Below are 55,623 nucleotides of genomic sequence, written 5' to 3'. Positions count from 1 at the left end.
GCACAAGAGAGCGCGCGCTTCGAATCGCAGGGGCAGGCTTCACATCCAAAGAATACCAGAGCATCAGGAAATTTCGGGCCAGGACGGGTATCCGGCCGTCGCTCGTCGGCCCCACCCGCCGAGGAAGATTGGATAAAATCATCCCCCCATGCCCGCCCTCCCGACCCTCCAGCTCGATCCGGATCTGGCCCGCTTCGTCACGGGGGGCGTCTCCATCAACGCGGGCTCGGCGAGCGCTGCGGGCGTCCCCAGCCTCTGCCGCGCCTTCGGCTGCCGCGTGGAGCCAGGCACGGACCGCATCACCCTCTTTTTCTCCCCGCCCCAGGCCGCGGATCTGATCCGGGATGCCACGGCCAGCGGGGCCCTGGCGGTGGTCTTCAGCGAGCCCCCCACCCACCGGACGGTCCAGATCAAGGGCCAGAACGCCCGGCTCATCCCTCTGGCCGAGGGTGACCTGGCCTGCGTCACGGCCTACCGCACGGCCTTTGCGCAGTCTCTGGTCTTTCTCGGCTTCACGGAAGCCATGGTCAGGACCCTGCTCGATTGTCCCGACGAAGCGCTGGTGGCGCTGACCTTCACACCCTCGGCCTTCTTCAACTCGACGCCGGGGGCCCAGGCCGGAACGGCGCTGATCCCGGCCCTGGCTCCACCCCTGGCGCCGGGGGCCCCATGATCCCCATCCGCGCCCTCCGCGACTGCCTGGATGGCGTCATTCCGGGGGTGGTCTCCACCTGCGCCCCGGACGGCACGCCCAACGTGGCCTACATGTCCCAGGGGCAGTACCTCGACGATCGGCACCTGGCCCTCTCCTACCAGTTCTTCAACCGCACCCATCAGAACCTGCTCGCAAATCCGCGGGTCACCCTGGGCCTCATCCACCCCCAGACCGCCCAGCAGTACCGGGTCCACCTGACCTACCAGCGCACGGAAACCGAGGGGCCGATCTTCGAATCCATGAAGGCCAAGCTGGCGGGCATCGCCTCCCACACGGGCATGACTGGCGTGTTCCGCCTGCTGGGCTCCGACATCTACCGCCTCGAGCGGGCGGAAGTGGTGCCAGGCAGCACGCTGCCCGCCCCGCCTCCGGCGGTGGACCCCCTCCTGGCCCTGCGCACCTGCATGGAGCGGCTGCCCACCAGCCCCGATGCCGAATCCCTCCTGGATGCGCTGCTGGACGGTCTGCAAACCCACTTTGCCATCGAGCACGCCCTGGTGATGATGCTGGATCCCCGCCGGGACCGGCTCTACACCGTGGCCAGCCGGGGCTATGCGACCTCGGGCGTGGGCTCGGAGATCCCGGTGGGCGATGGCGTCATCGGCGTGGCGGCCCGGGAGCGGGTACCCATCCGCATCTCGCACGTCACCTCCGAGTACGCCTACGGCCTCGCCATGCGCGAGGGGGCCGAGCGGCAGGGCATGGGCGACCGGCTGGAGACGGAGATCCCCTTCCCGGGCCTGGCCTCGCCCGGCAGCCAGCTGGCCGTGCCCATCCCAGGGGCCCGCGAGCCCCTGGGTGTGCTCTTCGTGGAGAGCCCCACGGAGATGCGCTTCACCCACGCGGACGAGGATGCACTGGTGGCGCTGGCCACCCAGGTGGGGGGCCTCTTCCGCCTCTTCCTGGCGGAGCTGGAGCTGGGCGACGAGGCTCAGTCCGGGATCCCCCGCGAACCCCCGCCCGCCGGCCCCCCCCTGCGGGTGCGGCACTATGCCGCCAACGACAGTGTGTTCCTGGGGGATGACTACCTCATCAAGGGCGTGGCGGGGAACATCCTCTGGACGCTCCTGCAGGATCACCAGACTCTGGGGCGCACCCAGTTCAGCAACCGGGAGCTGCGCGCCGATCCCCGGGTGCGCCTGCCGGACCAGAGCGACAACCTGGAGGCCCGCCTCGTCCTGCTCCATCGCCGCCTGGCAGAGCGACAGGCCTGCGTGCAGCTGGAGAAGACAGGGCGGGGACGCTTCCGGCTGTTGGTGGGCCGGCCCCTGAGCCTGGAGGACATGGATGCCGGCGTGTGATCCACTTCGCACATGCCTTTTCTTAAAACCTTCTTAAAGGCTTGCTAATTCTTTCTTAAGGGTGGAAAAAACAAATAAACCATCGCTTGGGAGTGCGATAAACACCTCATCGGGATTCGACCCGACCCCTTCCCTGATGAGGTGATTCATGACGCTGCTTCGCGCCCTCCCCTGCGCCCTCCTGGGCTTTGCCTTGGCCCAGTCCGCCACCCCCGCCCAGACGAAGCTCATCCAGCGTGGGGCCTACTACGTGCAGGTGGCCGGCTGCCACGACTGCCACACCCCGCTGAAGATGGGTCCGAAGGGCCCCGAGCCGGATATGAGCCGCATGCTGTCGGGCCATCCCGAGGGCCTGAAGATGCCCCCGGCCCCGAAGCTGACCGAGGCCCCCTGGGGCTGGGTCGGCTCCCTGACCATGACGGCCTTCTCGGGCCCCTGGGGTGTCAGCTACGCCGCCAACCTCACGCCTGACAAGGAGACCGGGCTGGGCGCCTGGACCGAGGCCCAGTTCCTCCAGATGGTGCGCAGCGCCCGTCATCTGGGCCAGGGCCGCGCCATCCTGCCCCCCATGCCCATCCAGAACCTCCAGGCCGCCACCGAGGCCGACCTGAAGGCGGTCTTCGCCTACCTGCACTCGATCCCGGCCGTGAAGAACAAGGTGCCTGCGCCCATCGCGCCCGCCCCCACGCCCATCCCCATGCACTGAGCCGGACCCCGCCATGCGCACCCTCCTCTTGGCCCTCCTGGTCCTCGGCGCATGGCCGGGGGCTGCGAAGGCTCCCGCCCCGCCCCGCCTGCTCTCCCAGACCGGCCTCTACGCCGCTTCGGGCGTGGTGGCAGCCCGGAACCTGGCCTACGCGCCCCAGTACCCGCTGTGGACCGACGGCGCCGCCAAGGCCCGGTGGATCCACCTGCCGGCGGCCATCGACGGCCGCGACGAGGCGGGCTGGGTGTTCCCCGTGGGCACCAAGGCCTGGAAGGAGTTCGCCTTCGGGGGCCGCAAGGTGGAGACGCGCCTGCTCTGGAAGACTGGGCCCGGGACCTGGGTCTTCGCCAGCTACGCCTGGAACGAGGCCCAGACCGACGCCATTCTCGTGCCCGAGGGCGGGCTGCCAGATGCCGCCGAGGTCGCCCCGGGTCTCCGGCACGGCATCCCCTCGCGGACGGACTGCCGGGACTGCCACGGCCAGGAGCAGGTGGAGATCCTCGGCTTCACGGCCCTCCAGCTCTCCCCGGACCGCGATCCCGGCGCCCTCCACGGCGAGCCCCTCCGGCCCGGCATGGTCACCCTGAAGGAGCTGGTGGCCCAACGCCTCCTGCGGGGCACCCGGGCGGACCTCCTCACGCGGCCGCCCCGCATCGAGGGCGATCCCGCCACCCGCACGGCCCTGGGCTACCTCCAGGCCAACTGCGCCACCTGCCACCGGGCGGACCGGCCCATCCCCGGCCTGGGCCTGGACCTGCGCCCCGCCCACGCCCTCCGCACGGCCCTGGCGCCCGGCGGCTTCCCGGTGCCCGGCCAGCTGGACAGCCGCATCCTCAGCCCCGGGCACCCGGAGCGAAGCGCCCTGCTGCACCGCATGGGCAGCCGGGATCCCATCGCCCAGATGCCCCCCCTGGGCACCGTGCGCGTGGACCAGGCCGCCGTGGACCATGTCCGTCGCTGGATCGCCGACCTGCCCGCCCTACCGTCCCACTGACGTCCATCTCCCCGACCACCCTTCCCATCCCCCGATCCCGGAGGTCCGCATGAGCCTGTCCACCCCCCAACCCGGTTCCACCCGCCTGGAGCTGCTCGCGGCCATGCTGCGCATCCGGGCCTACGAAGAGAAGATCGTGGCCTTCCACGCCGCGGGTCCCTTCCCCAATGTCTGCACCTCCGTGGGACAGGAGGCCGCCGCCGTGGGCGTGGTCTCCGCCCTGCGCGCCGAGGACCAGATCCTCACCAACCACCGCAGCGCCGGCCACCTGCTGGCCCGCGGCGCCGATCCCGGTCGCATGCTGGCCGAGGTCATGGGCCGCAGCACGGGCTACTGCCGGGGCCGCAGCGGCACCCTCCACATCTCCGTGAAGGAGCTGGGCGTGGTGCTCACCTCCACCATCGTGGGCGGCGAGCTGTCCCTGGCCCCGGGCGTGGCCCTGTCCCGCGCCATGCTGGGCGGCGAGGGCATCGTCGTCTGCTTCTTCGGCGACGGCGCTGCCTGCGAAGGCATCTTCCACGAGTCCCTGAACCTGGCCTCGGTCTGGAACCTGCCTGTCCTCTACGTCTGCGAGAACAACCAGTGGCAGGCCTTCGTCCACCGGAAGGAGACCATGGTGGGCGATCACGTCGCCCCCTGGGCTGCGCCCTACGGCATCGACAGCCTCACCGTGGATGGCAACGACGTGGAGTCCGTGCGCAAGGCCGCCCTGCACGCCGCAGCCCAGGTGCGCGAGACCCGCCGACCCTTCCTGCTGGAGGCGTGGACCTACCGCCAGCGCGGCCACATGGAACCCCACGACCAGTCCTACGTGGACCCCGCCGAGATCGAGGCCTGGATGGCCAAGGACCCCATCAGCCGCCTGGAGGCCCGCCTCCTGGCCGAGGGCGAGTGCACGACCGCCGATCTGGAAGCCCTCCATGCCGAGGCCCGCCGCGCCATCGACGAGGCCGCCGAGTTCGCCTCCACCTCCCCCTATCCCGACCTTTCCGACCTCGCCACCGGCGTCTACGCCTGAGGAGCCGACATGACCCAGATGACCTTCCATGACGCCGTCGACCAGGCCCTCCACGAGGAGATGGCCCGTGATTCCCGCGTGCTGATGTTCGGCGAGGGCACCGCCACCAAGCGCAAGGGCCTGCTCAAGGCCTTCGGCCCCCAGCGCGTGCGCAACACGCCCCTGGCCGAGGGCATCATCGCCGGCACCGCCGCCGGGGCCGCCGCCACGGGCCTGCGCCCGGTGGTGGACCTGCTCTTCGCGCCCTTCCTCTGCTTCGCCATGGACGAGCTGGTGAACAGCGCGGGCAAGCTGCGCTACATGTCCGGCGGCCAGTTCTCGTTCCCCATGGTCGCGCTGGCCATGACCGGCGGCGGCTGGAGCGTGGGCGCCCAGCACAACCACAACCTGGAGGCCTGGTTTGTCCACGCCCCGGGCCTCAAGGTGGTGATGCCCGCCACGCCCGCGGACGCCAAGGGCCTCATGAAGGCGGCCATCCGCGACGAGAACCCCGTCCTCTTCTTCGTGGACATCGGTCTGGCCTTCGCGCCCGGCGAGGTGCCGGAGGGCGAGGCGCTGATCCCGCTGGGCCAGGCCGCCGTCCGTCGCGAAGGCACCGACCTCACCCTCATCTCCTACGCCAAGACCGTGCACACCTGCCTGGCCGCTGCCGAGGCCCTGGCGGCCGAGGGCGTGTCGACCGAGGTGGTGGACCTGCGCACCCTGAAGCCCCTGGACGAGGCCACCATCCTCGCCTCCGTCCGCAAGACCGGGCGCGCCGTCGTCGTCCACGAGGCCAGCCGCTTGTGCGGCGTGGGGGCCGAAGTGGCCGCCCTGATCTCCGAGCAAGCCTTCGACGCCCTGCGGGCCCCCATCATCCGCCTGACGGGTCCCGACGCGCCGGCCCCTGCCAGCTACCCCCTGGAGCAGGCCTTCGCCCCCCAGGCCGACGCCATCGTCGCGGCCGCGCAACAGCTCGTGGCACGGACCCTGGAGGCGGCGCCGATCTGGTGAGCGGCTACAGCTTGAGGACAGCCACCCTCGGATCACCCTGGGCATCCCCGACGAACCGGATGGTGGAATAGCGCCGATTCCGTTCCACCAGGGCCCGGACCAGTCCGGCCTGCCCGAGACCGAACTCGAACAGGAGGTGGCCCTCCTGGTTCAGGAAAGCCGGTGCCTCCTGCAAGAGCCGCGTGAGGATCGTGATCCCGTACGGGCCTCCGTCGAAGGCCGCCCTTGGTTCATGCTGAAGCAGGCCGGCCAGGGACGCCTCCAGCACGTGGGAGGGAATGTAGGGCGGGTTCATCACCACCAGGTCCATGGTGCCTTCGAGCCCTTCGCCCGAGAGCGACACGAAGAGGTCCCCCTGGGCGACCACAACCCGATCTTCCAGGCGCAGGCGGGCCACATTCGCCCGCGTCAGGAGGACGCAGGCGTCCGAGGTGTCCGAGGCCCAAACCCTCACGGAAGGCACTCCCAGCGCCGCGGTGCAGGCCAGGTTCCCCGATCCGCAGCCCATGTCGATCATCCGCAGCTCGCGCTCCGGTTCCTCGTGCGACCGGGCGCGGAGGAGGGCCAGGACCTCCCGTCCCAGGATCTCCGTCTCCTCCCGGGGAACCAGGACGCCCTTCCCAACCAGCAGATCGACCCCCAGGAAGCAGTGATGGCCAGCCGCAAGCAGGGCAGCGGGACCCTGGTCCTCCACGGGGTTCGCGGGGGTCACGAACCTGGCACTTCCACCTGCCTTGTCGTTTTCCATCGGTGGCCCTCCCTGGCCGTACTGGCTGGCTCCTGCGCGTCCAGATCCCGGGGGCTTCAGCCTCCGGTCAGGCTGGACTGGTCTCCCCGCCCCTCGATGACATCCACGATGCGCCGCCCCAGGAGCGGCGCCACCTTCCCGGCGAAGGCCAGGGAGGGATGGGCATTGGTGGGTCCATGGGCATGGGCCGGCTTCAGGAACAGGCCCCCCTCCGTCTCCAGCTCGCGGAAATCCCACACGAAGATGTTGTCACCCTGCTCGTCCCAGGTCTCCTTCACCCAGGTGGCGAACTGCCGGGCCCGCTCCGCCTCCTCGGGGGTGGTGGAGGCTTCCGTCAGCGCCGCGCCGGTCCACACGATGAAGGTGGTGCGGGGGAACTGGTGCAGGCGAGTCTTGAGGGCCTCGTACTGCAGGTGGTAATTGGCGAGGGTCTGCTTCGGGGAGGCCACGCCGGGGGCACCGTCCTCAGGCAGGACCCGGCTGACGGGGAAGCAATGCTTGAAGACGATGACGTCATGCGACGCGGTGAGGTCATCCAGGTTGGGCTCCTGCCCGTCCCTCTCTCCCCCGGTGTGGGCCACCCACAGGTTCCAGTAGTCGTAGGGGTAGTTGTTCCAGGGATAGCGGTCGCGGACCACTCGCCGGAACAGCCGGGTGGGGAGGAGCCGGTCCAGCCAGGCATGCCCGCCATTGGCCATCGGATACGCCATCTCCGCGATGGTGTAGCGGGTGCCGTGCTCCGCGTTCCAGGCGCAGAAGAACTGCGGCAGACCGGCCTTCCAGATGGCCCGACCGGTGCTGTGGTGGAGGAAGAGGATCCTTGAAGCAGCCTCATGCGGCACGGCGCGCTCCTTGGGTGTTGCGGCCCCGGGGGTCTCTGCTCCCGGAGAACAGGTCAGGAAGAGGGCCGCCGCCGCAGGGAGGAAACGCCTCCCTGTCCACGCCGGGGCGCGCTCCGGGAGCGGAGCGGACAGCGCTGTCATGGTGGGCCTTTCAAGGCGGCGAGACCGGAATCAGCGGTGGCGAAGATCGGAGCCCCGAGGGAGGCCATGTCCAGGGGCGGCGTCCGCAGGTACTCCGTGGACCGCTGCTTCTGCGCGAAGTCGTCGAAGGCGCGCCGGACCTGGTCCGGCTCCATGCCAAGGGCCGCGGCAGTCTCCGCCACGGACACGCCCTGCTCCTGGGCGAACCAGAGCAGGTCCAGGATCTCGAAGGGGAGGCGGAAGAAGAACTCCTCCTGGGTCGTGGGCGCGCTGTACGTATCAGAGGTGGGCGGGCGCTTCTGGATGACCTCGGGGACGCCCAGGTGCCGGGCCAACTGGTACACCTGCGTCTTGTAGAGATGGACGATGGGCATCAGGTCCGCGCCACCGTCCCCGTACTTCACGAAGAAGCCCTGGTCGTGCTCGTTCTTGTTGGGCGTCCCCACCACCGCGTAGTTCAGCCGCTCGGCGTGGTAGTAGAGCATGGCGGCGCGCGTGCGCTGCTTGAAGTTGGACGCGGCCACGATCTGGGCTAGGTCGGCCGGGCGCAGGCGCGCGCGCTTCTCCTCGCCCGCGGGGGTGATGATCGCCAGGGAGAAGACGTTCAGCGTGCCCTGATCCAGAAGCCTCGGAGGCAGGACGATCTTCGCCTTGTACCCGGCACGGGCATCGTACTCGGGGAACACCCGCGCGATGGCCTCGTCCCGACGCTGGTAGCAGGCACAGCCATCCAGGGCCGGCGTGATGACCTCCAGCAGCGGCGTCACCCCGTAATGAGCCACCAACATCCGGGCCAGGTCCTCCGAGGCCGGATCCGAATCCTTCTCGGGCAGCAGCAGGGGCACCACCCGCTCGGCGCCGAAGGCCCGCACACAGAGGGCCAGGCAGACGGACGAATCGATGCCGCCACTGATGCCGAGCACCGCGCCCATGCGGTGGAGCTGGTGCATGCCCTCCCGCAGCCACGCGACGATCCGGTCGGCCTCGGCCGCGGCGTCGATGTCCAGGATGTGTCGGTGCATGGTCACGGGGTTCCTCAAGGGCAGACGCCCTGGCTGGTCACGACCTTCACATCGTCGGCCGAGTCCAGGGGCGGGGCGGGGGTGAATCCGGACAGGAATTGCCAGTCCACGAGCTGGGTGGAGAGGATGCCGGCCAGGGCCATGTCGTCGGTCTCGCCCAGATCATGGCCCTCCCGGGCCTTGGCCACCAGCCGCGCCACGGTCGCGGGATCGAAGTACCCTGACTCGCGCAGCGCCCTCGGCGAGAGCGCCTCCTCCAGGTACTCCGGCGGCGTGTCGTTGAAGAAGGCACGGGCGATCGGGGCCCGGTACGGCTGCTTGGGGCGCTCGGTGATCTCCTCGGGCAGCCATGCCCGGCTGACTTCCTTCAGCAGGTACTTCTCGGTCAGGCCATGGAGCTTCAGCCCGGGCGGAAGCTGGGCGCAGAACTCGACCACGCGGGGATCCAGGAAGGGGAACCGGCCTTCCACCGAGTGGCCCATGGCCGGCCGGTCGCCCTGGGACGACAGCAGGTACTGGGAGAGGAAGATCGAGATCTCCAGATACTGGGCCTGGTGGAGGGGATCCCAGCGCTCGAAGCCGGCGGGGCGGGACGGCTTGAGGTGGGCGTCGGGACCCGCTTCCCGGAGGCGCGCCTTCAGGTCGTCGCTGAAGAACCGCTTGGCCCGCCGCGTGGTGCGCCAGCGCGGGTCGTGGGAATAGGTGGGTGAGGCCGTGTCCTCCAGGCCGACGCCGAAGAAGGCGGCCACGTACGGCGAACCCGTCTGGGCCAGGCCCGAGATCCAGGGGTAGATCTGCCCGAACAGCGCCGGGCGCAGGCGGGAATCCGGATGGGCCGCCCAGAACCGGCGAATCTTGGCCTCCTTGAAGAGGTCGTAGCCCGCCAGGCATTCGTCGGCGCCTTCGCCGGTGAGGACCACCTTGAAGCCCTTCTCCCGCACCAGGCCCGAGAGGATGAACATGGGTGCCGGGGACGTCCGCAGGATGGGCACCTCCGTGTGCCAGACCACGTCGGGGAAGACGCGCCCGATGTCGGCGTGGGTGGCGTGGACCACGTGGTGCCGAGTGCTGAGGTACCGGGCCATCTGGTCCTGGAAGGGGCTCTCGTCGAAGCCGGCCTCCGAGAAGGAGATCGAGAACGTCTCCAGCGGGCTCGCGGTGTGGTAGCGGACGATGGCCGCGAGGGTGGAGGAATCGAGGCCGCCACTCAGGTAGGCCCCCACCGGCACGTCCGCCCGGAGGCGGAGGCGGGTGGCGTCGACGAGCAGATCCCGCAGGTCCTCCGTCCAGGCCTGGAGGCTGCGCCGAGGCTCCGCCCCCGCCTCCGGGAAGGCCAGACGCCAGTAGGGCTCCAGCTCGAGGCGGCTATCCTGGAGCCTCAGGACATGGCCGGGCGGAACCTCCACGATCCCCCGGAAGAAGGTGCGGGGCGACAGGGGGCTCCAGAAGGTGAAGATCTGGTCCAGGGCCAGGGGATCCGCTTCCGCCTGCACCCCGGGACAGGCCAGCAGGGCCTTGATCTCCGATCCGAACACCAGGCGGTCGCCTGCCACCGTGTAGAAGAGGGGACGGACGCCCAGGCGGTCCCGGGCCAGGAGCAGCGCACGGTTCCGGGCGTCCCAGATGGCCAGGGCGAACTGGCCGTTGAACCGCGCCAGGCAATCCACGCCGTACTCCTCGTAGGCGTGGAGGACGGTCTCGGTGTCGCAGGCGGTGGTGAACCGGTGCCCACGCCGTTCCAGCTCCCACCTCAGCTCGGGGTGGTTGTAGACCTCTCCGTTGAAAACGATCCAGAGGCTGCCGTCCTCGTTGGAGATGGGCTGCTGACCCGTGGCGAGGTCGAGGATGCTGAGCCGGGCGCTGCCCAGGGCCGCGTGGTCGTCCGCGTAGATCCCGAACTGGTCCGGGCCGCGGTGGCGGATCATGGCCAGCATGCGGCGAAGGGTCGCCTCGGCGGGCGGGAGGATCCCGCGAAGCCCGCAGATGCCCGCGATCCCGCACATCGCCCCTCCTACCGAAGCCCCAGCCGGCTGATCTTCCCGGAGGAGGTCATGGGCAGCTCGGTCCTGAACTCCACGTACTTCGGGACCATGAAATCCTCCAGGTGGGCGCGGCAGTGGGCGATCACCTGGGCCTCCGTCAGCGGGGCCCCATGGACCGCGACAAACGCCTTCACGACCTCGCCCGCGGTGGGGTCCGGCACGCCCACCACCACGGCCGTGACACCAGGCAGCATGTGGAGGACGTTCTCCACCTCCTTGGGCGCGACCTTCTCGCCCCGACTCTTGATGATGTCGTCCATGCGGCTGACGAAGGTGAAGTAGCCCTCCTCGTCCTGCCGGAACAGGTCTCCGGAATAGCACAGCCGCTCGCCGGGGATGGGCCCGGGGCGGAAGCGGCGGGCCGTGGCCTCCGGCGCCTCCCAGTAGCCGCGCATCACGTGCCGTCCCCGCACCACCAGTTCTCCGGTTTCGCCCGGACCCAGGCGCCGCCCCGCCTCATCCTCCAGCCAGGCCTCGGTGCCGGGGATGGGGATGCCCACGGAACCGGGCCGCCGGGCCAGCTGATCTGGAGGCAGGTAGAGGGCGCGCTTGGTCTCGGTCAGGCCGTACATGGAATAGATCACCACACCGGGGAAGGCTGCCTGCAGCTCGAGGATCCGGCTGGGGGGCAGGGCGGCGGCCGTGTTGGTGAGGTAGCGGAGGCTGGACAGGTCGTAGGCCCGCAGATCGTTCTGGAGCAGCAGGGCGAAGCTGGTCGGGACCCCGGGGAGCCCCGTGGCGCGCTCCGCCTGGATCTGCTGGAGGATGACGGCGGGGTACAGGAAGGACCGCTCGAGCACCAGGGTCCCGCCCATCTTGAAGGCCATGAGGAGCTGGTACAGGCCGTAGTCGAAGGAGAGGGGCAGGGCGCTGAGGAGGATGTCGTCCGGCCGATTCTCGAGGTAGGTCATGATGGCGGTGCTGGCGAAGTCCACGTTGCTGTGATCGCACATCACCCCCTTCGGCTCGCCTGTGCTGCCCGAGGTGTAGACCAGGCACGCCAGGTCCAGGTCGATGGCGTGACCTGCTGGCGCCTGCGCGGACGCCTCCGCCAGAAGGGTCTCGAAGCGCCGCCGGCCGGAATCCCCTGGCTCCTCCGCCGCGCCGCACAAGATCTCCAGCACAAGGGAAGGCACCGTCTCCCCGAGGGCGTCCGACCCGGGCCTGCGACCTTGCCTGAAGAGGGCCCGGGCCCGGCAATCGTTCAGGATGTAGGCCAACTTTTCCGCCTTGACCGAAGGGTTCAGGATCACGAACACGGCACCCGCCTTCAGCGTCGCGAAGATCCCGACCACGGCCTCCACGCTGTTGGGCAGGTGGAGGACCACCCGGTCGCCGCGGCGGACGCCGCCCTGGATCAGGGCGTTGGCGAGGCGGTTCGACATTGCGTCCAGCTCCGCGTAGGTCAGGCGCCGCCCGTCGCAGACGAGGGCCACCTTCTCCGGGAACCGGGCGGCCGACCCGGTGAGGAAGTCCTGGACGAGCACTCGGGCCCTCCTCAGACACGCGCCTCCAGCTTGCTGGTGATGTAGGCGCTCAGCTGGCTCACAGAATCGAAATTGCTGGGCAGGAGCTCGTCGTCGGCCACGCTGATGCCGTACTGCTTCTCCACGTAGGTCACCAGTTCCATGACTCCCAGGGAATCGATGATGCCCTCCTGCAGAAAGGAGGCCGCGTCCCCGTAAAGGAAGCCCTCGTCGCTGAAGAGGAAGTTCCTGGAGATGAACTCGCGGAGATCGGGGGTGATGGAAGCCAGGTCCGCGATCATGGTCGGAGTCCTCCTCCACCCAGAGCCATTAATGACATACAGGTGCCATAAATTGCTGGCGTGGATGTCATCAAACTATATGCTTGTTTCGTCGGCCTTCAATGGGTTCGAATATTGAAAAAGCGTCTTCGACGCCGAGTGCACGCGTGAATATGCCATATCTTCGTTCCGCCGGACTCTGAGGGTCCCATGTTCCTCTTCGATGCGTTGATGAAGGTCTACGTGCGGCTCCGCCTCCGGTGGCTCCGGCAGGCTGGGCTCGCCCTCCCGGCCGACTGCAAGCTGGGGGGGATCCCGGATTTCGGGTCGGAACCGTATCTCGTCCACATCGGGCGCCACGTGGCCATGGGATCCGGGGTGTCCTTCATCACCCACGACGGCGGCACCCATGTCTTCCGCCACCTCGATCGCTATCGGAAGGTGATCAAGTACGGCCACATCACCATCCACGACAACTGCGTCATCGGCCAGCGGGCCATCATCCTCCCGGGCGTGTCCATCGGGCCCAACTCCGTGGTGGCCGCCGGGTCCGTGGTATCACGGAGCATCCCCCCGGACGTCCTGGCCGCCGGGAATCCCGCCCGGCCCGTCATGTCCATCCACCAGTACGCCGAGTGGTGCCTGGCCGCCACTCCCGACTACGACGTGGAGGAGTATCACCGGGACAAGCGGGCCTTCCTGCTGAAGTGCGCCCTGCGGGGCGCACCTCCGGACACCATGGCCGCAGCGCAGGCGCCCCCCGGGGAGGCCGACCGCCCCTGAAGGGTTGCTGCAGGTGTCCCGCCTTTGGCTGATCTCCGTCCTTCGCGCCGACTCATCAGAGCGGGATTCGAACTGCGTCTGGCTTCGCCAGCCGCCGGTCTTGCTCCGGCGCCCTTCCGAGATGCCTTCACCATCAGGGCTTTCTGGCCGTTCTCCGTACTTCGCGTCGACCCATCAGAGCGGGATTCGAACTGCGTCTGGCTATGCCAGCCGCCGGTCTTGCTCCGGCGCCACATCTAGTGGCGCCTCCACAAGCCCACTCGAGAGTTCGAATCTCTCCGGGTCTTTTCCGACCAAGAAATAGGGGGCCATTCGGCCCCCTATTTCTTGGTCGGAGCGGAGAGATTCGAACTCTCGACCCCCTGCTCCCAAAGCAGGTGCGCTACCAGGCTGCGCCACGCTCCGATGGAACCAGTCTAGCGTTACTTGCCGCCGATGGCGACGCTGCGGAGGTTGAGGCCGGCGCGCTGGAGGTCGAAGATCCGGGAGGCGAGGCCCACCATGAGCTGGACCTCCATATCCTCGCGGCCGCGCTTGGTGGCGCCGGCGGGGGGAATGGCGATGAGCTCGTTGGCGGTGCGGGTCTTGGACCAGGCCAGATCCATGGCGAAGGAGATCTTCTTCTCCTGGCTGGTCAGTTCGCCGGCCACGTGCGACATGAGGCCGTCGCCGCCATAGCCGAGGCGAAGCCAGCCGGGACCCTCGAAGCCGCGGCTGCTGTTGGAGACGTTGACGGCCTGGAGCTTGTTGCCGGCCGCGTAGGTGAAGTCCATGCGGGTCTGGACGCCCTGCTCGTCATTGCGGAAATCCAGGCGCTGCGGCATCTGCGTGGCCTTGTCCACGGTGATCTCCAGGCGGCCCCGCTTCCAGAAGCCGAGGCTCTGGGCCATGCTCTGTTCCCGTCGCTTGGCGTCCCAGGGCTTGGTGGGGGCGTTGAAGACGAGGCGCTGGAGGGTCCGGCCGCCCGCGGTCTCCTCGCCTGCCAGGCTGGCGTGGAAGGTAGGAGCATCGATGTAGACGGCCTTGATGTCGTTCAGGGTCTGGCGGAACCAGGCCATGTAGGTCCGGGGTGCGTCGGAGGGGGGCAGGTCCACGCGGGTGGTGTAGGCGTTCTGTTCCTTGCTGTAGAGGAAGCCACGGGTGCCACGGCGGGTGTACAGCAGGGTGCCGAAGTCCCCGGCCAGATCCGTGCGGAAGTCGCCGTTGGCGAAGTAGGTGCCCTTGAGGCGCAGGTTGGCCTGGCCGCCCTGGCTGTTGCCCTTCACCTGGCCCTGGCTGAGGCTGTCCACCTTCTGGTTCACGGCGGCGCCACTGAGGGCCACGCCGAGGGTGCCCTGCATCTCCACCGAGGTGATGCCCTGGTAGGGCTGGCCGAACCAGCCGGCGTCCACGGCATCCAGCACCTGGAGGAAGGCCCTGCGGGCAGCTTCGGACGTGGGCTCGGCCTTCGGGGCAGTCTTCGGGGTGGTCTTCGCCGCCGCGGCCTTGGCACTGGCAGGTCCCTGAGCAGGCAGCAGGGAGGCGGTGAGCAACAAGGGCAGCATGGCGAAACGCATCAGATCTCCTGACTCATGAACGGGAATGCCGTGGAGCGGGCTTGGGTTCCGGCCGTTCCTTGGCGAAGCAGGACCGGCAGAGGGCCTTGGCCGGATCATCGGGCAGGAAGGGCAGGTATTCCTGGGCCCCGCAGGTCATGCAGGTAATGTGGGTAAGGACGCGGGCGGCGTCCTTGCCTCCCTTCCGCTTGTAGGTAAAAGAGCGGCGGTAGCAATCGGGGCAGAGGTAGAACTTCTGGCCGGTTTCGACCTTGAAGTGCAGACCGCACTCGGCGCAGATCTTCTCCCGGGGGGCCTTGGGGTCCGGGGGGACCACGGGGGCCCGCTTGGTGAGGCGAACAGGCACCTGGCCCGCCGCCTTGACGGGGCCAGCCTCCGGCGTGGCCTCCCCGGAGGCGGGGTCATGGGAGGGTTTCAGCCCTTTTATCATCGTTGATGGTCCTACTCGGCCAGGGCCGGAAGGTTCAGGGTACCGCAACCCGACCCCGCCGGCGAGCTTCGGTCCTGGAAGCCCAGGGGCCCCCACTCTGGCATTCTGGGCCCATGTCCTCCTCCGCCGATCTCCTGGAGCCCCTGCGTCGCGGTGAACCCCGGGCCCTGGGCCGGGCCATCTCCTGGATGGAAAATGGCCACCCCGCGGCCCGGGAACTGATGGCCCAGCTCTGGCCCCACCTGGGCCGGGCATCGGTGATCGGCATCACAGGCCCGCCGGGGGCCGGCAAGAGCACCCTCACGGACCAGCTGGCCCGAACCCTGCGGGCCGAAGGCCGGAAAGTGGGCATCCTCGCCGTGGATCCCACCTCGCCCTTCAGCGGCGGCGCCATTCTTGGCGACCGCATCCGCATGCAGCGCATCGCCGCGGATCCGGGCATCTTCATCCGCAGCATGGCCACCCGCGGGGCCCTGGGCGGGCTGGCGCGCGCCACCCAGGACGCCATCGACCTGCTGGATGCCGCGGGCTTCGACACCGTGATCGTCGAGACCGTGGGCGTGGGGCAGGACGAGGTCGACGTGGTGAGCTGCGTCCAGACCTGCTGCGTGGTGCTGGTGCCGGGCATGGGCGACGAGATCCAGGCCATCAAGGCCGGGATCATGGAAGTCGCGGATCTCTTCGTGATCAACAAGGCCGATCGCGACGGCGCCGATCAGGTGGAGCAGGAGCTGACAGCCATGAAGTCCATGGCGGCCACGCGGCCCTGGGATCCGCCTGTGCTCCGCACCGTGGCCCAGCGAGGCGAAGGCGTGGGCGAACTGCTGGCCCAGGTGCGCGAGCACGGCGCCTGGCTCCGGGCCCACGGTGGCCTGGCGCGGAAAGCCCGGGAGCGGGCGCGGCTGCGCTTTGAATCCCTGCTGGCCGAGGCCGCCCTGCGCCGGGCCCAGGCCCAGGCCGGGCCGGAGCGGATGGAGGCGGCCATCCAGGCCATCGCCGACCGCCGCCTGGATCCCTACACGGCCGTGGCCGCCATCCTGGGCGAGAACTGAATTTCAGGCCTGGGCGATGATGCCGTAGAGATCCGGCCGGCGGTCGCGGAAGAAGCCGAAGGAGGCCCGGTTGCGGCGGATCTCATCGAGATCCAGATCCGCCGTGATGAGGCCGGCGTCCGTGCGACCCAGTTCTGCCACCTTGTCGCCGCGATGGTTCGCAATGAAGGAGTGGCCGTAGAAGGTCTGGTCGCCTTCCAGGCCGATGCGGTTGGCGGCCACCACGGGCACCACGTTGGACACCGCGTGGCCGATCATGGCCCGCTGCCACAGATCCTTGGTGTCCAGCTCGGGGTTCTCGGGTTCGGTGCCGATGGCGGTGGGATAGAGCAGGATCTCCGCGCCCAGCAGCATCATGGCGCGGGCGCACTCCGGGTACCACTGGTCCCAGCAGATGCCCACGCCCAGCTTCCCGAAGCGGGTCGGCCACACCTTGAAGCCGGTGTTGCCGGGCCGGAAGTAGAACTTCTCCTCGTAGCCCGGGCCATCGGGGATGTGGCTCTTGCGGTAGATGCCGAGCAGGGCGCCATCGGCGTCCACCATGGCCAGGCTGTTGTAGAAGGCGTGGCCGTCCCGTTCGAAGAAGGAGACGGGGATCACCACGCCCAGTTCCTTCGCCAGGGCCTGGAACCTGGCGAGGGTGGGATGGCCCGCGACGGGCTTCGCCCAGTCGAAGAAGGCGTCCTTCTCCTCGCGGCAGAAGTAGAGGCCCTCGAACAACTCCGAAGGCAGGATGATCTGGGCGCCCGTGGCCGCCGCCTCGCGGACAAGGCCCTCCACCTGGGCAACATTCCGCTCGAGGCTGTCCGTGAAGGCGCACTGGAGGGCGGCGACGCGGACGGTGTTCGCCGGCTGGCTCCTGGATTCGCTCATGGTACCTCCGGCTGCTGCTGGGTGATGCAGTGGAAGGCGCCGCCTCCGCTGAGGATGGCGCGGGCGGAGCGGCCCACGACGCGATGATTCGGGAAGAGCGACGCCAGGGCGGCCACGGCCTCATCATCGTACGCCGTGCCATAGGTGGGCACCACCACGCTGCGGTTGCCGATGTAGAAGTTCACGAAGCTGGCGGGCATGAACTCGCCTTCCTCGTCCCGCACCACGCCTGGCGAGGGGATGCGCACCACCCGGAGCTTCCGACCCTTCGCGTCGGTGAAGCCTGCCAGATCCGCGGCCAGGCGATCCAGGGTGGCGGCGTTGGGATCGCCCGGCTCCCGGGCCTCCATGCACACCACCACGCCCGGCGCCACGAAGCGGGCCAGGGTGTCGATGTGGCCGTCCGTGTGGTCGTTCAGCAGGCCCTCGTCCAGCCACAGCACCTTCTCCGCTCCAAGGCCGTCGGCCAGAGCCGCCTCGATCTCCGCCTGGTCCAGGCCGGGATTGCGGTTGGGGTTCAGCAGGCACTGGCGGGTGGTGAGCACTGTGCCTTCGCCGTCCACCTCCACGGAGCCCCCCTCGAGGATCCAGGCGTGATCGCGCCGGGAACATCCGCTCAAGGCCGCCACGCGACCCGCCACCCGGTCGTCCTCGGGCAGCAGGTACTTCCGGCCCCAGCCGTTGAACCCGAAGCACGCGGCCTGAAGCGAGCCTGCCCCATCCTTCACGAAGATGGGCGCGGTATCCCGCAGCCAGATGTCTCCCACCGGCACGCGGTGGAAGCGGACCTGGCCGAGTGCTGGTGCCAGGGCGGCGCTCGCTTCGGCTTCGGCCGCGGCATCCTGCACCAGGATGTCCAGGGCCTCGCCGCCGGCCTCGGTGAGGGCGAGGCAGAGGGCCGTCCATTCCGCCCGGGCCGGGGCGAGGTTCTCCTGCCAGAGGTGGCCATGGCTGGGCCAGGCCAGCCAGCAGGCGCTGTGGCGATCCCACTCGGCGGGTTGTCGGTAGGTCGGCTGAAACATGGCGTGGAACCCCTGGAAACGGCGCGGCTCCGGGTGGGAGCACCCTCCAGTTCAGCAAAAGGGTCTTCTCCCGTCGAGGTTTATTGCTCACCCGGGGGCCTTATTGATGCAACGACAGGAATCCCCCAGAAGGGGCTTATGCCGCTTACCATGATGCATCCTCCCGGAGCCTCCATGTTCCTGATCCGCGCCCTGCGTGCCGCGCTCGTCCCGGTCCTCCTTCTTGGCGCCGCGATCGCCCCGGCCCAGACCCTGGTGACCGGCTCCGCCGCCGTGCGGGAGCAGTACGCCAAGCGTGAGGTCCAGATTCCCATGCGGGACGGGGTGAAGCTCTTCACGGCCATCTACACCCCGAGAGACTCCAGCCGCACCTATCCCTTCCTCCTCCAGCGCACGCCCTACAGCGTGTACCCCTACGGCGCCGACGCCTATCCGGAGCACCTGGGCCCCTCGGCCCCCTTCCAGAAGGAGGGCTTCATCTTCGTCTACCAGGACGTGCGGGGCCGGATGATGTCCGAAGGCGAGTTCGTGAACATGCGGCCCCAGCGCGCCGCCAGCGGCGCCCCCGTGGACGAGAGCACCGACACCTACGACACCCTGGACTGGTTGCTGAAGCACGTGGAGGGCCATAACGGGAGGGCCGGCCAGTGGGGCATCAGCTACCCCGCCTTCTATACCGCCGTGGGCATGCTGTCGGGCCATCCGGCCCTCAAGGCCGTTTCGCCCCAGGCCCCTATCGTGGATTGGTTCGCGGGCGATGATTTCCACCGCAACGGCGCGCTCTGGCTGCCTCACGCCTTCAACTTCATGGTGAACTTCGGCAAGCCCCGGCCCAAGCCCACCTCGGACTGGGGCAAGCCCTTCCGTCGCAACACCTCGGATGGGTACGAGTGGTTCCTGCGTCTGGGGTCCACGGGTGCCACCCGGCAGTACACGCCAGACGTCGCCTTCTGGAACGAGATGCTGGACCACCCGGACTACGACGCCTTCTGGCAAGCCCGCAACCTGCGGCCCCAGATCAAGGATGTGAAGCCCGCCGTGCTCACCGTGGGCGGCTGGTTCGACGCGGAGAACCTCTTCGGCGCCCTCCAGGTGTTCAAGACCCTCGCCCGCCAAAGCCCCGCCACGGACAGCCACCTGGTCATGGGCCCCTGGTCCCATGGCGGCTGGGAGCGCACTCAGGGCAACCACCTCGGCTCCGTGCAGTTCGGCGCCGACACCTCCACCTGGTTCCAATCCGAGGTGCTCTTCCCCTTCTTCCTGCACCACCTGAAGGACGCGAAGAATCCCGCCCTGCCCAAGGCCACCGTCTTCGAGACCGGCGCCAACCGCTGGCACCAGCTGGATACCTGGCCACCAAAGGCCACCACGCCGGCCCGGGTCTACTTCCAGCCCGGAGGCCGCCTTGCCTTCACGCCTCCGCCCGCCGATGGCGGCGCCGATGCCTTCATCTCGGACCCGGCCAAACCCGTGCCCTTCATCGAACAGATCGCCATCGGCATGCCCAAGGACTACATGACCGCGGACCAGCGCTTCGCCGGCCGCCGCCCGGATGTGCTGGTGTTCCAGACGGAGCCCCTGGCCGCGGACCTGACCTTCGCGGGCCCCCTGCGACCCGAGCTCTTCGTGGCCACCACGGGTACCGATGCCGACTGGGTGGTGAAGCTCATCGATGTCTATCCGGATGACTTCCACAATCCCGATTTCCAGGAGGGCGGGGCCTCCCCCTGGGACCGCACACCCAATCCCATGGGCGGGTATCAGCAGCTGGTGCGCGGCGAAGTCATGCGCGGCAAGTTCCGCGACAGCCTCGCCACGCCCGCGCCCTTCGTCCCCAGCCAGCCCACCCGCGTGGCCTGGTCCATGAACGACATCTTCCACACGTTCAAGAAGGGTCACCGGATCATGGTGCAGATCCAGAGCACCTGGTTCCCCCTCATGGACCGCAATCCCCAGGTGTTCATGAACATCAACGAAGCGAAACCAGGGGACTACAAGAAGGCCACCCACACCGTCTTCCACGACGCCGCGCGGCCCAGTGGGGTGTCGGTGGGACTGCTGGATTCGGCGGGGCCCGCAAGGCGGTAGGAGGATCAGGCGGGAGGCCCAACCTTGACGGGAGTCGGGTTGACGCCTGGCGAAGAACCAGTGACACTCGATCGCAGTTTCCCGATTTATGCATCATCTTTGGAACGACCGAGGTCCGGAGCCCCTTTTCCGATCAAGCCCATGCTCCTTGGCTTCACGCTTCACGTTGGGAGGGATCCATGTCCCGTTTCTTCCTCAGCCTGGTTTCCCTGGTGGTTCTCCAAACGTCGGGATGGGCCCAGACGCCCGTGAGCCCACAGAGCCCTCCGGCGGCGGCGGACCCCTATGAACTGATCCCAGTGGCCGACGACCAGACGGTCATCGAAGCCAAAAGCCTGATCCTGCAGGCGGGCGTGCTTGGCACGGCTCAATCCCAGGCCCAGCCTGGGCAGCGTCCCCTGGGTCCGGGATCCAGCATGGCCGACCTGGCCACCGACATGCCCAATGCCTTCCGCTGCTACGGATTCGTCCTGGGGGTCGGGGAGAAGCTGCGCCTGCGGCTCCAGGGGCAAACGGAAGGCCGCATCTTCATGAAGTTTCTGCCCAAGCGACCGGCGGATGCCATGGCTTCCCAGGTACGGCGGGCGAACCTGATGCCAGCCCCCTCGCGCGCCTCCAGGATCGAGATCACCAACATTATGGACAAACCCTACCAGGTCGCCCTGATGCTGTATGGCCAGGCCAACTACCCGTACACCCTGGTGATCGAGCGAACCAAGAAAAAGTGAGGATCGGCCCCGGTCTGGCGTCGTTGAGGGCCAGGTCAGAACCGAACCATTGAATGACCTCGGGAGCGGCACCCGGGGCGGAATTCCCGGGCTTCAGCCCTTCCACCCCTCCAGCACCCGGAACCGGCTGCCCATCATGTCCGGCAGGGTGAGCTGGAGGAGGTTCTCGGTGCGCTTCATCCGCTCAGGAGTGGGCAGGGTCATCCACATCGGGGCCCACTGCTCCAGGGGGGCGTGGGTGCGGATCCACTTGCTCAGCTCCATGTGGGAGAGGTCCGCCAGGCCTTCGCCTTCGAGCAGCGTGGCCAGTCGCGTAAAGTCGACATCCGCTGTCAAATCAGCTTCGCCCAGGTCCTCGTGCCAGTTGCCATCCACGCTGTGGGCCTTGAAGCGGCGCAGGTCCGCCCCCTTCGCCAGCAGCCGATCCGCGGATTCACCGTAATCCACCGCCAGGAAGAGGCCCACCTGCAGGGGCGCTGCGAGTTCGTGGACGAGACTGGGCAGGCCTTCGCACCAGATGCTGCCATCGCGAGGCTCGAGGCCATCGGTCTTGGCGGCGAACCAGGCTCCGGCCTTGCCGGGATCCGCCGCCTGCCACTGGGGGCCCGTGGCCGTCAGCACCTCGCGCAGCCAGCGCTCGCCATCCCAGCGCCAAGGTTGGGCCGGCAGGGCGTCGAAGAGTTCGTTGCTGAACACGCATCCGGTGAACGGCTCCAAGAGGTCTGACTCGGCGACAAATCGCGCGCGATTTGTCGTTAGAAAAGGAGCTAGAGCCGCTTCCGCGGCTCTTCTGGCGGCGGGGTTGTCGTCGCGGTGGAGGTAGAGGAGGGCTTCGGCGAAAGGGCCGGTCACGGCGTTCAACACGTCGCGGCCCAGCCAGCCACGACCGGCGCCGGGCTCCAGGGCCGTGAATGTCGCCGGCCGGCCCAGGCGCTCCCAGGCCGCCTCCAGGCGCAGGGCGATGGTCTGGCCCAGCAGCGGCCCCAGATCCAGGGCCGTGTAGTAGTCCTTGCCCGCGAAGCCCCAGGGGCCTTCCGTCCGGCGGTAGTAGCCATGCTCCGGGTGGTAGAGGCCCAGGGCCATCACCTCGGCGGCGGGGACGGGGCCTTGGGCGAGGCGGGCTTGCAGGAGGTCGGTCAGCGGATTCACTTCTTCTCCAGGGGCCATTTCTCCAGCAGCACGGGCAGCAGCCACTGGGTGAGCAGCAGGGCCAGGGCCACGCCGCCCAGGCAGGCGAGGCCGAGGCCGCGCAGGCCGCGGTAGCCGCTGAAGACCATGCCGCCGAAGCCGGCAAGGGTGGTGCCCGCGCAGACGGCGTTGACCCGCGCCACGCGCTGGGAGGCATCGGCCTCGCCCCGGGCCCGGTGCAGCAAGTTGAAGGCCGTGTCCACGCTGACGCCCAGGGCGATGGGAATGGCCATGAGGGACAGGAAGGTGAGCGGTTCCCCGCCCCAGCCCAGGGCGCCCAGGGCGCCGGCCTGGCTGGCCAGCAGCGGGATGAGCGCGAACAGGGCGAAGCGCAGGCTGCGTCCGAAGATGGCGATGACCGCGAAGATGCCCGCCAGAGCTAGCAGTACGGCCTGCTGAACCGCCTCCCGTGCGATGCCCTTCACCACGCGGAAGAGGGGCTGGGTGCCCACGAAGCGCCCACCCGCGGCCTCGACCTCCGGAGTGAGCCGGAGGAGGGAGGCCTCGTCCAGCCTGATGGGGACCGTCAGCGCCGGGGCCAGCGGAGCGGGGGGTCGCCCGTGGTGCAGGCGATCCCAGAGCGTCCAGCGATGGGCCGCCTCCGGTGGCTGGGCCGCCCGGGGCAGCAGGGCCTGGAGGGCCCGCACGGGTTCGCCGGGATCCGCCGCGGCGGACGCCAGGGCTGACAAGGGCCCCTCCAGGCCCGCAGGGTCCAGGCCCGCCCGGGTCGCGGCCTCCAGCACCTGGCGGCGCCAGGTCTCGGACCCCAGGGTGTGGCGCAGCTCGGGCTCCAGGCTCTGCCAGTCGGGCACGGGGAGCCCCGCCTCGCGGAGGATGGGGCTCAGCTTGTTCCAGCGGACCGGCAGGCGATCGGGATCTTCGAGGGGGATCTGGAGGGCCAGGGGCTGGAGGCTGGCACCGAGGGTCTTCGTGAGGCGTGCCTGCAGGGTGAGGGCGGGGTTGCCCTGGGCCCGGAAGCGGCGCAGATCCTCCTCCCAGCGGGTGCGGGGAGCGCCCAGGAGCGCCAGGACCAGCAGCCCGAGGGCGGCCCAGGGAGCCCAGGCCCGGCGGCGGGGCAGCGGCGGCGGCGGCCCCGGGGCGAAGGTGCCCTTGCCCCGATCCAGCCAGAGCAGCAGGGGCGGCATCACCAGGAAGGTGGCGACGAGGCAGGCCAGCAGGCCCAGCCCCGTGGTGAGTCCCAGATCCCGGATGCCGGGGAAGGGGGCGAAGGCCAGGGCCAGGAAGGCCAGGGCCGTGGCCAGGGCACCGGCCACCACGCCTGGCCCGGTGCCCAGCAGCGCCGCGCGCAGCGCCCGGGCCTTGAGCCGGCCCGCCCGGCGTTCCTCGCGGTAGCGGCTGAAGAGCAGGATGCCCACGTCGTCGCCCACGCCCAGCAGCACGGCGCCGAAGCCGGCGGCCATGAGGTTGACGCGCCCCAGGATCCAGCCCGTGAGCCCCAGGGCCCACAGCATGCCGATGAGCAGCGGCCCCATGACGAAGCCATAGCCCGCCAGCGTTCGGAAACCCAGCCAGTACACCAGGCCGATGAGGACGAAGCTGAGGGCCAGGCTGAGGAGCACCTCGATCGTCAGCCGGTGCGACTCCCAGGCGGTGATGGCGTGGGCGCCCGTGACCTGGAGGCGGAAGGCGCGATCAGCCCAGGGTCCCAGCGCGGTCTCGACCGCCTTCAGCGTGGCGGCCTCGGGCAGGGGGCCGTCGGCACCCCGGCCCAGCCAGGCCAGGGCGCGGGTGGTGGCTTTCACGTCCGTGGCCGGGAAGCCCGCCACCAGGGGCAGCAGGACGAAGCGGCCATCCTTGGTCTCCAGGTACCCGGTCCGCATGCGCAGGGTGAAGGCCCGGCCCAGGGCCTGGGCCTTGGCCATGCCTTCGCCGTTCTGCGGGGCCAGATCCCGGAGGCCCAGGGGGTCCAGCCGAGCCAGGGCCGCGGGCAGGGGCTCCGGGGACGCCAGGGTGCGGGCCGTCGCCTGCAGGCGACGCTGGACCTCCGCGGGGTTCTTCAGGGGCGCGAGGCGGTCGCCCAGCCAGGCCGGGGCCAGGGCGTAGAGGGTTTCGGTGGTGAGCCGGCTGACCGCGGCATCGCCCTCGGTGATGGCGCCCACCGCCAGCAGCGCCGGCCAGGGACTCACCCCGCCGGGGCCGGGAACCGGCACGGGATCGGACAGGCGGCCTTCGGCGGCCAGGCCGTTGAGGGGCAGGCCGCCCTTCGTGAGGAGCCGGTCCACCAGGCCCTCAGCCCAGGCACGACGGGCCTCCAGATCGGCCTCGCTCCCCTCGGCCACCAGCCAGAGCAGCTCCTGCTGGCCGACGCCGGCTTCCAGGTTGGCCCGCACGGCCGGGTGATCGGCCGGCAGCAGGCTCATCAGATCCAGGGCCCGCTCCACGCGCAGGGTGCCCCAGCCCAGCAGCAGGGTGAGGCCCGCCGTGAGGATCCAGAGCCCCGACGACCGGGACAGGTGCAGGCGGAGGAGACCGCGCAACAGGGCTTTCACGTGGCTAGCCCCGCTCCATGCGCTCGATCCAGGGCTTCAGGGCCGGCACCATCTCCACGCGCTCGGCCCCGCGGAGTCGCTCGAAGAGGCTGCCATCCTCCAGCCGGACGAGGGGGTGGTTTTCGCGGCGATCCATGGCTTCCGGAGGGTAGGAGGCGGTGAGGATGGTGGGCAGTTCCTCGCTGTAGCGGTGATCCAGCAGCTGGGCCAGGGCCTGGGCGACGCGGATGTCCGAGTCCATTCGATCCCAGTCGTCCAGGACGAGCAAGGGCTGGTCCTGAAGCGGTTCGATGAGGTCCCGCACGCTCTGAAAGGTCTGGTTCTGGTAGCTCCGGATGTCGTGGTAGACGTCCTTGATGGCCTGGCTGAGGGTCCGTACAGAGACGAAGCTGCCGCTCCGGCCCAGGCGCTCGGTCCAGGCCCGCAGGGCGGCAGCGGCCAGGGTGCTGCGACCGCTCTGGGCGGGGCCGTGGATCCACCAGAGCTCCCAGCCGTGGCGGAACTTGTGCTTGCCGTTCGAGGCCCACTGGAAGAGGGCCTCCGCGCCGGCCGGCCGGATGCCGTGCTCGGGCCGGCGCTTGAGGGCCTGCAGGAGCTTCACGAGATCCTCCCGACCCTCCAGCTCGCCCACCGCCTCGACGGGCTGGGCCAGGAGGTCCTCCAGGTCCGCCACGCGATCCAGCAAGGCTCGGGTGTGGCAGGCCTGGGCGTTATTCCACCACTTCCAGAAGTGGGTGAAGTTGGCCTCCCGGTAGCGGGCGGGCAGTCCCAGCGTTTCCGCGTCGGGAGCCAGATCCACCGTGCAGCCGCAGACCAGCACCGGCTTCCGGGGATCTGGATCGAAGAGGAGGCCCTGGCCCTGACAGCGGGGACAGTCGGGACGACCCTTCACCATGATGGCTCTCCCGTCATGGTCCATCCCCGCCGCGGAGGAAGCCGCCCAGGACTTCCCGGCGCCGCTCGCGGATGCGGGAGAAGGCCCGCTCCTCCAGCTGCCGCACGCGCTCCCGGGAGATGGGCGGGTTGAACTGCTTGCCGATCTGTTCGAGGGTCAGCGGATCGTGGCCACCCAGCCCGAAGTGCAGCGCGATGATCTTGCGCTCCTTCTCGCTGAGGGTGGCCAGGCTGGCCTCGATCTGCTCCAGGAAGGCCTCCTGGTCCAGGGTGTGCATGGCCGAGGGCTCCACCTCCTGCTCCAGGCTGTCGCCCACGGTGAGGTCGGAATCGCCCAAGCCCTGCTCGGTGGACACGGTGGACGTGGTCTGCTGGAGCAGCTGGAGGCGCTCCACTTCCTCCACAGTGAGGTTGGCCGCCTGGGCGATCTCCTGCAGCATGGGCACCCGGCCCAGGGACTGGCTGAGCTTCTGGGTCACGCGGTTGAGCTGCACGAGGTGGCCAGCCACCTTCTGCGGGAGGCGGATCTTGTTCCCATGCTCAGCCAGCGCATGGAAGATGGCCTGCCGGACCCACCAGGAAGCGTAGGTGAGGAACTTGTTCAGGCGCTCGGGATCGAAGCGCTTGGCCGCCTCGATGAGGCCCAGATTGCCTTCGCTGATGAGATCCAGCAGATCCAGGCCCATGCCTTCGAACTTGCGGGCCTCCTTCACCACGAAGCGCAGGTTGCCCTCCACCAGCTTGCGAAGGCCCTCGGGATTGCGGTCGTTCTGCCACAGGCGCCCGTTGATCCGCTCCTCCTCCGCCGTGAGCAGGGGCAGGTGGCGGATCGAGTCGAAGTACTTGTCGAGCGAACGCTCTTCGAGATGCCGGAGGGGCACGGAACACCTTGGGGGAAGGATCAGCATAGCAAGCGATCCGACCCGCTTGCGAAACCTCAGATCAAGAGCGTTTGCGGAGTCCGTGCGGCGTCAGCTTCACCAGGCCTGTGCCGGTCGCCGGCCGGGGCACATCCTTCACGCCGGCGGCCTCCAGGGCCTGGGCCAGGCGCTCCAGGTCCTCCTGCATGCGGTTCAGGCGATCCCGCAGGGTGAGCACCACCTCCACCCCGGCCAGGTTCACGCCCAGGTCGCGGGTGAGATTCAGGATGAACTCCAAGCGCTCCAGATCCTCGTCGCTGTACAGGCGGGTCTTGCCTTCGGTGCGGCTGGGCGTGAGCAGGCCCTCCCGCTCGTAGAGCCGCAGGGTCTGGGGGTGCACGCTGTAGCGCATGGACACCACGCCGATCATGTAGGCGCCGAGCCTCGGGTCCTTAGCCATGATGCTGCCCTCGCTGCTTGCACACGTCCGCGTCGTTCAGTTCCGCCAGCTCCCGGAGGAGCTCCTTGCTGCGCTCGTCCTGGATCTGGGGCGTCACCACGGCCACTTCCGCGATGAGATCACCCCGCTGGCTGCCCCTGGGGATGGGCATGCCCTGGCCCTTGAGCCGAAGCCGGGCACCGGTTTGCGTGCCGGGGGGCACCTTGATGGTCTGCTGGCCTTCGGGCGTGGGCACATCCACCTTGGCCCCCAGAGCGGCTTCGGAGAAGCTGATGGGCAGGCGCACGTAGAGGTTCGGTCCCTTGCGCTCGAAGCGGGCGTCCGGCTCCATGCTGATCTGCAGGTAGAGGTCGCCGGGGCCGCCGCCGCGACGACCGGCCTCACCCTTGCCCCCCACGCGCAACCGGGCCCCATCCTCCACCCCCGGCGGGATGGCGATGGTGACGGTCTCCTGCCGGGGATGCCGTCCGGCGCCGCCGCACTCGGGACAGACCGGGGCGCGCATCCCCCGGCCCTGGCAGTCGGGGCAAGTGCGCCCGAAGGAGAGAAAGCCCGAAGCTCCGCCCACCTTGCCCTTGCCGTTGCAGGTGCGGCACATCTCCTGCTTCTTGGCGGCCTCCCCCGTGCCGCGGCAGGCCAGGCAGGGCTCGGAGCGGTTGATGCGCAGGCTGAGACGCGTGCCCTCGAAGGCTTCCCGGAAGCCCAGGCGCACGGCGTGGACGAGATCTTCGCCCCGTTCGGGCCCATGGCGCATGGGGCGGCCGCCGAACCCCGCGAAGATGTCCTCGATGGAGATGCCGCCACCCTGGTCGAAGCCCGGCGGGATCTGGGCCCCGGGGCCGCTGGGATCGCCGTAGGTGTCGTAGTTCTTCCGCTTCTCGGGATCCGACAGCACATCGTTGGCCTCGGCGAGCTTCTTGAATTCCGCCTCGGCCTTGGCGTCGCCCGGGTTCAGGTCCGGATGGTGCTTCCGCGCCAGCTTCCGGTACGCCTTCTTGATGTCCTCGTCCGAGGCCGTCCGCGATACGCCCAGGATCTTGTAGTAGTCGGGATGGGACATGGTCTTAGTCTAGGTCACTAAGATTTCGTTCGTGCGGAAAATCCGAACCAGAGATGAAAAGCAGAGACCCGGCTCAGCCGGGCCTCTGCGCAGGGGCCCGGGGGTGTTCGCGCAGCGAAGCGGAGCGAGGAACCCCCGGACAAAACTTAACTGACGACTTCCGCATCGATGACGTTGTCGTCGCCCTTCTTTTCGCCGGACTGGGCGCCCGGAGCGCCGGGCGTGCCGCTGCCATCCTGGGGCGGCTCCTGCTTGTAGAGGCTCTCCGCCAGCTTGTGGCTCTTGGCGGTGAGCACCTCGAGGGCCTTCTTGATGCGGTCCTGGTCCAGGCTGGCCAGGGCGGCCTTGGCCTCGGTGATGGCCTCCTCGGCCTCCTTCTTGTCGCCTTCCGGCAGCTTGTCGCCGCTGTCCTTCAGGAGCTTCTCCACCTGGTAGACCATCTGGTCGAGGTGGTTCTTCTCCTCCAGCAGCGCCTTGCGGGCCTCGTCGTCGGCCTTGTGGGCCTCGGCGTCCTTCACCTTGGCGTCGATCTCTTCCTTGGAGAGGCCCGTGCTGCCCGTCAGCGTGATGCTGGCGTCCTTGCCCGTGCCCTTGTCCTTGGCCGTGACGTGGACGATGCCGTTGGCGTCGATGTCGAAGGTGACCTCGATCTGCGGCAGGCCGCGGGGGGCGGGTGCGATGTTGCCCAGGTGGAACTGGCCCAGCAGCTTGTTGCCCTCCACCACGGGGCGCTCACCCTGGAACACCTCGATGTCCACGCCGGGCTGGTTGTCGACGGCGGTGGTGTAGATCTCCGAGCGCTTGGTGGGGATGGTGGTGTTGCGCGGGATGATGACGCTCATCTGCCCGCCGTTGGCGTTGATGCCGAGGCTGAGCGGCGTCACGTCGAGGAGCAGCACGCCCTTGACGTCACCGGCCAGCACGCCGGCCTGCACAGCGGCGCCCAGGGCCACGACCTCGTCCGGGTTCACGCTGTGGTTGGGCTCCTTGCCGAAGATCGACTTCACCATCTCCAGCACCTTGGGGATGCGGGTGGAGCCGCCCACCATCACCACTTCGTCGATCTCGTGGTGGGCCAGCTTGGCGTCCTTCACGGCGTTCTCGCAGGGGCCCTTGAGCTTCTGCAGGATGGGCTCGATCATCAGCTCAAACTTGGCACGGGAGAGCGTCTGGTTCACGTGCTTGGGGCCGCTGGCGTCCGCGGTGATGTAGGGCAGGCTGATGTCGGTCTGCGTCGTGCTGGACAGCTCGATCTTGGCCTTTTCGGCGGCCTCCTTGAGGCGCTGCATGGCGTCGGCCTGCTTGCGGAGGTCGATGCCCTCGGCCTTCTGGAACTCGTCCGCCAGCCAGTCGATGATGGCCTGGTCGATGTTGTCGCCGCCCAGGTGGGTGTCGCCGTTGGTGGACTTCACCTCGACTACGCCTTCCGAGACTTCAAGGATGCTGATGTCGAAGGTGCCGCCGCCGAAGTCGAAGACGGCGATGGTGCCGTCCTTCTTCTTGTCCAGGCCGTAGGCGAGGGCCGCGGCCGTGGGCTCGTTGACGATGCGCTTCACGTCCAGGCCCGCGATGGCGCCGGCGTCCTTGGTGGCCTGGCGCTGGGCGTCATTGAAGTAGGCGGGCACGGTGATGACGGCCTCGGTGACCTTCTCGCCCAGGTAGGCCTCGGCGGCCTCCTTCATCTTGTTCAGCACCGCGGCACTGATCTCCTCGGGGCTGAGGTGCTTGCCGTTCACCACCACGGCGCAGCCACCCTTGTCGGCGCGCTCCACGGTGTAGGGCACGAGCTTCTGCTCCTTGTCGGAGTCGGCGTAGGGCAGGCCCATGAACCGCTTGATGGAATAGATGGTGCTCTTGGGCTGGGCCACGGCCTGGCGCTTGGCCGGGGCGCCCACGAGCCGCTCGCTGGTCTTGGGGTTGAAGCCCACCACGGAAGGCGTAGTGTCTGTGCCCTCGGGGTTCGGGATCACCTTGGGCTGCCCGCCTTCCATAACGGCGACGCAGCTGTTGGTGGTGCCGAGGTCAATACCGATGATCTTGCCCATGTCGTTCCTCCTGGGGGCCCAGGCCGGGCCATGCCCACCCTGGACCTCTTGAGGATAAGGGATATGAGCCCATTGTCAATATGATCTTCCAAAAATGACTCATATTTTCTTCTTGTTTGTTGGTGTCACCAAAATGGATATGCTGACAGCCATGACGCTTCGCCCCTGCCCCACCTGCCGCACCCCCACCTCCTGGGAGGGGAACCCCTTCAAGCCCTTCTGCTCGGAGCGCTGCCAGCTCCGGGACCTCGGGGCCTGGTCCAGCGAGAGCTACCGCATTCCGGAGAAGCCCCAGGAGGAGAACGGCGAGGGCTGGACTGGCGAGGGCGAAGGGGACGCCTAGCCCGAAACCCGGGTCTGAGCCTGGGCCACGATGAAGAGCCGGCGGAACCGGAAGGGCGTCCGGCCCGACGCGTCGACCGGATAGGCCTTTCTCAGCCGGTTCCGGTAGGCCGCGAGGAAGGCCTCGCGCTCCCCGGGCTCCAGGGCCTCCAGCAGGGGTACGAGCAGGCTGCCGCGCGTCCAGGCCACCACTGGATCGGGCCCCTCCAGCCGGTGGAGGTAGTCCGTCTCCCAGATGTCGAGGGTGGCGGCACTCGGCGCGAGCCAGTCCCGGTAGGCCTCGGGCTCCGCCACGGGCTGGCGGCGAAGGAGCGGCTCGAGGCGGTCCCGCCAGGGACTTTCCTTAGCCACCGCGAAGGCCGCCTGATGGGAGGGCCGGTCGTGGTTGCGGGGCATCTGCACGGCCAGGCAGCCGCCGGGCCTGAGGAAGGCCAGCAGGCGCGGGAAGAGGGTCGCATGATCCTCCAGCCAGTGCAGGGAGGCGTTGGCGTAGAGCAGGTCCACCGGTGCCTCCGGCCGCCAATGGGCCAGGTCCGCCTGCTGCCACGCGAGCCCGGGGACCTCGGCCGCGGCTCGCGCCAACATCTCTGGAGACCCGTCCACCCCGAGCACCTGGGCCGCGGGCCAGCGGGCCTGGAGGATCCTCGTGACCTGGCCGGGACCACAGCCCAGGTCCACCACCAGGCCCGGAGCCTCCAGGGGCACCCGCGCCAGCAGGTCCAGGGCCGGGCGGAGGCGTTCGGAGCCGAAGCCGAGGTACTGGGCCGGGTCCCAGGGCATGGGCTACTTCGCCTGATGGACCTTCTTCACCATGTACCGGGGCCGGTCGCGCACTTCCTGGTAGATGCGGCCGATGTACTCGCCCAGCAGGCCGAAGGCGATGAACTGGCAGCCCACGAAGAAGAAGAGGATGGCGAAGAGGGTGAACACGCCCTGGGCCGTGCCTTCCGGGTGCAGGAAGCGGTAGGCCACCAGGCCCAGGAAGAGGACGAAGCCGACGCCAGCGGTGATGACGCCGAACACGCTGAGGGCCTGGAGGGGCAGGAGGCTGAAGCTGGTGAGCAGGTCGAACTGGAGGTTGATGAGCTTCCAGAGGCCGTACTTGCTTTCCCCGGCCGCGCGCTCGGCGTGGGCCACGGGCACCTCGGTGATGCGCTTGGCGAAGCTGTTGGCCAGCGCCGGGATGAAGCTCGACCGCTCCTTGCAGAGCAGCATGGCGTCCACCACATCGCGGCTGTAGGCCCGCAGCATGCAGCCATAGTCGTGGAGCTTCACCCCCGTGGTCTTGCGGGTCACGGCGTTGACGATCTTGCTGGGCATGGTGCGGAAGAAGCTGTCGTTGGCTTGGCGGCCCTGGCGCCAGCCGCCCACCACGTCGTAGCCCTCCTCCACCTTGGCCACGAGCTTGGGGATCTCCTCGGGGGGGTTCTGGAGGTCGGCATCCAGGGTGACGATGATCTGGCCCTTCACCTCGGCGAAGGCCCCGAAGATGGCGCTGTGCTGACCGTAGTTCCGGTTGAACTCCACCACCTTCACCCGTGGCTCGACCTTGGCGATGTCCATGAGCATGGCCAGGCTGCGATCCCGGCTGCCATCATCCGTGAGCACGATTTCCCAGGGCTTGGCCGGATCCGCGAAGTGCTCCGCCATCACCTTGGACAGGCGCTCCCACAGCGTGGGGATGTTCTCCTCCTCGTTGTAGATGGGGATGACGACGCTCAGATACGGGTCCATGGACGCTCCAAGCCTTCATTCTAGTAGGATCTAAGGCTGTCCTGGAGTCTGCCATGCCCGAGCCCAAGATCCTGCTGGTGGAAGACGAGCTCAGCCTCGCCGAGGGCATCAAGCTCAACCTGGAGATGGAGGGCCTCGCCTGCACGTGGATTCCGCGGGGCGATCAGGCCCTGAAGCAGATCCTGGCGGAGAGCTACGACCTGGTGATCCTCGACGTGATGCTGCCGGGCATGGACGGCTTCACCATCTGCGAAAAGGTGCGCGAGGCCAAGAATTTCACGCCGGTCCTCTTCCTCACGGCCAAGAACACGGACGACGACCGGGTGCACGGCTTCGAGACCGGCGCCGACGACTACCTGGGCAAGCCCTTCCAGGTGAAGGAACTGCTCCTGCGGGTGCGGGCCATTCTCCGTCGGGAAGCCTGGTACAAGAGCCGCGAGATGAGCAGCCGCCAGGCCTTCGGCCCCCACTGGGTGGACTTCGACAACTACTGCGGCGAAGGGCCCAACGGTCCCTTCCAGCTGGGCATGAAGGAGTGCATGATCCTCCGCCTGCTGATGGAGCGGCCCGGCCAGGTGGTGAGCCGGACGGACATCCTGGACAAGGTCTGGGGCGAGGACGCCTACCCCACCAGCCGCACCGTGGACAACTTCATCGTCCGCATCCGGCGTGTAATGGAGCTGGACCCGCACCACCCGCGCTGGGTTCATACCATCCGCAGCGTGGGCTACCAGTTCGATCCGGAAGGCAAGCAGCGGAAGGGCGAGGAATAGGGAAACGGGGCGCGACGCGCCCCGTTTCCCTGAGAAGAAGAGCAGAAGCTACTTGGCCGCGAACTCGCGGCTGCGGCCCTGGGCTTCGAAAGCGGCCATCTGCTCGGCGAGGCTGGCGGCCGGCGCGCCCTGCTTGACGTCCGTCAGCACCTGGCGCTTCTCGTCGCCCTTGCTGAACTTGCTCTCGCCCAGCACGGGCTCGAAGGTCGGCAGCAGGGTCAGCTCGCCCGCGGGGCCTTCGGGGGCCTTGGAGGTGGCGATGGCCTCAGCGTGGGCCAGCAGGGCCGTGCCTGGGGCGGCGCCGAGACGGCGCAGATCCAGCCAGCCGAAGCCGGGATCCCGCAGCAGGTCGAGGTCCTCGTTCTCCAGCCAGATGAGCAGGGCGTTCAGGGCCTTGGTCTGGGCGGGATCGGGCACGCTGCGCATCTTCTTCTCGCCCTTGACGTCCACCTCCTGGCGGGTGTTGTCGATCCAGGCCTGGGCCCGCTTCACCCACAGGGCCGTGATGGCCTTCTGGTTGGCAAAGCCTTCGGGCGCCTTCGGGCCCTTGGCGGCCTTGGCCTTCTTGCCCTTGGCGGGCGCTTCAGGGGCGGCCCAGGTCGGAGCCACGGCATCCACCTTGGCGTCGAAGAGCAGACCCTTGACCTTGAGGAGGCGGGCTTCTAGGCCCTTGGTCCCGGTCTTGGCGGCGGCCCGGGCGGCCGTCTGGAGTTCCTTCCAGGTGCCTTCCAGCAGGAGCTTCTTCCCGTCCGCATCGTAGAGGCCGTGGTTGGCCTGGACCTTGGCTAGGTAGGCTTCCACCGCCGGCAGGGCCGCCTTGGCCTTCTCCGGAAGCTCAGCCTTGGCCTTCACTAGGGTCTCCAGGGCATCCCGCACCTCGACGGCCTTGGGGTGGCTCCGGTAGTAGCCCAGTTCATGGGCAGACAGAGCGGCCCGGTGCAGGGTGTAGGCCAGCTTCCGCTGGCTGGGGCGGAGCTGCTCGAAGGATTTCTGCTCAGGCTGCGGCGCCGGCTTCGGCACGACCGGAGCTTCCACCTTCATCTCGGCGGGCTTGGTTTCGGGCGGAGGGGCCTGGGGCGGGACCTGGGCGGGTTCGGTGGTCGGCGCGGGAGCGGGCGCCGGGGGCGGAGGTACTGGAGGGGGTGTCTGGGCCAGGAGGCCAGAACCCACGATGACTGCCAAGACCCAGCGACGCTGCATAGGAGGCTCCTCGTTGAGGGTGCGATGAGAGGCTCCATTATGCCGCAGGGCGAAGCCTCACGCCTCGATCGGAGTCTCTAACAATTGCTCCAGGCTTTGTTTGAGTTGTTTTAGATCGAAAGGTTTACCCAGGTAGGGCACCTGGTTCGTTCCCAGGAAGTCGCGGGTCTTCGCGTCGAAGGAATCGCCTGTGGTGTAGAGGATCCGCCGCGTCATGGCGGGGCGCTGGGCCCGCAGCCACTCGAAGAGGTCCACGCCCGAAAGGCCGGGCATGCGGATATCGGAGATGACCAGATCGAAGGCACCGGCCTCGAGGCGCTGAATCGCCTCCTCGCCCCGACTGGCCGAGGTGACCTCCAGCCCCCAGACCTGAAGCGCATCCACTAGGCACTCGAGCAGGAAGGCCTCATCGTCCACCACCAGCGCCCGCCGACCCTGGAGGCCAGTGGCCGGGGCGATCGGCGCCTCCATGGCCTCGGGCGCAACCTGGAGGGGCAGCTCCATGAGGAAGGCGTTCCCCAGGCCCACCTGGCTCCGCACCGTGAGCCGGCCGCCGTGCTGGCGGGCGATGATGTGGGCCACCGGCAGACCCAGCGCCTCCGGCGTCGAGGCGGAAGCGGGGTCGAAGAGATCCGCCAGCCCGGCCTCGGGGATCGGGGGCCCCGAATCCTGGACCACCACCTGAACCTGGCCGTCCACCGCGCGGGTGGCGATGCGCAGGCGCTTGGGCGAGCTCGTGGCCATGGCCTGCAGGCCGTTCAGTACCAGGTTGGTCAGGGCCTGGCGCATCAGGACCGGGTCGAAAGGGGCCTCGGGCAGGTTGGGATCCAGGTTCAGATCCAGGGAGGCCCCCATGTGCCGAGCCTTCAATTCCACCAGGGTCACGGCCTCCTGGATCACCTTGTTCAGCTGGGTCTGGATGCGGGCGGGGGCCGGAGGATTCAGCACGGTCTGGAGGGGGTCCAGCAGGCTCTGCACCGAATCCACCGCCTTCACCAGGCGCGCCGCCTGCTCCGCCTGATGGGGGTCCAAGGCGGATTCGGAGATGAGCCGCGCCTCCAGCAGCACCGGGGTGAGCCGGTTCGAGGCTTCGTGGAAGAGCGCAGGCACCAGCCGCCCCAGAGCCTCGTGCTTCTGGGAATGAATGAGCTGGTCCTCCAGGGCCTGGGTCTGGCTGGTGTCGCGCACCAGGGCCGACACGGCGAGGACGCGATCATCGGCGCCCCGCACTGGGGCGTAGGTGATGTTGGCCGAGAAGGTCGCGCCCCCTTTGCGGACGCGCACGGTCTCCGCATCGCGGACCACCTGGCCACGGCCGACCTGATGGGCGATCTGGTCCAGTTCACCCACCAGGTGGCCAGGGGAGAGTTGGGAGATGCTGCGGCCCACGATCTCCGCCCGCGTGTAGCCGAAGATGCGCTCGGCCGCCGCGTTCCAGGTGAGGATCTTCCCATCGGGGGCGAACGATACCACCGCCTCGCCCATATTCTGGACGAGGCCCTCCAGGTACTTCCGGGTCTTCTGGTTGTCCTGGTTTACGCGATCCAACTGGGTGTAGAGCTGGCTCAACTCCTCGTTCTTCTTCTCAAGCGACTCCTTGGCCTGCTTCAGCTCGGAATAGAGCCGGGCCGTCTCCATGTTCGACTTGAGGGCGTTCTCCAGCAGCTCCTGGGGATCCGCCGCCCGGCCGGGCTGGAGGTCGGCGACGCTCACGTTGCCGTGTTTCAACACCGTCGAATCGGCGGCCGGGACGGGTTCTGCCGCGGCGGCCCCGGGGACGGCCTCCGGCGGTGTCGGAAGCTCCTGCAGGGTGGTCCGCACATTCGATTCGATGAGGGCGAGCATCTCGTCGAAGTCTTTGATCTTCTTGTCCAGATGGTACTTCTTGAAGGTGTAGGCCACGGTCTCCCGGGTGATGGCCAGGAAGGTGTCCAGCACTCCCGTGCCGCGATTGGCGATGGATTCGAAGTAGGGGACGTTGCGGAAATTCAAGCGGCGGTTCATGACCCCCACGGCCATGGCATCCGGAAGATCCCGCTTGTTGTACTGGAGGATGAAGGGGATCTGCTTGATGTTCAGGCGGTTCGCGTTGAGGTTGTGGTACAGGTTCGACAGCGAATCCACGTTGTCCTGCATCTTGGCTTCGCTCGAATCCGCCACGAAAACCACGCCGTCGGCCCCGCCCAGCACCACCCGGCGGCTCGCGTCGTACTGCACCTGCCCTGGCACGGTATAGATCTGCAGGTGGACGGAATTGCCGTAGACATAGCCCAGGTTGATGGGCAGCAGATCGAAAAAGAGGGTGCGATCCTCCTGGGTATTGACCGAAAACAATTCGCCTCGCTGGCGATCCGAACACATGGCATGCAGAGACTGGAGATTGGTCGTCTTGCCGGACAAGCCGGGCCCGTAATAGACCAGCTTGAGCAGGATCTCGTTGGCTCGGGTATTGAACTGAACCATGGGTTCGCCAGGGAAAAATGTGGAGTCAAGCCTATCACGGGGCTTCGGAAGCCAAGGGGCTACCCAGCTCTACGGCAGGTCCCGTGCTAGCATGACCTTTTTCACCTTTCCGAGGTTTTCGGCGCGATGACGGTACCGACCCATGTCGCCATCATCATCTCGGTATGCCCTGCGGACATACGCGAGGCCGCCCACGAGGAAGGCCCCGGGTCCTCCCTGGTGAGGAGCCCGCGATGACGGTACCGACCCATGTCGCCATCATCATCTCGGTATGCCCTGCGGACATACGCGAGGCCGCCCACGCGGAAGCCCCCGGGTCCTCCCTGGTGAGGAGCCCACGATGACGGTACCGACCCACGTCGCCATCATTATGGATGGCAACGGCCGTTGGGCGGCACTGCGGGGGTGGCCCCGGATCAAGGGGCACAAGGCGGGGGTGCAGGCGGTCGAGCGCATCCTGGAGGCCGCCTCGGATGCGGGCGTCCGCCACCTGAGCCTCTATGCCTTCTCCACCGAGAACTGGAAGCGCCCGCCGCTGGAAGTGGGGGCCCTCATGGCCCTCCTCCGCATGTACCTGCGCATGTTCGTCCACCAGCTCGCCAAGAAGGGCATCCGCTTCCACCACCTGGGCGCCCTGGAAGGCATGCCCGCGGGCATCCAGGCCGACATGAAGGCCCTGGAGGCGGCCACGGCGCAGAACACGGGCATGACCTTCCACCTGGCCGTGAACTACGGGTCCCGGCTCGAGTTGGCCCAGGCCGCCCGGCGCTGCGTGGAGGATGGCCTCCGCCCCGACCAGGTAGATGAGGCCGCCCTGGGCGCCCGCCTCTGGACCGCGGGCGTGCCGGATGTGGATCTGCTCATCCGCACCAGCGGCGAACACCGCATCTCCAATTTCCTACTCTGGCAGTCCGCCTACGCGGAACTCTACATGACGGACCTCCTCTGGCCGGACTTCGGCCCTGCGGAGCTGAAGGAAGCGCTCGAAGATTACGCTCAGCGCGAACGGCGCTTCGGGGGGATCTGATGGAACGAACCACGCCCAAGGTGGACACCAAGAACATGACCGTGCGCATCACCACGGCCCTCGTCTTCGGCGTCTTCTTCTTCAGCCTCCTCTGGCTCGGCGACCGGCCGTGGGCCCCCTGGACCTACCTCGCCGTCATGGCCCTCGCCACCCTCATGGGCGTGCGCGAGATGACCCTCATGGCCCGGGTCCGGGGCTTCAATCCCTCCCTGCCGGCCGGAACCCTGGTGGGCTGGGGCATCCTTGCCCACTTCTTCCTCGCCACGGGCGGCCAGGATCCCGTGCCCCTGTGGCTCGTCTTCGCCGCCGGCGCCCTGCTGATCCACTTCGGCGCCCTGTTCTTCGACCGGAAGCTGGAGGAGGCCCTGCCCAGCCAGGCCATTACCTGGCTCGGGGCGCTCTACATGGGCTTCGGGCTGGGCTTCCAGCAGAAGCTGTTCATGCTGCAGGGCACCCTGCCCAAGACCGGCAGCCGGCTCATCCTCGCCCTCTTCATCATCACCTGGTTCGGCGACACGGCCGCCTACTTCGTGGGCAGCTACCTCGGCCGCCGCAAGCTCGCCCCCCGGGTGAGTCCCAAGAAGAGCTGGGAGGGCGCCTTCGGCGGCCTGGGCGGCAACCTCCTCGGCGCTTTCCTCATGCAGGCCACGGTCTGCTCCGAGTGGTCCCTGGTGGACGTGGTGGCCCTGGGCCTGCTGCTGGGCATCGCGGGCCAGCTGGGCGACCTGGTGGAAAGCACCTGGAAACGCAGCGCCGGCGTGAAGGATTCCTGCATGGGCGTGAGCATCCCCGGCCACGGCGGCGTGCTGGACCGCGTGGACAGCCTGGTGTTCGCCGCGCCGGTGCTGTTCGCTTATGTCCACTTCGTCCACGGGTTCAATTGACGTGAGGCACCTCGCCCTCCTGGGGAGCACCGGCTCCATCGGCACCTCCACACTGGACGTGGTGCGGGCGCATCCAGACCGTCTCTCGGTGGTGGCGCTGGCCGGGGGGCGAAACCGGGAACTGCTGAAGGCCCAGTGCGAGGCCTTCCGCCCCCGCTGCGTGTCCGTGGGTTCCCAGGCCGACGCCGTCTGGCTGCGGTCGACCCTGGCCTACCGCCCGGAGGTGCACTGGGGCGATGAAGGGCTGCTGGCCTGCGCCCTGGATGCCGAGGCTGACACCGTGGTGGCCGCCATTGTGGGCAGCGCGGGGCTGACCAGCACGGAGGCCGCTCTGCGTGCCGGCCGACGGGTCTGCGTGGCCAACAAGGAATCCCTGGTGGTGGGCGGTGCCCTCATGCACGCGGCGGCGCGCGCCGGTGGCGGCGAGCTGCTGCCCGTGGACAGCGAGCATGCGGCCCTGCACCAGCTGCTGGATGGACGGGCCCCCGCCTCCATCCGCGAGGTGCGCATCACCGCCAGCGGCGGTCCCTTCCGGGACTGGCCCCTGGCCCGCATCCAGGCCGCCACGGTGGAGGAGGCCCTCAACCACCCCACCTGGAAGATGGGCCCCAAGATCACCATCGACAGCGCCACCCTGATGAACAAGGGGCTGGAGGTCATCGAGGCCTCGGTGCTCTTCGGCCTCACGGCCGACCAGGTGGCCGTCACCGTCCACCCCCAGAGCCAGGTGCACGCCATGGTGGGGTTCCATGACGGCAGCTACCACCTCCAGGTCTGCGCCAACGACATGAAGCTGCCCATCCAGTACTGCCTGCTCTACCCGGACAAGCAGGCCGGCCCCGTGGCGCCCTATCCCTGGGAGGAGGCCCGCGCCTGGACCTTCGAGGCCCCGGACCTGGAGCGCTTCCCTTGCCTGGGCCTGGCCTTCGAGGCCCTGCGGGAGGGCGGCACAGCTCCGGCCCTGCTCAATGCGGCGAACGAAGTGGCCGTGGCCGCTTTCCTCCAAGGGCACCTGGGTTTCTGGGACATCCAGGCCTGCAACCGGGACACCCTGGCCCTGATTCCCGCCGTGCCGCTGGAGTCCCTGCCCCAGGTGCTGGATGCAGATCGGGCCGCGAGGCGTCATGCTGAAGGATGGGTCCGAGCCCGGGCCTGATCTTTCGGGTGTCCATGAACCGCTTCCGCCTATCACTTTCGTTCTGCTTCGCTTTTGCCGCTGTCTCGATCGTCGCCATCAAGCTGCCGGGGGCCGGGTTCTGGGGCCCCGTGATCATGCTGGGCGGCCTCATCTTCCTCCATGAAGGAGGCCACTTCCTGGCCGCCAAGGGGATGGGCATGCCCGTGGAGGTCTTCTCCCTGGGCTTCGGCCCCCGCCTGTTTGGGTTCAAGTGGCGGGAGACCGATGTGCGTCTGTCGCTCCTGCCCCTGGGCGGCTACGTGAAGCTGGCCGGCTTCAATCCAGAAGAGCCAGGAGCCGAGGATCCCTACGGCTTCCTCCAGCAGCCCTTCGGCAAGCGCATGCTCTTCTACAGCGGCGGCATCCTCGCCAACCTGGCGACCACCCTGGTGCTGTTCGGGCTCGTGGGCGTCCATCAGGCGCGCGTCACCAAGGTGCAAGAGACCTGGACCGTGGTGGAACTCGTCGCTGGCGGCGCCGCGGAGCAGGGCGGCCTCAAGGTGGGCGACGAGCTGCGGGGCATCGGCGACCTGAGCTTCCCTGGCGCCGAGTGGGAAGCCGCCGTGGCCTACATCCAGGCCCATCCGGGCCAGGCCGTGCCCTTCCGCCTCACCCGTGACGGCAAGCCCATGGAATTCCCCCTCACGCCCCGCGCTGAAGGCGGCAAGGGCCGCCTGGGGTTCATGCCGCTGCCCGTGGCCACACCGCTGGAATTCCGCCCCTTCCAGGCGGGCGACGTCCTCACCGGGGGCCGCTACGCCGCGGAGACCTCCTGGCGCCTCACGGGTCAGGTCTTCGGCTTCCTCAAGCGCCTCGTCACCTTCCAGGCCAAGAGCGCCGAAGTGGCCGGCCCCATCGGCATCATCCGCCAGGGCAGCCGCGCCGCCCAGCACGGCTGGGAGACCTTCCTGTTCATGTGCGCCGCCATCAGCCTGCAGCTGGCCATCCTCAACGCCCTGCCCATTCCGGCCCTGGATGGCGGCCACATGGCGCTGCTGGCCTTCGAGAAGCTTCGCCGCAAAGACCTCACCATCGAACTGAAGGAGAAGATCCTCACGGGCGGCTTCGTCCTGCTGGCCTCCCTCATGGCCTTGGTGATCTTCCTGGACCTGCTGAAGCTGCGGAAGTAGGCGCTACTCCTCCTCTTCCTTCGAGTCCTTCGGCTCCTTCGGCGCCTCCACCACGACCTTGGCCTTGAGCTGCTGTCCGGCGGCCTCCAGGGTGAGGGTGTAGTCGCCAGGGAGAACGAAGGGGCGCCGGCCCGCGGGCAGGCCCGGCCGGGTGGCCGGATCCACCTGCAGGTCCCAGTCCACGCGGCCAAGCCCGACCCCGGCCTTCAGGCTCCAGACACGCTGTACGGCCTCCTGACTGTCGCGCAACGTCAGGGTGACGGCACCGGCCTGGGCCAGATGGAACCAGAAGCTGCAGGGCTCGGGCTCACGCGTGCTGAACCAGCCCGGACGATCCTGCTTCCACCAGGCCTGGGCTTTCACCTTGGCCGGCTCGAACAGGTGGGCGGCCTGGGCGCGGAGCTCCGGCGTGAGCAGCTCCAGGGCTCCGATGGGCGCCACGAAGGCGCTGCGGCCATGGGTACCCACCACCAGATCCTTCGCCTTGGGCTGGATGGCAAGGTCGTGCACGGGCACGTGGGGCAGGTCGCGCCCCAGCACGTCCCAGCGCTGGCCGCCGTCCAGGGAGGCGAACAGGCCGAAGTCCGAGCCCACGAAGAGCAGCTTCGGATTCGCGGGATCCTCGCGGATCACGTTGAGGTTTTCCGCCGGCAGGTTGCCTTTGATGGACACCCAGGTCGCGCCATTGTCCGTGGTCCTGAACACGAGGGCCTCGCTGGCGTCGTTGCGGTAGGCGCTGAAGGTGGCGTAGGCCGTGCCCTCGTCGTGGGCGCTGGCTTCCACACGCGTCACCCAGCGGTCCTTTGGCAGGCCTTTGTCGGCGCGCTTCCAGGTGAAGCCGCCGTCCCGGCTCACGTGCACCAGGCCGTCGTCCGTGCCCGCGTACAGCAGGCCGAAGCGCCTGGGGCTCTCCGCCAGGGTGGTGATCGTGCCGAAGGGCACGTCGCCCACCTTGGGGTTCGTGGTGAGGTCGCCGCTGATGGCGGTCCAGGTGGCGCCCCGGTCCAGGCTGCGGAGTACCCGCTGGGTGCCGGTGTACAGGATGTCGGGGCTGTGCGGGGACATCAGGATGGGCGTCATCCAGTTGAAGCGGTAGGGCGGTTCCTTCAGCTTGTGGGTGGGTCGGATGGCCGTGCGGCCCGACTTCTCCAGGCGGCTCATGTGGCCGAACTGGCTTTCGGTGTAGATCGTGGCGGGATCCCGGGGATCCACCTGCACGAAGCCGCCGTCGCCGCCGTAGATGGCGCGCCAAGTGTCGGTCTGCTGGTTCGGCTTCAGGGGCGTGGCCGGACCCGTCATCACGCCGTTGTCCTGGAGCCCGCCGTAGATGCGGTAGGGCTCCGCGCGGTCCGTGGTGATGGCGTAGAACTGGCCTACGGGCAGGTTCTTCACGTTGCGCCAGGTGCCGCCGCCATCCGTGGAGACGTTCAGCCCGCCATCGTTGCCCAGCACCAGGCGGCGGCCGTCCCGGGGATCGATCCAGAGGGCGTGGTGATCTGGATGCATGACGCTCCAGTCGTCGCCATTGATGCCCTTGAAGGTACGGCCCCCATCCTCGCTCTGGATGGCGGGCATGCCCAGCAGATAGACCTTGCGGTCATTGGTGGGATCCACTCGCACCTGGCCGAAGTAGTAGCCGTAGGTGTAGGTGAACTGGTCCAGGCGGCCTTCGTGGGTCTTCTGCCAGGTGGTCCCACCATCGGCCGTGGCATACAGCTCGGGCCCGATGATGTTGGTGTCGAACAGGGCTTGGTCCGCGTCGCCCAGCCAGGTCAGCAGATCCTTCACCGTCACCTTGCCCGCCTTCAGATCCGCCAGGAGGCCTTCGGCCGTCACATCCTTGGGGTAGCCGTTCTCCTTGAGGAAGGCCTTCAGGTGCTTGGGCTCCACCTTGGCCAGGGCCGCCTCGTCCAGGGTGCGGAGGCGCTTGGCCGTGAGCTTGTCCGGATCCTCAAAGGGATCCTTCTCGCTGTCGGGCCTCAGGGCCTGGTTGTCCACGAAGGCATAGAGCTTCTTCGGATCCTGGTGACTCTGGGCCAGGCCCATGCGACCCAGGCCTTCGCCCCGGGGCAGGCCGCCCTCCAGGCGGACCCAGTGCTGGCCGCCATCCGTGGTCTTGAACAGGCCCGAACCCGGGCCGCTCTCCAGGAAGTTCCACGGCTTGCGATCCTTCTCCCAGATCGTCGCGTAGAGGGTGTCCGGGTCGGCGGCGTCCATGAGCAGGTCCGCGGCGCCCGCGCGGGCCGGGGCCTTCAGGACCTGGGCCCAGGTCTTTCCACCATCCACCGTCTTGAAGATGCCCCGTTCGCCGCCCTCGGTGTAGAGCGGCCCCTGGGCGGCCACGTAGGCCACGTCCGGGTTCGTCGGGTGGGGTGTGATCCGCGCGATGCGGTGGCTGTCCGCCAGCCCCGTGGCCTGCCAGGACTTGCCACCATCCAGGGAGCGGAACACGCCGGCCCCGGCGTACGAACTGCGGCTGGCGTTGGCCTCCCCGGTGCCGAGCCAGATCACCCTGGGCACGCCTGGCGCCCCCCACACCACAGCCACGTCGCCCAAGGCGATGGCGGGGCCATGGTCGAAGAGGGGCGTCCAGGTGGCGCCTTCGGTATCCGTCCACCACAGGCCGCCCGTGGCGAAGGCGGCGAGCCAGTGCTGGGGCGCCCGGTCGTCCACCGCCAGGGCCACTACGCGGCCCCCCTGGCCCATGGGGCCCACGTTGCGGAGGGGCACGGCGGCGAAGGGCGTGGCGGCTTCCATCGCCGTCCGCTGTTCGAAGGCCTGCTGGCGGGCGGCGGGCCCGGGCGTCGCCACCCTGGGATGGAAGGCGGCGGCCTCCTGGAGCTTGGTGAGGGGTGCCTCGCCTGCCACGAGCAGGAGGGGGAGCAGGGCCAGGCAGGCGGATCGCATATAAGCCTCGTGTCGTGAGGCCAGGATAGCCGGAACGGGCGGCCTCAGGGCTGGACGGCGCCCGCGGATGCTTCGGTTCCGGCGCGGGGGAAGAGCACCCGGAAGGTGGTGCCCCGACCGGGGGCGGTCTCCAGCTGGAGGGCCCCCTGGTGTTGGCGGACGATCCCTCGGACCATGGCCAACCCCAGCCCGGTGCCGTGGCCCGAGGGTTTGGTGGTGAAGAAGGGCTCGAAGATGCTGGCCTGAACCTCGAGCGCGATGCCGCTCCCGGTGTCCGACACCTGGATCCCCGCGTACTGGCCGGACCCCGGCTCGGTCCAGTCCGCACAGTCCCTTTCGCGGAGGGTCCAGTTGGCGGTTGCCAGCGTGATCTGGCCCGGGCCCTGGATCGCATCGCGGGCATTGACCACCAGGTTCGTCAACACCTGCTCGAGCTGGAGGCGATCCACCCAGGCGGCCCACAGCTCCCCGCCGGGTTGCCAGGTGAGCTCGATGCCCTCGCCCACCAACCGCCCGAGCACGGGCAGCAGGTCCGCCACGGCCTGGTTGAAGTCCAAGGCCTGCGGGGCCGAGGGCTGACGGCGGGCGAAGCCCAGCATCCTGGCGGTGAGCTCCGCCGAGTGCCGGGCGGCCTTGACGATCTCCTCGAGGTGCCTGCGCTCGGGCCGGCCTTCCTCCATCTGGTAGAGGGCCAGGTCCGCGTTCGAGAGGATCACGCTCAGCATGTTGTTGTAGTCATGGGCCACGCCGCCGGCGAAGCGGCCGAGGGATTCCAGCTTCTGCGCCTCGAAGAGCTGGGCCTGGAGCTTCGCCCGCTCCTTGGAGTGGCTGTCCTGCAGGGTGATGTCGCGCCCGATGCCCAGCACGCCCACGAGGACGCCGGACTGATCCACCATGGGCGTCTTCAGCGTCTCGATGAGGACTCGGGCGCCGCCCTCCGCCAGGGTGATCCATTCCTCGTTCACTCGGGGTTCCCCGGCCGCCATGGCCTCTCGATCCTTCTGACGGAAGAAGTCCGCCTGCTCCTTCGGCACGAAGTCGTAGTCGGTCTTGCCCAGGATCTCCGATTCCCGGGAGCCGAAGAACCGCTCGAAGGCCGGGTTGCAGGCGAGGTAGACGCCCTGCGGGTCCTTCAGCCACACCAGGTCCGGGATGGTGTGGATCAGGGTGCGGAGCTGGGCCTTCCGGCTGGCCACGCCGGCCACCAGACGCTTCACCATGTAGAACAGCAGGAGGGCGGTCACGGTCACGAAGACCCAGCCCTTGAGGATGCTCAGGCCGGTCATCCATCCCGGATCCGGCGCCAGGGCCTGCACGAGGCGGTCCGAGAGCAGGATCCACACGCCGGAAAGCGCGGCGTAGGTCAGCGCGATCTTCGCGGCGCCGGCGGTGGCGGCCTCTGGCGGCGAGGGTTGGCTCGGGCTGGCTTGGGGCATGGGGAGGTCCGCCTGCTCAAGAGCCTAGCCTGGATCCCCCTCCCGGCCGCAAGCCCTTCTCCGTGTTTCCCCGGCGTGGCACGACCGGCTCGGGGCCGGCATCCAAGGAGGCGTCACCCCAGGAGCTCCATGCGTCTCACTTCGTCCCTCGCGCCCACCTTGGCCCTGTTCACGGCCCTCTCCCTCCCCGCCGCCGAAAGGAAGGTCCCCATGTCCCTGCACGAGATCACCCTCCCCACCCTGGCTGGCAAACCGCAGTCCCTGGCCGCCTACAAAGGCAAGGTCGTGCTGGCCGTGAACGTGGCCAGCGAGTGCGGCTTCACGCCCCAGTACGCGGGCTTGCAGAAGCTCTACACCGAGTACAAGGATCGCGGCCTGGTGATCCTGGGCTTCCCCTGCAACCAGTTCGGCGCCCAGGAGCCCGGCACCGCCACCCAGATCGAGTCGTTCTGCCAGACGAACTACGGCGTGACCTTTCCCCTCTTCGAGAAGCTCGACGTGAAGGGCGCACACCAGGCCCCGGTGTACCAGTTCCTCACCGCCAAGCATGGCGAGCCCGCCTGGAACTTCCACAAGTACCTCGTCGGCAAGGACGGACAGGTGATCGCCGCCTTCCCCAGCAAGGTCGCCCCCGACAGCCCCGAGCTGAAGGCCGCCCTCGAAGCGGCGCTGAAGTAGCTATTTCGTCGCGATGATGGCTGCCGGCGGCGCCTCCCGCATCTCGAGGTAGAGCGCCTTCACGCCGTTGATGAGGAACTGCATGGCCACGGCCGCCAGGATGAGGCCCATGAGCTTGTTCACCACCTTGGTGCCGATGGCGCCGAGGCGCGCGAACACCACCGGGGCCTTGCGCAGGAAGAGGTAGACGATCCAGGTGTTCAGGAGGATGGCCAGGAGCACCACGCCGTACTCCAGCCAGCTGATGCCCGCGATCATGCCCATCACCGTGGAGAGTGTGCCGGGGCCGGCCACCAGCGGGATGCCGAAGGGGATGATGGCGAAATCCTCGGGCAGCTTGCGGCTGGCCTCGGCCTTCTCGTCCTCGGTGCTGCGCTCGCGGGGATCCTCGCCGTAGAGCATGGCGATGGCCCGGTACAGCACCAGCACGCCGCCCACGAAGCGCATGGCCAGGGCCGTGAAGCCGAAGAGGCTGAACATGAACTGGCCCACCAGGGCGAAGGCCAGCATGGCGGCGCCCGCCGTGAGGGCGGCCTTCTTCGCGCTGCGGCGCAGGGCCGGCGCCTCCATCCCCGCGGTGGCGCTGGCGAAGATCGCCGCGGCGCTGATGGGGTTCAGCACCGAGAACAGCGAGGTCGCCACACCGAGGGCGAAAGACAAGGTGGGCAGGGGGCCGAGGTGGGGCATGGCCTACTGTAGCCGCTAGGGCCTGTTTTCAAAGGGGGACGTGGCCACGCAAGGGGCGCCGCCCAAGCGAGGCAAGGAAAGCGACGAAGGCGATGGTGGACCCATCGTCGAGGAGCTTGACGCAGCATCGCGCCGGGCGCCGCCCCTTGCCCTCCGGGACGATGGCCAGCCGCACCCCTGGCTGCGTTGCCAGCCTCGAACGATGTCCCGCATCGCCCTTCGGCCGGCGCCTTGCCATGGGCGCGGCTGGACACCGTCGCGGCGGCGTCCCCCTTTGAAAACAGGCCCTAAACTTCTCCCATGCGCGACCTCGAGGCCCTCCGGGAGCAGCACCAGCGGCGTCTGGCCTGGATGCCCTGGCTGTATTTCGCCCTCAAGCCGCGCCACCGCGCCTGGGCGGAGGCCTGGCAAGCCGAGGTGCAGGCCCGACTCCTGGCCCAGGAAACGGTGACCCTCGGAACCGGCTGCTTCATCGCCCCGGATGCCGCCATCTTCGGCGAGCCCGGCCGCGGCGTGGTGATGGGAGATCGCTGTGCCATCGCCGCCCAGGCCTTCCTCCATGGGCCGCTGATCTTGGGGCATGACGTCAGCGTGAACTCCGGCGCCCGGCTGGATGGCGGCCGCAGGGGTCTCATCATCGGCGACGGCACCCGCATCGCCAGCGGCGCGGCCCTCTACGCCTTCGACCACGGCCTGAAGCCGGACCGGGACATCCGGGATCAGCCCGTGCGCTCCCGGGGCATCCGAATCGGCCGCGACGTGTGGATCGGAGCCAATGCCGGCATCACGGACGGCCTCACCATCGGCGACCACGCCGTGGTGGCCATGGGCGCCGTGGTGACAAAGGATGTGCCGGACTGGGCCATCGTGGCCGGCGTGCCCGCAGTCGTCGTGGGGGACCGGCGGGAGTGCTGAGATCGTGTCGCCCCCTGCCACGCCGCGCTGCCAGGATGTTGCATTTCGCGTGGCGGCAAGCCTACGTCGGATCGCCAATAGTCCTGATTGCTTGAATTCCAGGTCTGGCATGGGTCGTGAACCCTCTCGGCCATGGGGTGGCGACACCCTGCACCCCGAAGGAGGTTCCATGCGCCGTCTGGTCCCGCTTGCCCTCGTGACCCTCTCGGTCTTCCCCCTGTCCGCCCATGGCCGTTGGCGCGGCCCCCGTCGCGTGGTGATCGAGCGCGATGCCTGCCGGGGCGCCTACCGCCACTGGGATGACGAGGACTGGGATCACCGCGACCGCGTCTACTACCGGAACGATGACCGCCGCTACGACTGCGATGGGGAGGACCGTGTGATCCTCCGAGAGCGGGTCGTTCTCAGGCCGCTTCCCCGTCCCCTGCCACCGCCGTTCCAGGGCCGCGTGGAGCTCTGGATCCGCTGACCCCGGGCGGATTCGACAGCCGGTGTCCAGAGCCCTGCGGCAATCTGGAGGGGATCCGCCCGGGCCGTTCAGACATTTTTTCGCCTCCAGGTCTTGACTTACACGAAAAAAAGACGAATATCGTATGAACGGGACAGACGGAGCCCCCCATGCGGACCTCTCTTCACAGTTTCGGCTACAAGTTCAGCGGCTACTTCATGGAGTACGGCCCCCTCGAGGCCGAAAGCCTGGACGCCGCCAAGGCACAAATCCGCCAGCGCCTGGGTGTGAATCGCCTTCCTCAGGGCCTCCAGGTCTGGGACCTGGCCGAGCGGCCCATCACCCGCTGGCGGGTGGCCACGGCCAGCTGACGGGCTTCAGGCCTGCCGGGCGTTCCGGGCCTTCCACCAGACCTGGCCTTCGGCCACATCCCGGGTGATCTGGGCGCGCAGCTCGTCCACCGAGGCGAACCGCGCCTCGCCGCGGATGCGGTGCAGGAAGCGCAGCTGCAACCGGGCGCCATAGAGGTCGGCCTCGAACTCCGGCAGATGGGTTTCCACCGTGAGCCGCTTGCCTTCGAAGGTGGGCTTCTCGCCCACGTTGGTGAGGCCCAGGCGCGCGCCCGCGTGGGGCGGCAGGTGGTGCGGGAGGAGGACCTCCGTGACATAGACGCCGTAGGCCGGCAGCTGTTCCTGCTCCCAGGCCAGGTTCGCCGTGGGAAAGCCCAGGTGGCGGCCCCGCCGGTCGCCTTCCACCACCACGCCCGTCAGGGTGTAGGGATGGCCCAGCAATTCCGTGGCGGTTTCCACCTCTCCGCGATCCAGGGCCTCCCGGATGCGCGTGCTGGACAGCCTCCCGCCATCGGGGGCGCGCAGGGCCAGGGTGTGCACCGCGCAGCCGTGCTCCGCGCCCCAGGCCTCCAGGGTCTCCACCGTGCCGCTGCGGTCGCGGCCGAAACAGAAGGCGCGCCCCACGTGGAGCTCCACGGGCGACAGCGCGCGGCGCATGCCGTCGAGGAAGGCCGCGGGGCTCAACTCCGAGAAGGCGCGACTGAAGGGGATCACCCAGGCCAGGTCCATGCCCTCGACGGCGAAGGCCTCCAGCCGCTGCTCCAGGGTCATCAGGAGCTTCGGCCGGCGCTGGGGGGCCACCACCACCGTGGGATGCGGATCGAAGGTGACCACCGCCGCCCGCAACCCGGCCGCCCGGGCCCGGCCGGCGGCGATCCGCAGCAATTCCCGGTGGCCCGCATGCACGCCATCGAAGTTGCCCAGGGTGGCCACGAAGGGGCCGGAGACCGGGGCCGCTTCCAGCGCGTGGTGCCACACCTCCATCATTCGGCCCCGCCCTGCTCCACGGGCCAGGCCAGGCTGGCCACCACAGCCCCACCCAGGATGGCCGCGATGACCAGCAGGCTGTACTGCACGGGGATGTGCACCCATTCCGCGACGCACATCTTCACGCCCACGAAGGCCAGCACCATGGCCAGGCCCGTCTTCAGCCGGTGGAACCGGTCCATCATCTTGGCCAGCAGGAAGTAGAGGCTCCGCAGGCCCAGGATGGCGAAGATGTTCGAGGTGTAGACCACGAAGGGGTCCCGGCTCACGGCCAGCACCGCCGGGATGGAATCCACCGCGAAGACCAGGTCCGTCACCTCGATGGTGATGAGCACCAGCAGCATGGGGGTGGCGAAGCGGCGGCCGTTCTTGTACGACCAGAAGTGCTCGTGGCCGCCCTTCTCGTCATAGGGCACGAACCGGCGGAAGGCTCTCACCAGGGGGTTCTGCGTGGGGTCGGGATCCTCGCCCTTCACCAGCAGCATCTTCACGCCCGTGTATAGGAGGAAGCCCCCGAAGACGTACATCATCCATTCGAAGCGGTTCAGCAGGGCCGTGCCGGCGAGGATCATCCCGGCGCGCATGACCAGGGCCCCCAGCACGCCCCAGAACAGCACGCGATGCTGGTGCCGCAGGTCCACCTGGAAACTCTGGAACACCAGGACGAAGACGAAGAGGTTGTCCACGCTGAGGGATTTCTCCAGCACGTACCCCGTGAACCACTCCAGCCCCTTCTGGGTGCCCTCCGCCTGGAAGATCACCCCGTTGAAGATGAGGGCCAGGGTGATCCAGACCGTGCTCCAGACCGCCGCCTCCCGCATGCTGGGGGCGTGAATCTTCCGGTTGAACACCCCCAGATCCAGCGTGAGCATCAGGAACACGAAGGCGTGAAAGCCCCCCCAGGCCCACCAGGGAGCGGCTTGCAGCAGAGCGTCGACCAAGGGTCCTCCAGAACATCCAGCTTATCGAACGCGGGAAGCCCCCCGGCCGGAGGATCCTGAATTCCCCGTGGAAGGCGCAGGAATTCCCCGTGGGAAGATGATCTCCGTGAGCCGCCCCCGCCTCTTCCTCGATGCCGCCCTCCTCGATCCCCAGGCCCCTGCCGCGGAGAACCTCGCGGTGCCCCTGGGCGCCGAGGCCGCCCGGCACCTGCGGGCCCTGCGCCTGCAGGCCGGCGACGCCCTGGAGCTGGTGCTGGGTGATCAACCCTGGACGGCGGATCTGGCGGAGCTGGACCGGGGCCACGCCCTGGCTCGTCTGGTGGCCCCCCTCCACGAGGACCGGGAGCCGCCCATCCCCCTCCAGGCCTGCCTGCCCCTGCCCGTGCAACTCAGCCTCTTCGACGAGTGGCTGCCGCCCCTGGTGGAGCTGGGCGCCACCCTGATCCAGCCCGTGGTCTACGCCCGCAGCGAGTACGATCCCGCCAAGACCGCCGCCCGCCTGGAGCGCTGGGCCCGGCTCATCCAGGCCGCCTGCGAACAGAGCCACCGCAGCCGCCGCCCCGAGCTGCGGGCGCCCATCCCCTTCGCGGCCCTGGCCGCCTGGGAGGCTCCCCAGAAGTGGGTGGCCTACGAGCTGGCCACGGGCCAGGCGAACCCCGAGCTGCGCCACGACCCCCTGGCCTTCACCTGCGGGCCCGAGGGAGGTATCACCGACGCCGAGTACGCCGCCCTGGCCGCGGCCGGTTGGCGACCCGTGAGCCTGGGCCGCAGCATCCTGCGGGCCGTCACCGCCCCCGTGGCCCTGCTGGGGGCCGTGCAGTTCGAGCTGGGGAGGTCCGCCGTTCCCACTTCGGGCCCTGCTTCCAGCGAACCCCGTGTTACGAGGTAGACTGGAGCTCCCCTCCGGAGCCTCCATGCGTGTCCTGCCATCCCTCCTGGCCGCGATCCCCCTCCTCGCCCAAGCGCCGCCGCCGGTCCTAGAGGGTCCCTTGCGCGCCCACCTCGCCTTCCTGGCGGATGATCTGCTGGAGGGCCGGGGCACCGGCCAGCGCGGCGCCGACCTGACCGTGCGCTACCTGGAGACCGAGCTGCAGGCCCTGGGCCTGCGGCCCACGAACGGTCCCTCGTACCGCCAGCCCGTGCCCCTGCTGGGCCTGCGCACCCTGACCGGCCGCAGCACCCTCAGCTTCCTGGGGGGCGGCGCCTGCGCCACCCCGGCGTTCGGAACGGAGATTGTCTACGGCGCCGGCACCGCGAAGGCCGATCAGACCTTCGACGCGCCCGTGGTGTTCGCGGGCTTCGGCATCCACTCGCCCGCGGACCACTGGGACGACTTCAAGGGCGTGGACCTCAAGGGCAAGGTCCTGCTCGTCCTGGTGAACGAGCCCGCCCCCACCGCCGAGGAGCCGAATCTGTTCGAAGGCCCCGACCTCAGCTACTTCGGCCGGTGGACCTACAAGTTCGAGGAGGCCGCCCGCCAGGGTGCCGCCGGCATCCTGCTGGTCCACACCACGGCCGCCGCCAGCTACGGCTGGCCCGTGGTGCGCAATGGTTGGGATGCCGAGCGCTTCCAGTTGGCCCAGGGACCCGAGGGCACGCCCCTCCAGGGTTGGGTCACCGAGGCCGTCGCCCGGGCCCTGGTGAAGCAGGGCGGGCAAGATCTGGATGCCCTGCGCGCTCAGGCCCTGCGCCGCGATTTCCGGCCCGTCCCCCTGGACCTGCACCTCAAGGGCACCCTGCAGAGCGCCGTGCGGACCGTCGAGCAGTTCAACGTGGCAGGCGTGGTCCCCGGCTCGGATCCGACCCTGAAAGACGAGGTCGTGATCTACTCGGCCCACTGGGACCACCTGGGCAAGGGCACCCCTCCGGCCGGGGACGGCCATCCCGGTCACGAGGCCGATGGCATCTACAACGGCGCCGTGGACAACGCCTCGGGCTGCGCGGCCCTGCTGGCCATGGCCCAGGCCGCCCACCACGCCCCCGCGAAGCGCAGCCAGATGTTCCTCTTCGTATGCGGGGAGGAGCAGGGCCTGCTGGGCTCCAAGGCCTACGCCGCCGCCCCCCTCTGGCCCCTGGCGAAGACCGCGGCCGACCTCAACCTGGACAGCCTCAACTTCGTGGCCCCCACCCGGGATATCGGCCTGCCCTTCGCCAACCGCAGCACCCTGGGCGACCTGGGCCTCGCCGTGGCCAAAGCCGCCGGCCTCGCCGTTGCCCCGCCCCGCGCCGACACCGGCGGCGGCTACTTCCGCTCGGACCACTACAGCTTCGTACAGGCGGGCGTGCCCGCCCTGTCCGTGGGCGGCGGCCGCGACTACCAGGGCGCCGATCCCGCCGCCTTGAAGGCCAAGGCCGCCGCCTACGGCCACCGCTACCACCAGGTGACCGACGAATACGACCCCGCCTGGGACCTGCGCGGCATGGTGCAGCAGGCCCAGTTCACCTTCGACCTCGGCCAGGCCGTCGCCAACGCCCCCACCAAGCCCACCTTCAAAGCCGCCCGCTAACCTCATCCCCAGGCCCCCACCCCCCTCCCCGTACTGCCCATTTTCCGTCTGCCTATCCAAAGGCCCCGTTAAATAGCTCTGCGGTAAAATCAGCAGTTACACCCATCTCAAAACGGATTAGGCGGATTACGAACATCTTCGTCCCCGCCGTCCAAATCTAGTTAGGCTCACCGAACATGCATTTTGACTTTGCCCTCAAAACAGTCGTCGCCGGGGCCATCGCATTCGGGGTGGGCATCTTCGCACTATTCATCAGTCGTCGCTGGTTCAACCAGGGGTTTGTGCCGTACCTCGGCCAGAAAGTCGATCGAGCCACCCAACCTGTTCTTTTCTGGGTCCGCCTTGGGTTCATCGCTATCTGCGGGTGTACCCTAATCATTAGCTCCTTCATGTTCCTGTTTTTTGGGTTCGTCCGCGGTAGAGCCTAACCCTCCGCTCAAGTCGGACCCCGCCTGCATTGCCTTCCGCTCTCTCTCAACATTTCGCTACCTCGGCTCCGCTCATCGCCTCGGTGCAGGCGGTGCCGCTTAGCTGCATTCGTTAGGCGATTCCTCGGGGTTCACCCCATGTCACACGGAGAGATCCAATGACGACAGACATAGATGAAGTTAAAGAAATAATCGCAAGAAGTGGAAACTCTTTTCACAGTAAAGTATTGAAGCACCTCCGAGATAAGAAATGGACCGTGTTGATAAGCCCCTACTACAATGATAATATATCTGGTAAACCAAGAGAAATTGACTTGGTTGCGGAAAAATTATTTGATATGAAAGATATGTTTTCGAATTTTAGCGGGTATGTGAATGTTCGTCTATTTATTGAATGCAAATACATTCCTCAAAAAACTGTATTTTGGTTTCATGATATTGATGATGAGCAATCTGCGATTCTTCTTGAACAAAAATTTCATTGTAGAAGAGACAATTTTGAAACCAAGAAACATCATTACAAAACTAGCAAACAGGTTGCGAAATTATTCGCAGATGAAAAATCTAAAACCGGAGATAACGAAATTTTTTATAAAGCATTAAATCAAAGTCTCAACGGGATGGTTAATTATAGATCCAAACCGACCATAATCAGGAACCCTCGAAATCAAGAAAAATACATCAAATGCACTTTGAATTATCCAATCATTGTATGCAATAGCTTTGATAACCTTTATGGAGTACAAATTGAAACAGAAGCTGATCCATATCACTTACAAGATAATTTTCAGCTTGAAGTCAATTACGCTTATATCAATCAACAAAACATCAATTTAAATGAATATTTTTTGCTAGATGTCGTCAATTTTTCACGATTTGATGATTTCCTAGAATCAATAAAGGTCGATTCGGATCTTGCGGCTTTCTTCTTGAACCCAGGTTGAGAATCGCCTAACCCTCCGCTCAACTCGGACCCCGCCTGTATTACCTTTCGCTCTCTCTCAACTTCTCGCTTCCTCGGCTCCGCTCATCGCTTCGGTGCAGGCGGGGCCGGTTAGCTTCATTCGTTAGGTGTTCAAATGTTCAACTCACCAGTTCAAACCCCACCCGCCTTAAGCACTCGGATCGGTGCAAAAGCGCTCATCTTGTTTACTATCATTTCTTCCGTGAATTGTGCTCCTCAAGCAAACAAGCCGTTAATCGAAGAGCCGTCCAAAATGACTGCAACTATCAATCGGTCCTCTATTTTGTCCTTTACCCCAATACCCGATATTCACCGAAAGGAAGGAGCACCAAAAATTACAGGTTATGCAGTAATCAAACTAATCGTCGATTCCGATGGGAACCCCACTGAACTGAAACCAATTTCCGGTAATCCCGAACTACAACCATACGCAATGGAATGGATTAAGAAGGTCAAATTTCACCCCGCCAAAATAATTACATCAACTCATCCAGAAGGGATAATGCTGGGTGCTTACGTTCACATGAAAATAACGTGGGGAAAAGAATCAAATAACTTCGATATATTGTAATCACTTTATATAGTGCCACCCAGAACACCTAACCCTTAGCTCAACTCGGACCCCGCCTGCATTGCCTTTCGCTCTCTCTCAGCTTCCCGCTTCCTCGGCTTCGTTCATCGCCTCGGTGGTGCAGGCGAGGCCGGTTAGCTTCTTTCGTTAGGTCGCTCAGCACTGAGGCCCTATGAAAATGAAACCCGCATTCCTCGCCTACCTCCTTGCCATTTCCGGCACCACCGACTTCATCCTTGTCGTCGCCATTGTTTTCAACGCAGTAACCCACGGCGTCAAAAATCACCCTGTCGCAATCTCTCTGTTTGCCTTCACCATTCTCCTGTTCCTGCTCTCGGGCTTTTTTGCTATTCGAATGGCAACCCATGGCCGGGGGTTACCTTTCACCAAGCCCATACTCCTGATCGCCTCTGTAGTTCATGTTGTGCTTGGCTTGCTTATCCAACTCGGCCCTGGTGCCTTATATCTCATTACGGCATTGGTCCTTATTGGTACGGTCTATTTCCTTAGCTCATTCAAAATTCCAAAGGCGCCTATCCAAGCGACCTAACCCTTAGCTCAACTCGGACCCCGCCTGCATTGCCTTCCGCTCTCTCTCATCTCCCTGCTTCCTCGGCTCCGCTCAGTGCCTCGGTGCAGGCGGGTCCGGTTAGCTTCATTCGTTAGGCAGCTCACATGTGGATGAACCCCCGTCTTCGTTGGATCTGGTTAGCACTGAATCTCTGCGGAATGGGTGTCTACCTTTGGCTTGCCTCAGCCCTGTGGGTTAAACCAGGAACCGAAGGTGAGCCCGGTGGTCCAGGTGATGCCTTCTATTGGCTCTTTCTCCTCGTTCCAATCCTTGGCTCATTCCTCATCCTGGATTTAGCCACGCTGTTCGTGATCCTCTTCCAACGTCGAGGGTTTGCACTGAAAGTTGCGCTCGCCTGGTGGGCTGCAACGGCGGTTCTGTGGATCTCAGTGGTTGCGTTTGACCACCACAAGGCGTTCAGAGTCATCTCGCCCGAGTACAGCTGCCTAACCCCCAGCTCAACTCGGACCCCGCCTGCACGAGCCGCCAGTCCCTCTCAACTTCTCGCTACCTCGGCTCCGTTCGTCGCCTCGGTGCAGGCGGGGCTGGTTAGCTTCTTTCGTTAGGCCGACGTGGGCGGGCTCGGCACAACGCTTTCTGGTCTGACTTCCCCAAGGTCCCGTCGCGCTAAAGTGGATTACTCCATCTCCGTCACTTCCCGCTGGCCCAGGCTTTCCGTTCGTCC

51 protein-coding genes and 1 tRNA gene (1 of these 52 only partly in view) are annotated in these 55,623 nt (G+C 67.6%); 24 read left to right on the top strand and 28 right to left on the bottom strand.

Features of this window, described 5'->3' with window-relative positions; genetic code table 11:
- Positions 1-4: the beginning of a bacteriohemerythrin gene (locus NOV65_RS14695; protein WP_257307366.1), read on the bottom strand. It extends 392 nt beyond the left edge of the window; the window shows 4 of its 396 coding nt (coding positions 1-4); it begins with the start codon at positions 2-4; the stop codon falls past the left edge of the window.
- A 144-nt stretch (positions 5-148) separates the two neighbouring features.
- On the opposite strand from NOV65_RS14695, the gene NOV65_RS14690 reads away from it, so the two are divergent.
- From NOV65_RS14690 to NOV65_RS14665, 6 genes are all read left to right on the top strand, one after another.
- Positions 149-673: a hypothetical protein gene (locus NOV65_RS14690; RefSeq protein ID WP_257307364.1), complete on the top strand. Its 525-nt coding sequence runs from the start codon at positions 149-151 to the stop codon at positions 671-673.
- Positions 670-2,016: a GAF domain-containing protein gene (locus NOV65_RS14685; protein WP_257307363.1), complete on the top strand. Its 1,347-nt coding sequence runs from the start codon at positions 670-672 to the stop codon at positions 2,014-2,016. The genes NOV65_RS14690 and NOV65_RS14685 overlap by 4 nt, the downstream gene beginning before the upstream one ends.
- A 148-nt stretch (positions 2,017-2,164) precedes the next feature.
- On the top strand, positions 2,165-2,722 hold the full coding sequence (locus tag NOV65_RS14680) for a hypothetical protein (RefSeq protein ID WP_257307362.1): 558 nt from the start codon (positions 2,165-2,167) through the stop codon (positions 2,720-2,722).
- A gap of 13 nt (positions 2,723-2,735) precedes the next feature.
- A complete protein-coding gene (locus NOV65_RS14675; protein WP_257307360.1) occupies positions 2,736-3,716 on the top strand; it encodes a hypothetical protein in 981 nt (326 codons plus the stop codon).
- 49 nt (positions 3,717-3,765) lie between these two features.
- Positions 3,766-4,734 carry a thiamine pyrophosphate-dependent dehydrogenase E1 component subunit alpha gene (locus NOV65_RS14670; RefSeq protein WP_257307359.1) on the top strand — a complete coding sequence of 323 codons (969 nt, stop codon included), beginning with the start codon at positions 3,766-3,768 and terminating at the stop codon, positions 4,732-4,734.
- Positions 4,735-4,743: 9 nt separating this feature from the next.
- Positions 4,744-5,727, top strand: coding sequence for an alpha-ketoacid dehydrogenase subunit beta (locus NOV65_RS14665; protein ID WP_257307357.1), 984 nt, complete (start codon positions 4,744-4,746; stop codon positions 5,725-5,727).
- A gap of 4 nt (positions 5,728-5,731) precedes the next feature.
- Here the strand turns inward: NOV65_RS14665 and NOV65_RS14660 are convergent, their stop codons facing one another.
- The 6 genes from NOV65_RS14660 to NOV65_RS14635 form a co-directional block, all read right to left on the bottom strand.
- Positions 5,732-6,475, bottom strand: coding sequence for a N5-glutamine methyltransferase family protein (locus NOV65_RS14660; RefSeq protein WP_257307355.1), 744 nt, complete (start codon positions 6,473-6,475; stop codon positions 5,732-5,734).
- Positions 6,476-6,531: 56 nt separating this feature from the next.
- The gene (locus tag NOV65_RS14655) at positions 6,532-7,317 is read right to left on the bottom strand and encodes a hypothetical protein (RefSeq protein WP_257307353.1); all 786 of its coding nucleotides are present in this window, start codon (positions 7,315-7,317) and stop codon (positions 6,532-6,534) included.
- Between the two features lie 137 nt (positions 7,318-7,454).
- The gene (nadE, locus tag NOV65_RS14650) at positions 7,455-8,480 is read right to left on the bottom strand and encodes an NAD(+) synthase (RefSeq protein WP_257307541.1); all 1,026 of its coding nucleotides are present in this window, start codon (positions 8,478-8,480) and stop codon (positions 7,455-7,457) included.
- 14 nt (positions 8,481-8,494) lie between these two features.
- Positions 8,495-10,483, bottom strand: a complete 1,989-nt coding sequence (asnB, locus tag NOV65_RS14645; protein WP_257307352.1) for an asparagine synthase (glutamine-hydrolyzing) — start codon at positions 10,481-10,483, stop codon at positions 8,495-8,497.
- Between the two features lie 8 nt (positions 10,484-10,491).
- A complete protein-coding gene (locus tag NOV65_RS14640; RefSeq protein WP_257307351.1) occupies positions 10,492-12,009 on the bottom strand; it encodes a class I adenylate-forming enzyme family protein in 1,518 nt (505 codons plus the stop codon).
- An 11-nt stretch (positions 12,010-12,020) separates the two neighbouring features.
- Positions 12,021-12,290 carry an acyl carrier protein gene (locus tag NOV65_RS14635; protein ID WP_257307349.1) on the bottom strand — a complete coding sequence of 90 codons (270 nt, stop codon included), beginning with the start codon at positions 12,288-12,290 and terminating at the stop codon, positions 12,021-12,023.
- Between the two features lie 189 nt (positions 12,291-12,479).
- Here NOV65_RS14635 and NOV65_RS15525 point away from each other — a divergent pair, with 189 nt between their 5' ends.
- Positions 12,480-13,052 carry an acyltransferase gene (locus NOV65_RS15525; RefSeq protein WP_306672174.1) on the top strand — a complete coding sequence of 191 codons (573 nt, stop codon included), beginning with the start codon at positions 12,480-12,482 and terminating at the stop codon, positions 13,050-13,052.
- 328 nt (positions 13,053-13,380) lie between these two features.
- Here NOV65_RS15525 and NOV65_RS14625 read toward each other — a convergent pair.
- The 3 genes from NOV65_RS14625 to NOV65_RS14615 form a co-directional block, all read right to left on the bottom strand.
- Positions 13,381-13,457, bottom strand: a tRNA-Pro gene (locus NOV65_RS14625).
- Positions 13,458-13,474: 17 nt separating this feature from the next.
- On the bottom strand, positions 13,475-14,608 hold the full coding sequence (locus NOV65_RS14620) for a hypothetical protein (protein WP_257307347.1): 1,134 nt from the start codon (positions 14,606-14,608) through the stop codon (positions 13,475-13,477).
- A gap of 13 nt (positions 14,609-14,621) precedes the next feature.
- Positions 14,622-15,038, bottom strand: coding sequence for a hypothetical protein (locus NOV65_RS14615; protein ID WP_257307346.1), 417 nt, complete (start codon positions 15,036-15,038; stop codon positions 14,622-14,624).
- Between the two features lie 113 nt (positions 15,039-15,151).
- Between NOV65_RS14615 and meaB the strand changes: the two genes are divergently transcribed.
- Entirely contained in the window at positions 15,152-16,090 is a 939-nt protein-coding gene (meaB, locus tag NOV65_RS14610; protein WP_257307344.1) for a methylmalonyl Co-A mutase-associated GTPase MeaB, read from the top strand.
- A gap of 3 nt (positions 16,091-16,093) precedes the next feature.
- On the opposite strand, the gene aguB is transcribed toward meaB, so the two are convergent.
- Positions 16,094-16,963, bottom strand: a complete 870-nt coding sequence (gene aguB / locus NOV65_RS14605) for an N-carbamoylputrescine amidase (protein ID WP_257307343.1) — start codon at positions 16,961-16,963, stop codon at positions 16,094-16,096.
- Entirely contained in the window at positions 16,960-17,985 is a 1,026-nt protein-coding gene (locus NOV65_RS14600; protein WP_257307342.1) for an agmatine deiminase family protein, read from the bottom strand. The genes aguB and NOV65_RS14600 overlap by 4 nt, the downstream gene beginning before the upstream one ends.
- 174 nt (positions 17,986-18,159) lie before the next feature.
- On the opposite strand from NOV65_RS14600, the gene NOV65_RS14595 reads away from it, so the two are divergent.
- Both NOV65_RS14595 and NOV65_RS14590 read left to right on the top strand, forming a co-directional pair.
- Positions 18,160-20,073: a CocE/NonD family hydrolase gene (locus NOV65_RS14595; protein ID WP_257307340.1), complete on the top strand. Its 1,914-nt coding sequence runs from the start codon at positions 18,160-18,162 to the stop codon at positions 20,071-20,073.
- A gap of 179 nt (positions 20,074-20,252) precedes the next feature.
- Positions 20,253-20,801: a hypothetical protein gene (locus NOV65_RS14590; RefSeq protein WP_257307339.1), complete on the top strand. Its 549-nt coding sequence runs from the start codon at positions 20,253-20,255 to the stop codon at positions 20,799-20,801.
- A 93-nt stretch (positions 20,802-20,894) separates the two neighbouring features.
- Here the strand turns inward: NOV65_RS14590 and NOV65_RS14585 are convergent, their stop codons facing one another.
- From NOV65_RS14585 to dnaK, 7 genes are all read right to left on the bottom strand, one after another.
- On the bottom strand, positions 20,895-21,950 hold the full coding sequence (locus NOV65_RS14585; RefSeq protein ID WP_257307337.1) for an SAM-dependent methyltransferase: 1,056 nt from the start codon (positions 21,948-21,950) through the stop codon (positions 20,895-20,897).
- Positions 21,947-24,499 carry an MMPL family transporter gene (locus tag NOV65_RS14580; protein WP_257307335.1) on the bottom strand — a complete coding sequence of 851 codons (2,553 nt, stop codon included), beginning with the start codon at positions 24,497-24,499 and terminating at the stop codon, positions 21,947-21,949. Before NOV65_RS14580 ends, NOV65_RS14585 begins: the two co-directional genes overlap by 4 nt.
- A gap of 4 nt (positions 24,500-24,503) precedes the next feature.
- A complete protein-coding gene (locus NOV65_RS14575; protein WP_257307334.1) occupies positions 24,504-25,394 on the bottom strand; it encodes a P-loop NTPase family protein in 891 nt (296 codons plus the stop codon).
- Positions 25,395-25,407: 13 nt separating this feature from the next.
- A complete protein-coding gene (locus NOV65_RS14570) occupies positions 25,408-26,274 on the bottom strand; it encodes a sigma-70 family RNA polymerase sigma factor (RefSeq protein WP_257307333.1) in 867 nt (288 codons plus the stop codon).
- Positions 26,275-26,335: 61 nt separating this feature from the next.
- The gene (locus NOV65_RS14565) at positions 26,336-26,713 is read right to left on the bottom strand and encodes a MerR family transcriptional regulator (protein ID WP_306672172.1); all 378 of its coding nucleotides are present in this window, start codon (positions 26,711-26,713) and stop codon (positions 26,336-26,338) included.
- Positions 26,706-27,773, bottom strand: coding sequence for a molecular chaperone DnaJ (gene dnaJ / locus NOV65_RS14560; protein WP_257307331.1), 1,068 nt, complete (start codon positions 27,771-27,773; stop codon positions 26,706-26,708). Before dnaJ ends, NOV65_RS14565 begins: the two co-directional genes overlap by 8 nt.
- Before the next feature lie 146 nt (positions 27,774-27,919).
- Positions 27,920-29,818 (bottom strand): molecular chaperone DnaK, encoded by a 1,899-nt coding sequence (gene dnaK / locus NOV65_RS14555; protein ID WP_257307330.1) that lies wholly within the window; start codon positions 29,816-29,818, stop codon positions 27,920-27,922.
- A gap of 151 nt (positions 29,819-29,969) precedes the next feature.
- Here dnaK and NOV65_RS14550 point away from each other — a divergent pair, with 151 nt between their 5' ends.
- A complete protein-coding gene (locus NOV65_RS14550; RefSeq protein WP_257307329.1) occupies positions 29,970-30,161 on the top strand; it encodes a DNA gyrase inhibitor YacG in 192 nt (63 codons plus the stop codon).
- Here the strand turns inward: NOV65_RS14550 and NOV65_RS14545 are convergent.
- On the bottom strand, positions 30,158-30,940 hold the full coding sequence (locus tag NOV65_RS14545) for a methyltransferase domain-containing protein (RefSeq protein WP_306672171.1): 783 nt from the start codon (positions 30,938-30,940) through the stop codon (positions 30,158-30,160). The two genes, NOV65_RS14550 and NOV65_RS14545, sit on opposite strands and share 4 nt — an antisense overlap.
- 3 nt (positions 30,941-30,943) lie before the next feature.
- On the bottom strand, positions 30,944-31,894 hold the full coding sequence (locus NOV65_RS14540) for a glycosyltransferase (protein WP_257307327.1): 951 nt from the start codon (positions 31,892-31,894) through the stop codon (positions 30,944-30,946).
- A gap of 53 nt (positions 31,895-31,947) precedes the next feature.
- On the opposite strand from NOV65_RS14540, the gene NOV65_RS14535 reads away from it, so the two are divergent.
- The gene (locus NOV65_RS14535) at positions 31,948-32,667 is read left to right on the top strand and encodes a response regulator transcription factor (protein WP_257307325.1); all 720 of its coding nucleotides are present in this window, start codon (positions 31,948-31,950) and stop codon (positions 32,665-32,667) included.
- Between the two features lie 48 nt (positions 32,668-32,715).
- Here NOV65_RS14535 and NOV65_RS14530 read toward each other — a convergent pair whose 3' ends face one another.
- Together NOV65_RS14530 and NOV65_RS14525 are read right to left on the bottom strand one after the other, a co-directional pair.
- Positions 32,716-33,867 carry a hypothetical protein gene (locus tag NOV65_RS14530; RefSeq protein WP_257307323.1) on the bottom strand — a complete coding sequence of 384 codons (1,152 nt, stop codon included), beginning with the start codon at positions 33,865-33,867 and terminating at the stop codon, positions 32,716-32,718.
- 57 nt (positions 33,868-33,924) lie between these two features.
- Positions 33,925-36,330 carry a response regulator gene (locus NOV65_RS14525; protein ID WP_257307322.1) on the bottom strand — a complete coding sequence of 802 codons (2,406 nt, stop codon included), beginning with the start codon at positions 36,328-36,330 and terminating at the stop codon, positions 33,925-33,927.
- A gap of 340 nt (positions 36,331-36,670) precedes the next feature.
- Here NOV65_RS14525 and uppS point away from each other — a divergent pair, with 340 nt between their 5' ends.
- The 4 genes from uppS to NOV65_RS14505 are packed head-to-tail and all read left to right on the top strand — an operon-like array spanning position 36,671 to position 40,548.
- A complete protein-coding gene (gene uppS, locus NOV65_RS14520; RefSeq protein WP_257307321.1) occupies positions 36,671-37,357 on the top strand; it encodes a polyprenyl diphosphate synthase in 687 nt (228 codons plus the stop codon).
- On the top strand, positions 37,357-38,241 hold the full coding sequence (locus NOV65_RS14515; protein WP_257307320.1) for a phosphatidate cytidylyltransferase: 885 nt from the start codon (positions 37,357-37,359) through the stop codon (positions 38,239-38,241). The genes uppS and NOV65_RS14515 overlap by 1 nt, the downstream gene beginning before the upstream one ends.
- 1 nt (position 38,242) lies before the next feature.
- A complete protein-coding gene (dxr, locus tag NOV65_RS14510) occupies positions 38,243-39,397 on the top strand; it encodes a 1-deoxy-D-xylulose-5-phosphate reductoisomerase (RefSeq protein WP_257307319.1) in 1,155 nt (384 codons plus the stop codon).
- 14 nt (positions 39,398-39,411) lie between these two features.
- A complete protein-coding gene (locus NOV65_RS14505) occupies positions 39,412-40,548 on the top strand; it encodes a M50 family metallopeptidase (protein ID WP_257307317.1) in 1,137 nt (378 codons plus the stop codon).
- 3 nt (positions 40,549-40,551) lie between these two features.
- On the opposite strand, the gene NOV65_RS14500 is transcribed toward NOV65_RS14505, so the two are convergent.
- Positions 40,552-43,455, bottom strand: coding sequence for a WD40/YVTN/BNR-like repeat-containing protein (locus tag NOV65_RS14500; protein ID WP_257307316.1), 2,904 nt, complete (start codon positions 43,453-43,455; stop codon positions 40,552-40,554).
- A gap of 44 nt (positions 43,456-43,499) precedes the next feature.
- Positions 43,500-44,891: a two-component system sensor histidine kinase NtrB gene (locus NOV65_RS14495; RefSeq protein ID WP_257307315.1), complete on the bottom strand. Its 1,392-nt coding sequence runs from the start codon at positions 44,889-44,891 to the stop codon at positions 43,500-43,502.
- A gap of 129 nt (positions 44,892-45,020) precedes the next feature.
- On the opposite strand from NOV65_RS14495, the gene NOV65_RS14490 reads away from it, so the two are divergent.
- Positions 45,021-45,569, top strand: coding sequence for a glutathione peroxidase (locus NOV65_RS14490; protein ID WP_257307314.1), 549 nt, complete (start codon positions 45,021-45,023; stop codon positions 45,567-45,569).
- Here NOV65_RS14490 and NOV65_RS14485 read toward each other — a convergent pair whose 3' ends face one another.
- Positions 45,570-46,256, bottom strand: a complete 687-nt coding sequence (locus tag NOV65_RS14485; RefSeq protein ID WP_257307312.1) for a MarC family protein — start codon at positions 46,254-46,256, stop codon at positions 45,570-45,572.
- Between the two features lie 300 nt (positions 46,257-46,556).
- On the opposite strand from NOV65_RS14485, the gene NOV65_RS14480 reads away from it, so the two are divergent.
- The 3 genes from NOV65_RS14480 to NOV65_RS14470 all read left to right on the top strand — a co-directional run bounded on the left by NOV65_RS14480 (position 46,557) and on the right by NOV65_RS14470 (position 47,990).
- On the top strand, positions 46,557-47,171 hold the full coding sequence (locus tag NOV65_RS14480; RefSeq protein WP_257307311.1) for an acyltransferase: 615 nt from the start codon (positions 46,557-46,559) through the stop codon (positions 47,169-47,171).
- Between the two features lie 169 nt (positions 47,172-47,340).
- Positions 47,341-47,640 (top strand): hypothetical protein, encoded by a 300-nt coding sequence (locus NOV65_RS14475; protein WP_257307309.1) that lies wholly within the window; start codon positions 47,341-47,343, stop codon positions 47,638-47,640.
- 149 nt (positions 47,641-47,789) lie between these two features.
- Positions 47,790-47,990 (top strand): hypothetical protein, encoded by a 201-nt coding sequence (locus NOV65_RS14470; protein ID WP_257307308.1) that lies wholly within the window; start codon positions 47,790-47,792, stop codon positions 47,988-47,990.
- Between the two features lie 6 nt (positions 47,991-47,996).
- Here the strand turns inward: NOV65_RS14470 and NOV65_RS14465 are convergent, their stop codons facing one another.
- Both NOV65_RS14465 and NOV65_RS14460 read right to left on the bottom strand, forming a co-directional pair.
- The gene (locus tag NOV65_RS14465) at positions 47,997-48,956 is read right to left on the bottom strand and encodes a bifunctional riboflavin kinase/FAD synthetase (RefSeq protein ID WP_257307306.1); all 960 of its coding nucleotides are present in this window, start codon (positions 48,954-48,956) and stop codon (positions 47,997-47,999) included.
- Entirely contained in the window at positions 48,953-49,897 is a 945-nt protein-coding gene (locus NOV65_RS14460; protein ID WP_257307304.1) for a TerC family protein, read from the bottom strand. The genes NOV65_RS14465 and NOV65_RS14460 overlap by 4 nt, the downstream gene beginning before the upstream one ends.
- Positions 49,898-50,003: 106 nt before the next feature.
- Here NOV65_RS14460 and NOV65_RS14455 point away from each other — a divergent pair, with 106 nt between their 5' ends.
- The 4 genes from NOV65_RS14455 to NOV65_RS14440 all read left to right on the top strand — a co-directional run bounded on the left by NOV65_RS14455 (position 50,004) and on the right by NOV65_RS14440 (position 54,917).
- The gene (locus tag NOV65_RS14455) at positions 50,004-50,786 is read left to right on the top strand and encodes an RsmE family RNA methyltransferase (protein ID WP_257307303.1); all 783 of its coding nucleotides are present in this window, start codon (positions 50,004-50,006) and stop codon (positions 50,784-50,786) included.
- Between the two features lie 25 nt (positions 50,787-50,811).
- Positions 50,812-52,404: a M28 family peptidase gene (locus NOV65_RS14450; protein WP_257307301.1), complete on the top strand. Its 1,593-nt coding sequence runs from the start codon at positions 50,812-50,814 to the stop codon at positions 52,402-52,404.
- A 586-nt stretch (positions 52,405-52,990) separates the two neighbouring features.
- Positions 52,991-53,776: a hypothetical protein gene (locus NOV65_RS14445; RefSeq protein WP_257307299.1), complete on the top strand. Its 786-nt coding sequence runs from the start codon at positions 52,991-52,993 to the stop codon at positions 53,774-53,776.
- Between the two features lie 763 nt (positions 53,777-54,539).
- The gene (locus NOV65_RS14440) at positions 54,540-54,917 is read left to right on the top strand and encodes a hypothetical protein (protein ID WP_257307298.1); all 378 of its coding nucleotides are present in this window, start codon (positions 54,540-54,542) and stop codon (positions 54,915-54,917) included.
- The last annotated feature ends 706 nt before the right edge of the window (positions 54,918-55,623 follow it).

It is taken from the genome of Geothrix campi (assembly GCF_024609265.1).
In the GTDB taxonomy this organism is placed as follows: domain Bacteria; phylum Acidobacteriota; class Holophagae; order Holophagales; family Holophagaceae; genus Geothrix; species Geothrix campi.
Note: the sequence above shows the minus strand (reverse complement) of the source record. Positions and strands in the feature narration are given on the sequence as shown.

Excerpts from the sequence above, each read along its gene's own strand:
- NOV65_RS14690 (WP_257307364.1), top strand. The coding sequence starts at position 149 with ATGCCCGCCCTCCCGACCCTCCAGCTCGATCCGGATCTGGCCCGCTTC.
- NOV65_RS14685 (WP_257307363.1), top strand. The coding sequence starts at position 670 with ATGATCCCCATCCGCGCCCTCCGCGACTGCCTGGATGGCGTCATTCCG.
- NOV65_RS14680 (WP_257307362.1), top strand. The coding sequence starts at position 2,165 with ATGACGCTGCTTCGCGCCCTCCCCTGCGCCCTCCTGGGCTTTGCCTTG.
- NOV65_RS14675 (WP_257307360.1), top strand. The coding sequence starts at position 2,736 with ATGCGCACCCTCCTCTTGGCCCTCCTGGTCCTCGGCGCATGGCCGGGG.
- NOV65_RS14670 (WP_257307359.1), top strand. The coding sequence starts at position 3,766 with ATGAGCCTGTCCACCCCCCAACCCGGTTCCACCCGCCTGGAGCTGCTC.
- NOV65_RS14665 (WP_257307357.1), top strand. The coding sequence starts at position 4,744 with ATGACCCAGATGACCTTCCATGACGCCGTCGACCAGGCCCTCCACGAG.
- NOV65_RS14660 (WP_257307355.1), bottom strand. The coding sequence starts at position 6,475 with ATGGAAAACGACAAGGCAGGTGGAAGTGCCAGGTTCGTGACCCCCGCG.
- nadE (WP_257307541.1), bottom strand. The coding sequence starts at position 8,480 with ATGCACCGACACATCCTGGACATCGACGCCGCGGCCGAGGCCGACCGG.
- asnB (WP_257307352.1), bottom strand. The coding sequence starts at position 10,483 with ATGTGCGGGATCGCGGGCATCTGCGGGCTTCGCGGGATCCTCCCGCCC.
- NOV65_RS14635 (WP_257307349.1), bottom strand. The coding sequence starts at position 12,290 with ATGATCGCGGACCTGGCTTCCATCACCCCCGATCTCCGCGAGTTCATC.
- NOV65_RS15525 (WP_306672174.1), top strand. The coding sequence starts at position 12,480 with ATGTTCCTCTTCGATGCGTTGATGAAGGTCTACGTGCGGCTCCGCCTC.
- NOV65_RS14620 (WP_257307347.1), bottom strand. The coding sequence starts at position 14,608 with ATGCGTTTCGCCATGCTGCCCTTGTTGCTCACCGCCTCCCTGCTGCCT.
- NOV65_RS14615 (WP_257307346.1), bottom strand. The coding sequence starts at position 15,038 with ATGATAAAAGGGCTGAAACCCTCCCATGACCCCGCCTCCGGGGAGGCC.
- meaB (WP_257307344.1), top strand. The coding sequence starts at position 15,152 with ATGTCCTCCTCCGCCGATCTCCTGGAGCCCCTGCGTCGCGGTGAACCC.
- aguB (WP_257307343.1), bottom strand. The coding sequence starts at position 16,963 with ATGAGCGAATCCAGGAGCCAGCCGGCGAACACCGTCCGCGTCGCCGCC.
- NOV65_RS14600 (WP_257307342.1), bottom strand. The coding sequence starts at position 17,985 with ATGTTTCAGCCGACCTACCGACAACCCGCCGAGTGGGATCGCCACAGC.
- NOV65_RS14595 (WP_257307340.1), top strand. The coding sequence starts at position 18,160 with ATGTTCCTGATCCGCGCCCTGCGTGCCGCGCTCGTCCCGGTCCTCCTT.
- NOV65_RS14590 (WP_257307339.1), top strand. The coding sequence starts at position 20,253 with ATGTCCCGTTTCTTCCTCAGCCTGGTTTCCCTGGTGGTTCTCCAAACG.
- NOV65_RS14575 (WP_257307334.1), bottom strand. The coding sequence starts at position 25,394 with ATGGTGAAGGGTCGTCCCGACTGTCCCCGCTGTCAGGGCCAGGGCCTC.
- NOV65_RS14565 (WP_306672172.1), bottom strand. The coding sequence starts at position 26,713 with ATGGCTAAGGACCCGAGGCTCGGCGCCTACATGATCGGCGTGGTGTCC.
- dnaJ (WP_257307331.1), bottom strand. The coding sequence starts at position 27,773 with ATGTCCCATCCCGACTACTACAAGATCCTGGGCGTATCGCGGACGGCC.
- dnaK (WP_257307330.1), bottom strand. The coding sequence starts at position 29,818 with ATGGGCAAGATCATCGGTATTGACCTCGGCACCACCAACAGCTGCGTC.
- NOV65_RS14550 (WP_257307329.1), top strand. The coding sequence starts at position 29,970 with ATGACGCTTCGCCCCTGCCCCACCTGCCGCACCCCCACCTCCTGGGAG.
- NOV65_RS14545 (WP_306672171.1), bottom strand. The coding sequence starts at position 30,940 with ATGCCCTGGGACCCGGCCCAGTACCTCGGCTTCGGCTCCGAACGCCTC.
- NOV65_RS14540 (WP_257307327.1), bottom strand. The coding sequence starts at position 31,894 with ATGGACCCGTATCTGAGCGTCGTCATCCCCATCTACAACGAGGAGGAG.
- NOV65_RS14535 (WP_257307325.1), top strand. The coding sequence starts at position 31,948 with ATGCCCGAGCCCAAGATCCTGCTGGTGGAAGACGAGCTCAGCCTCGCC.
- NOV65_RS14530 (WP_257307323.1), bottom strand. The coding sequence starts at position 33,867 with ATGCAGCGTCGCTGGGTCTTGGCAGTCATCGTGGGTTCTGGCCTCCTG.
- NOV65_RS14525 (WP_257307322.1), bottom strand. The coding sequence starts at position 36,330 with ATGGTTCAGTTCAATACCCGAGCCAACGAGATCCTGCTCAAGCTGGTC.
- uppS (WP_257307321.1), top strand. The coding sequence starts at position 36,671 with ATGACGGTACCGACCCACGTCGCCATCATTATGGATGGCAACGGCCGT.
- NOV65_RS14515 (WP_257307320.1), top strand. The coding sequence starts at position 37,357 with ATGGAACGAACCACGCCCAAGGTGGACACCAAGAACATGACCGTGCGC.
- NOV65_RS14505 (WP_257307317.1), top strand. The coding sequence starts at position 39,412 with ATGAACCGCTTCCGCCTATCACTTTCGTTCTGCTTCGCTTTTGCCGCT.
- NOV65_RS14500 (WP_257307316.1), bottom strand. The coding sequence starts at position 43,455 with ATGCGATCCGCCTGCCTGGCCCTGCTCCCCCTCCTGCTCGTGGCAGGC.
- NOV65_RS14495 (WP_257307315.1), bottom strand. The coding sequence starts at position 44,891 with ATGCCCCAAGCCAGCCCGAGCCAACCCTCGCCGCCAGAGGCCGCCACC.
- NOV65_RS14490 (WP_257307314.1), top strand. The coding sequence starts at position 45,021 with ATGCGTCTCACTTCGTCCCTCGCGCCCACCTTGGCCCTGTTCACGGCC.
- NOV65_RS14485 (WP_257307312.1), bottom strand. The coding sequence starts at position 46,256 with ATGCCCCACCTCGGCCCCCTGCCCACCTTGTCTTTCGCCCTCGGTGTG.
- NOV65_RS14480 (WP_257307311.1), top strand. The coding sequence starts at position 46,557 with ATGCGCGACCTCGAGGCCCTCCGGGAGCAGCACCAGCGGCGTCTGGCC.
- NOV65_RS14475 (WP_257307309.1), top strand. The coding sequence starts at position 47,341 with ATGCGCCGTCTGGTCCCGCTTGCCCTCGTGACCCTCTCGGTCTTCCCC.
- NOV65_RS14470 (WP_257307308.1), top strand. The coding sequence starts at position 47,790 with ATGCGGACCTCTCTTCACAGTTTCGGCTACAAGTTCAGCGGCTACTTC.
- NOV65_RS14465 (WP_257307306.1), bottom strand. The coding sequence starts at position 48,956 with ATGATGGAGGTGTGGCACCACGCGCTGGAAGCGGCCCCGGTCTCCGGC.
- NOV65_RS14450 (WP_257307301.1), top strand. The coding sequence starts at position 50,812 with ATGCGTGTCCTGCCATCCCTCCTGGCCGCGATCCCCCTCCTCGCCCAA.
- NOV65_RS14445 (WP_257307299.1), top strand. The coding sequence starts at position 52,991 with ATGACGACAGACATAGATGAAGTTAAAGAAATAATCGCAAGAAGTGGA.
- NOV65_RS14440 (WP_257307298.1), top strand. The coding sequence starts at position 54,540 with ATGAAAATGAAACCCGCATTCCTCGCCTACCTCCTTGCCATTTCCGGC.